This is a genomic window from Treponema brennaborense DSM 12168 (genome assembly GCF_000212415.1).
Taxonomy (GTDB): Bacteria; Spirochaetota; Spirochaetia; order Treponematales; family Treponemataceae; genus Treponema_F; species Treponema_F brennaborense.
Genome location: NC_015500.1, coordinates 1 through 57,671 on the forward strand (window position 1 = coordinate 1; position 57,671 = coordinate 57,671).

Annotated in this window: 46 protein-coding genes and 1 pseudogene (1 of these 47 running past the window's edge); 36 read left to right on the top strand and 11 right to left on the bottom strand. The window is 50.8% G+C overall.

Annotation, left to right across the window (positions count from 1 at the left end; all coding sequences use genetic code 11):
• Nucleotides 1–51 precede the first annotated feature (51 nt).
• The 16 genes from dnaA to TREBR_RS00080 all read left to right on the top strand — a co-directional run bounded on the left by dnaA (nt 52) and on the right by TREBR_RS00080 (nt 16,370).
• Complete coding sequence (dnaA, locus tag TREBR_RS00005; protein WP_013757181.1) at nt 52–1,593, top strand: chromosomal replication initiator protein DnaA; 1,542 nt, start codon at nt 52–54, stop codon at nt 1,591–1,593.
• A 247-nt stretch (nt 1,594–1,840) separates the two neighbouring features.
• Entirely contained in the window at nt 1,841–2,944 is a 1,104-nt protein-coding gene (gene dnaN / locus TREBR_RS00010) for a DNA polymerase III subunit beta (protein WP_013757182.1), read from the top strand.
• A 9-nt stretch (nt 2,945–2,953) separates the two neighbouring features.
• Entirely contained in the window at nt 2,954–4,042 is a 1,089-nt protein-coding gene (recF, locus tag TREBR_RS00015; RefSeq protein ID WP_013757183.1) for a DNA replication/repair protein RecF, read from the top strand.
• Nucleotides 4,035–4,562, top strand: a complete 528-nt coding sequence (locus TREBR_RS00020; RefSeq protein WP_013757184.1) for a DciA family protein — start codon at nt 4,035–4,037, stop codon at nt 4,560–4,562. Before recF ends, TREBR_RS00020 begins: the two co-directional genes overlap by 8 nt.
• Before the next feature lie 88 nt (nt 4,563–4,650).
• Nucleotides 4,651–4,806, top strand: coding sequence for a 50S ribosomal protein L34 (gene rpmH, locus TREBR_RS13980; RefSeq protein ID WP_013757185.1), 156 nt, complete (start codon nt 4,651–4,653; stop codon nt 4,804–4,806).
• 19 nt (nt 4,807–4,825) lie between these two features.
• The gene (rnpA, locus tag TREBR_RS00025; RefSeq protein WP_013757186.1) at nt 4,826–5,188 is read left to right on the top strand and encodes a ribonuclease P protein component; all 363 of its coding nucleotides are present in this window, start codon (nt 4,826–4,828) and stop codon (nt 5,186–5,188) included.
• Nucleotides 5,185–5,406, top strand: coding sequence for a membrane protein insertion efficiency factor YidD (gene yidD, locus TREBR_RS00030; RefSeq protein ID WP_013757187.1), 222 nt, complete (start codon nt 5,185–5,187; stop codon nt 5,404–5,406). The genes rnpA and yidD overlap by 4 nt, the downstream gene beginning before the upstream one ends.
• A 39-nt stretch (nt 5,407–5,445) precedes the next feature.
• Nucleotides 5,446–7,257 (top strand): membrane protein insertase YidC, encoded by a 1,812-nt coding sequence (gene yidC / locus TREBR_RS00035; protein WP_013757188.1) that lies wholly within the window; start codon nt 5,446–5,448, stop codon nt 7,255–7,257.
• Between the two features lie 39 nt (nt 7,258–7,296).
• Nucleotides 7,297–7,998 (top strand): RNA-binding cell elongation regulator Jag/EloR, encoded by a 702-nt coding sequence (gene jag / locus TREBR_RS00040; protein WP_013757189.1) that lies wholly within the window; start codon nt 7,297–7,299, stop codon nt 7,996–7,998.
• Nucleotides 7,998–8,948, top strand: coding sequence for a DUF6675 family protein (locus TREBR_RS00045; protein WP_013757190.1), 951 nt, complete (start codon nt 7,998–8,000; stop codon nt 8,946–8,948). The genes jag and TREBR_RS00045 overlap by 1 nt, the downstream gene beginning before the upstream one ends.
• Nucleotides 8,945–9,973 carry a peptidylprolyl isomerase gene (locus tag TREBR_RS00050; protein ID WP_013757191.1) on the top strand — a complete coding sequence of 343 codons (1,029 nt, stop codon included), beginning with the start codon at nt 8,945–8,947 and terminating at the stop codon, nt 9,971–9,973. Before TREBR_RS00045 ends, TREBR_RS00050 begins: the two co-directional genes overlap by 4 nt.
• Nucleotides 9,974–10,080: 107 nt before the next feature.
• On the top strand, nt 10,081–10,638 hold the full coding sequence (locus TREBR_RS00055) for a hypothetical protein (protein ID WP_013757192.1): 558 nt from the start codon (nt 10,081–10,083) through the stop codon (nt 10,636–10,638).
• Between the two features lie 8 nt (nt 10,639–10,646).
• Complete coding sequence (locus tag TREBR_RS00060) at nt 10,647–12,137, top strand: hypothetical protein (protein WP_013757193.1); 1,491 nt, start codon at nt 10,647–10,649, stop codon at nt 12,135–12,137.
• 183 nt (nt 12,138–12,320) lie between these two features.
• Complete coding sequence (locus tag TREBR_RS00065; RefSeq protein WP_013757194.1) at nt 12,321–13,394, top strand: NlpC/P60 family protein; 1,074 nt, start codon at nt 12,321–12,323, stop codon at nt 13,392–13,394.
• Complete coding sequence (locus TREBR_RS00070; protein ID WP_013757195.1) at nt 13,391–14,596, top strand: YARHG domain-containing protein; 1,206 nt, start codon at nt 13,391–13,393, stop codon at nt 14,594–14,596. Before TREBR_RS00065 ends, TREBR_RS00070 begins: the two co-directional genes overlap by 4 nt.
• Before the next feature lie 346 nt (nt 14,597–14,942).
• Nucleotides 14,943–16,370: an OmpA family protein gene (locus TREBR_RS00080; protein WP_013757196.1), complete on the top strand. Its 1,428-nt coding sequence runs from the start codon at nt 14,943–14,945 to the stop codon at nt 16,368–16,370.
• A 262-nt stretch (nt 16,371–16,632) separates the two neighbouring features.
• Here the strand turns inward: TREBR_RS00080 and uxaC are convergent, their stop codons facing one another.
• The 3 genes from uxaC to TREBR_RS00095 are packed head-to-tail and all read right to left on the bottom strand — an operon-like array spanning nt 16,633 to nt 21,116.
• Nucleotides 16,633–18,039 carry a glucuronate isomerase gene (gene uxaC / locus TREBR_RS00085; RefSeq protein ID WP_013757197.1) on the bottom strand — a complete coding sequence of 469 codons (1,407 nt, stop codon included), beginning with the start codon at nt 18,037–18,039 and terminating at the stop codon, nt 16,633–16,635.
• Nucleotides 18,036–19,607, bottom strand: coding sequence for a UxaA family hydrolase (locus TREBR_RS00090; RefSeq protein WP_013757198.1), 1,572 nt, complete (start codon nt 19,605–19,607; stop codon nt 18,036–18,038). Before TREBR_RS00090 ends, uxaC begins: the two co-directional genes overlap by 4 nt.
• Before the next feature lie 30 nt (nt 19,608–19,637).
• Nucleotides 19,638–21,116 carry a tagaturonate reductase gene (locus TREBR_RS00095; RefSeq protein WP_013757199.1) on the bottom strand — a complete coding sequence of 493 codons (1,479 nt, stop codon included), beginning with the start codon at nt 21,114–21,116 and terminating at the stop codon, nt 19,638–19,640.
• A gap of 178 nt (nt 21,117–21,294) precedes the next feature.
• Between TREBR_RS00095 and TREBR_RS00100 the strand changes: the two genes are divergently transcribed.
• From TREBR_RS00100 to yfcE, 14 genes and pseudogenes are all read left to right on the top strand, one after another.
• Entirely contained in the window at nt 21,295–24,633 is a 3,339-nt protein-coding gene (locus TREBR_RS00100) for a helix-turn-helix domain-containing protein (protein WP_013757200.1), read from the top strand.
• A 167-nt stretch (nt 24,634–24,800) separates the two neighbouring features.
• The gene (locus TREBR_RS00105; RefSeq protein ID WP_013757201.1) at nt 24,801–25,730 is read left to right on the top strand and encodes an ABC transporter permease; all 930 of its coding nucleotides are present in this window, start codon (nt 24,801–24,803) and stop codon (nt 25,728–25,730) included.
• Nucleotides 25,731–25,742: 12 nt separating this feature from the next.
• Nucleotides 25,743–26,645 (top strand): carbohydrate ABC transporter permease, encoded by a 903-nt coding sequence (locus tag TREBR_RS00110; RefSeq protein WP_013757202.1) that lies wholly within the window; start codon nt 25,743–25,745, stop codon nt 26,643–26,645.
• An 85-nt stretch (nt 26,646–26,730) separates the two neighbouring features.
• Nucleotides 26,731–28,299 (top strand): extracellular solute-binding protein, encoded by a 1,569-nt coding sequence (locus TREBR_RS00115; protein WP_013757203.1) that lies wholly within the window; start codon nt 26,731–26,733, stop codon nt 28,297–28,299.
• A 231-nt stretch (nt 28,300–28,530) separates the two neighbouring features.
• Nucleotides 28,531–30,331 (top strand): annotated as a pseudogene (locus TREBR_RS00120) (adenylate/guanylate cyclase domain-containing protein).
• Nucleotides 30,297–33,071: a FecR domain-containing protein gene (locus TREBR_RS00125; RefSeq protein WP_013757204.1), complete on the top strand. Its 2,775-nt coding sequence runs from the start codon at nt 30,297–30,299 to the stop codon at nt 33,069–33,071. The pseudogene TREBR_RS00120 and the gene TREBR_RS00125 overlap by 35 nt, the downstream one beginning before the upstream one ends.
• Nucleotides 33,061–34,293 (top strand): hypothetical protein, encoded by a 1,233-nt coding sequence (locus TREBR_RS00130; protein WP_013757205.1) that lies wholly within the window; start codon nt 33,061–33,063, stop codon nt 34,291–34,293. Before TREBR_RS00125 ends, TREBR_RS00130 begins: the two co-directional genes overlap by 11 nt.
• Nucleotide 34,294: 1 nt before the next feature.
• A complete protein-coding gene (locus tag TREBR_RS00135) occupies nt 34,295–36,961 on the top strand; it encodes a hypothetical protein (RefSeq protein ID WP_013757206.1) in 2,667 nt (888 codons plus the stop codon).
• Between the two features lie 13 nt (nt 36,962–36,974).
• A complete protein-coding gene (locus TREBR_RS00140; RefSeq protein ID WP_013757207.1) occupies nt 36,975–40,076 on the top strand; it encodes a right-handed parallel beta-helix repeat-containing protein in 3,102 nt (1,033 codons plus the stop codon).
• A gap of 869 nt (nt 40,077–40,945) precedes the next feature.
• Entirely contained in the window at nt 40,946–41,638 is a 693-nt protein-coding gene (locus tag TREBR_RS00150; protein ID WP_013757209.1) for a DUF6261 family protein, read from the top strand.
• A gap of 96 nt (nt 41,639–41,734) precedes the next feature.
• The gene (locus TREBR_RS00155; RefSeq protein ID WP_013757210.1) at nt 41,735–42,487 is read left to right on the top strand and encodes a TrmH family RNA methyltransferase; all 753 of its coding nucleotides are present in this window, start codon (nt 41,735–41,737) and stop codon (nt 42,485–42,487) included.
• A gap of 134 nt (nt 42,488–42,621) precedes the next feature.
• On the top strand, nt 42,622–43,137 hold the full coding sequence (locus TREBR_RS00160; protein WP_013757211.1) for a DNA-deoxyinosine glycosylase: 516 nt from the start codon (nt 42,622–42,624) through the stop codon (nt 43,135–43,137).
• A gap of 179 nt (nt 43,138–43,316) precedes the next feature.
• Nucleotides 43,317–44,192 carry a phosphatase PAP2 family protein gene (locus TREBR_RS13335; RefSeq protein WP_013757212.1) on the top strand — a complete coding sequence of 292 codons (876 nt, stop codon included), beginning with the start codon at nt 43,317–43,319 and terminating at the stop codon, nt 44,190–44,192.
• A 4-nt stretch (nt 44,193–44,196) separates the two neighbouring features.
• Nucleotides 44,197–44,742, top strand: a complete 546-nt coding sequence (yfcE, locus tag TREBR_RS00170) for a phosphodiesterase (protein WP_013757213.1) — start codon at nt 44,197–44,199, stop codon at nt 44,740–44,742.
• Here the strand turns inward: yfcE and TREBR_RS00175 are convergent.
• From TREBR_RS00175 to TREBR_RS00185, 3 genes are read right to left on the bottom strand one after another with little or no spacing between them, the layout of a single operon-like run.
• Nucleotides 44,722–45,180 (bottom strand): RrF2 family transcriptional regulator, encoded by a 459-nt coding sequence (locus TREBR_RS00175; protein WP_013757214.1) that lies wholly within the window; start codon nt 45,178–45,180, stop codon nt 44,722–44,724. The two genes, yfcE and TREBR_RS00175, sit on opposite strands and share 21 nt — an antisense overlap.
• 59 nt (nt 45,181–45,239) lie before the next feature.
• Nucleotides 45,240–46,721 (bottom strand): pyridoxal phosphate-dependent decarboxylase family protein, encoded by a 1,482-nt coding sequence (locus tag TREBR_RS00180; protein WP_013757215.1) that lies wholly within the window; start codon nt 46,719–46,721, stop codon nt 45,240–45,242.
• Complete coding sequence (locus TREBR_RS00185; protein WP_013757216.1) at nt 46,708–48,069, bottom strand: diaminobutyrate--2-oxoglutarate transaminase family protein; 1,362 nt, start codon at nt 48,067–48,069, stop codon at nt 46,708–46,710. The genes TREBR_RS00180 and TREBR_RS00185 overlap by 14 nt, the downstream gene beginning before the upstream one ends.
• A gap of 252 nt (nt 48,070–48,321) precedes the next feature.
• Between TREBR_RS00185 and TREBR_RS00190 the strand changes: the two genes are divergently transcribed.
• Entirely contained in the window at nt 48,322–48,546 is a 225-nt protein-coding gene (locus TREBR_RS00190) for an Rrf2 family transcriptional regulator (protein ID WP_281054884.1), read from the top strand.
• A gap of 218 nt (nt 48,547–48,764) precedes the next feature.
• Nucleotides 48,765–49,664 (top strand): DUF368 domain-containing protein, encoded by a 900-nt coding sequence (locus TREBR_RS00195; protein ID WP_013757217.1) that lies wholly within the window; start codon nt 48,765–48,767, stop codon nt 49,662–49,664.
• 120 nt (nt 49,665–49,784) lie between these two features.
• Here the strand turns inward: TREBR_RS00195 and TREBR_RS00200 are convergent, their stop codons facing one another.
• Together TREBR_RS00200 and TREBR_RS00205 are read right to left on the bottom strand one after the other, a co-directional pair.
• Nucleotides 49,785–50,345, bottom strand: a complete 561-nt coding sequence (locus tag TREBR_RS00200) for a hypothetical protein (protein WP_013757218.1) — start codon at nt 50,343–50,345, stop codon at nt 49,785–49,787.
• Between the two features lie 53 nt (nt 50,346–50,398).
• Nucleotides 50,399–51,073, bottom strand: a complete 675-nt coding sequence (locus TREBR_RS00205) for a lysoplasmalogenase (protein WP_013757219.1) — start codon at nt 51,071–51,073, stop codon at nt 50,399–50,401.
• Nucleotides 51,074–51,379: 306 nt separating this feature from the next.
• Here TREBR_RS00205 and melA point away from each other — a divergent pair, with 306 nt between their 5' ends.
• The 4 genes from melA (at nt 51,380) to TREBR_RS00225 (ending at nt 55,941) form a co-directional block, all read left to right on the top strand.
• A complete protein-coding gene (gene melA, locus TREBR_RS00210) occupies nt 51,380–52,699 on the top strand; it encodes an alpha-glucosidase/alpha-galactosidase (RefSeq protein WP_013757220.1) in 1,320 nt (439 codons plus the stop codon).
• An 84-nt stretch (nt 52,700–52,783) separates the two neighbouring features.
• The gene (locus tag TREBR_RS00215; RefSeq protein ID WP_013757221.1) at nt 52,784–54,043 is read left to right on the top strand and encodes an ABC transporter substrate-binding protein; all 1,260 of its coding nucleotides are present in this window, start codon (nt 52,784–52,786) and stop codon (nt 54,041–54,043) included.
• Between the two features lie 90 nt (nt 54,044–54,133).
• A complete protein-coding gene (locus TREBR_RS00220; RefSeq protein ID WP_013757222.1) occupies nt 54,134–55,033 on the top strand; it encodes a carbohydrate ABC transporter permease in 900 nt (299 codons plus the stop codon).
• Between the two features lie 77 nt (nt 55,034–55,110).
• Entirely contained in the window at nt 55,111–55,941 is an 831-nt protein-coding gene (locus TREBR_RS00225) for a carbohydrate ABC transporter permease (RefSeq protein ID WP_013757223.1), read from the top strand.
• Here the strand turns inward: TREBR_RS00225 and TREBR_RS00230 are convergent.
• The 3 genes from TREBR_RS00230 to TREBR_RS00240 form a co-directional block, all read right to left on the bottom strand.
• Nucleotides 55,893–56,768, bottom strand: coding sequence for an AraC family transcriptional regulator (locus TREBR_RS00230; RefSeq protein WP_013757224.1), 876 nt, complete (start codon nt 56,766–56,768; stop codon nt 55,893–55,895). The two genes, TREBR_RS00225 and TREBR_RS00230, sit on opposite strands and share 49 nt — an antisense overlap.
• Before the next feature lie 69 nt (nt 56,769–56,837).
• Entirely contained in the window at nt 56,838–57,323 is a 486-nt protein-coding gene (locus tag TREBR_RS00235; protein WP_013757225.1) for a pyridoxamine 5'-phosphate oxidase family protein, read from the bottom strand.
• A 151-nt stretch (nt 57,324–57,474) separates the two neighbouring features.
• Nucleotides 57,475–57,671, bottom strand: partial view of a TrpB-like pyridoxal phosphate-dependent enzyme gene (locus tag TREBR_RS00240; RefSeq protein ID WP_013757226.1) — the 3' end only. The gene runs 1,177 nt beyond the window's last position; 197 of the gene's 1,374 nt are visible here — the last part of the coding sequence; the start codon falls outside the window, past its right edge — the gene reads right to left on this strand; its stop codon occupies nt 57,475–57,477.

Sequence of the window (57,671 nt, forward strand, 5' to 3'; positions counted from 1 at the left end):
TTTAGTATACCCATATTGCAGAAAAAAGTAAAGGCAGTCTATAATGGATAAATGGCTGAACTCAACTACGCTCCCTTTTGGGAAGAATCACTAAAACAAATAGAAGAAACCTTTATTCAAAACGGAAAAGAAGCCGAATTCAGGATTTGGTTTAACATAACGTACGCCGAATCGCAGGATATGAAAATAGTCGCGTCGGTTCCGTCGTTGTTTTTCCGCGATCAGATGATTTCCCGCGGATATGCGGCGCTTATACAGAACAAGCTCGAAGAACTTTCCGGTCAGGCCATACAGCTTGAATTCATAATCATACCAAAAAACATGCAAACTGCCGCTCAAACCGGCGGCGGACACCCGGCCTCATCCGTTCACCCGGCGGCGCCCGTTCATCCGGATTCAGCCGCTCACACGCCGTCGTCTGGCCGGCCGGCGGCGTACCGCCTCCCCGCAGACGCTCCTGCCGATACGGTGTCCGACACAGTGAAACCTTTCGGTCAATACGGCGAACGTTCGGCTTCCCGTCCGCTCGGCGAACCGCTTCACGAACAGACCCGCCGGCATCCTCAGTTGAACCCGAACTACACGTTCGACAATTTCGTTACCGGAGACGATAATTCGTTCGTATACAACGCGGCACTCGCCGTTTCAAAAAACCCCGGACGTACGTATAATCCGCTTTTGATATACGGCGGCGTAGGTCTCGGTAAAACGCATCTCATGGAAGCTATCGGAAACGAAGTATACAAATCGTCCGGCGGAAACATCGTCTACATTACCGCCGAAAACTTTACGAACGAATTCATTCAGTCCATAAATACCAAAACCCAGTCAAAATTCAAGTCGAAGTACCGCAACGCGGACATACTGCTCATAGACGACATTCACTTTTTTCAGGATAAAGACGGTACTCAAGAAGAATTGTTTCACACGTTCAACGCGCTGTACGAAAATTTTAAACAGCTGGTGTTCACGTGCGACCGTCCCGTATCGGAACTGAAAAACATGACAGACCGGCTGCGTTCGCGTTTTGAACGCGGACTTTCCGTCGATATCCATATGCCAAAATACGAAATCCGGCGCGCGATTCTTGAACGGAAACTGCAGTCGATGGGCAAAAAAGTTCCCGGCGAAGTCATCGATTTGATCGCTCAGAACGTACAAACGAACGTCCGTGATTTGGAAGCGTCTCTTACCAAGATGGTTGCGTATATAGAACTCACCGGAAAGGATTTGACGATCGACGTTGCGCGCAAGGAATTGCGCGATACGTTCTTTTCTCCGAAAGCCTCGAATATTACCGTAGAAAACATACAGAGGGTCGTCGCCGATTATTTCGGCATATCGTATTCGGATATAAAAGGCAAAAAACGCACCAAAAACGTCATGCTTCCCCGCCATTTAGCGTTATATATCGCACGTGAACTGACCGAATATTCGACGACCGAACTCGGAATGGAATTCGGCGGACGCGATCATACTACCGTCATGCACGCGTGCCAGAAAATAGAAGATCAGCTGCGCTCGGATTCCACGCTTGAATCCACCGTGCAGACGCTGGTACGCAGCATAAAAGATTATAAAAAACAAGGATAAACGTTTAGACAACTTGTGTATAATATGATAAAATGTTGTGGAAGCAACGTTCACCGTTCGGATTTCGGAGGCATTGTGGAAAACCGAAGCATAACCGATAAGCGGTTGTTAGAACCGGAAACCGTTATCTTATAAACAGATATATCGGTTTTCCCGTTTTCCACAGCCCCTACTATTACTATTACTAATATATAAATTAGTATATAATAAGCTGCTCAAAACAGTATTATTTTTAAAGGAGATACATATGAGATTCACGTTCGACAGAGACGCAATGGTAAAAGAAATTGCAATCGCTCAGGAAATAATCTCTACCAAAAACGCGCTCTCAATACTTTCAAACGTATTGTTCATTGCCGAAAACAACACGCTCGCCATCAAAGCAACGGACATAAAAGTAAACTTTGAAACGAAAATTCCCGTCGTCATTGAAGAAGAAGGAACCACCACCATTTTCTGCGACAAATTCATGAGTATACTCGCTTCTCTTCCTCCGGGAGAAATCGAATTCATTCAGGAAGATATAAAAGTTACGATAAAACCCATTTCAAAAAAAGTAAAATTCCAGCTTAAAAGTATGGCAAGCGATAAATTTCCGGAATTTTCATCTGCGGAAAACGTTCCCTACTTCGACGTTCCCGCCGACCAATTCAAGGAAATGATTACGCAAACCATTTTCGCCGTTTCCGACGATGAAACGCGCTACTTCATGAACGGCGTGTTCTTTGAAAAAAAAGACGACAACCTCAACCTCGTTTCGACCGACGGCCGCCGTCTGGCTTTTTCTTCAAAAGCACTCTGTCAGGGCATTACCGATTTTCCGTCGGTAATCGTTCCCCCGAAAGTACTCACCGCGGTGCTCAAACGTGCTTCTTCCGAAGGAATGATTTCTCTGGCTATCGTAGACAAAATGATTTACATAAAATTCGGCAATTACCATTTTTCATCGGTACTGCTCGAAGGTCAGTTCCCGAACTATCAGCGCGTCATTCCCGAAACCCAGGCGCACAGCTTTGAACTTCAGAAAAGCGATCTTGCCGACGCATTAAAACGCGTTGCACTGCTCGTCGATCAGAAAGCACGCCGCGTTTACTTCGAGCTGAATCCGGGAACGCTTACAATCACTTCACAGGAATCGGATATCGGCGTGGCCAAAGAAGAAATACCGTGCCAGTATGACGGTGAAACGGTTACGATTGCAATGAACTATTTGTATATCGACGAGCCTATGAAAGTAATGAACTGCGACAGAATCAAATTCGAATTTACCGAACCAATGCGCGCGGTAACGCTCAAACCGGTTCCCGAATCCGACTACTTCCACATCATTATGCCCATGCAGATGGAGTAAAAACAGTCGGTGCCGTTTCTTTCACTTTCGTGTACCAATTTCAGAAATCTTAAAAACGATAAGATAGACCTTCTTTCAAAGGAGGTCTATTTTGTCGGTGAAAACGGTCAGGGAAAAAGCAATTTGCTCGAAGCCCTGTATTACGCTTCATACGCTTCGTCTTTTCGTACTCACAACGAACAGGAACTGGTGCGTTACGATGAAAAAGCGTTCAGCATTCGCACTTTGTTCCGTGAAGAAAACGATTCGGTCGTTTCGATGTCGATTCTTTTTGAAAATGGAAAAAAAACGATCCAGAAAAACGCCAAGAAAATAACCGACAGAAAGGAACTCGTCAATGCAATTCCGTGCGTTCTTTTTTGCCACGACGATCTGGATTTTGCCGTAGGCGAACCGGAACGCCGGCGTTTTTTCATAGACCAGTCGCTTTCCATGTACGACGCATTGTATATAGACGAAATGCGCCGATTTAAAAAAGTGCTGAAAAGTCGGAATCTCGTACTCAAAAACCAACAGTACGACATGCTCGATGCGTACGACACGCAACTTGCTCAGAACGGTCTGTACGTTCAATACAAACGTAAAAAAATGATATTTACGTTCAACGGTATTTTTACGGCATTGTATGAAAAGGTAACGGGAATAGACGGAGTGACCATATCGTACGAACCTTCGTGGAAAGAAACGTCTCACACCGTACCGGACGTAGATAGTATCGTTGATCTGCTCAAAAACAGACGATCCGCCGATATGATGATGGGGACGACGATGAGCGGCCCGCACCGGGATAGGATTCGATTTATCCGCGGCGGAAAGCCGTTCATTCCGACCGCATCCACCGGACAGCGGCGGCTTGCTTCCATTTTGCTCAGGGCAGCGCAGGCGGTGTATTATACGGAGATAACGGGCAGAAAACCCGTTCTGCTGATGGACGACGTGTTGCTTGAACTAGACCCCGATAAACGACAGAAAGTAACCGCCCTGCTCCCGCCGTACGATCAGCTTTTCTGTACGTTTTTACCGGGAGAACCGTATGAACGGTATCGCCGCAGCGATACGCGCGTGTATTTCATTGAAAACGGAGAATGGCATGAGTAAAGACGTGTATTCGGCTGCCGACGTCATAAACACCGTGTTTTCGGGAATCAGCGTGAACGACATGCAAAACGCGCAGCACATGTCCGCGCGGTGGAAGGATATTCTCGTTTCCATAACCGGCTGCGGCCAAAAACTCGCCGATCACAGTAAAATCATCGATTTGAAAAACGGCGTGCTGCTGATAGAAACCGATCATCCGGGATGGATCCAGCTGTTTGAAATGCATCGCGCGTACATATTGAAAGGGCTTAAAATGAAAATACCGATGCTTGAAATAAAATCCCTTTCATACCGGCTCAAAGGCGCGCGCGGAGAACTGCACGGCGGGATGCGCGACCTCACCAGAGAAGAAATGGAAGCGGCCGTTGAAAAACAATGCGGAAGTTCCGGTGCGGATTGCGCAGTGTCCGGTGAAAAAAAACGGCCGGAATCTGCGGAAAATGCGGAACTTCCGCCTGAATTGAAAACTATTTTCGATCGATTTAAAAAATCAATGTTGACTAATAAGTCAAAAATGTGATATTGTCTGAAGACTCATATTATAAATTCGAGGATCGCTGCCGTAAAAATTTACGTCTCGTATCCTTATCATAAAGGAGACGTGTTCCATGAAACGGACATATCAACCCAGTAAAGTAAAGCGCAACAGAAAATTCGGTTTCCGCGCACGTATGGCTACCCACGGAGGACGTCTCATTCTGAAACGGCGCCGTGCGAAAGGACGCCATAAGCTTACTGTTTCTGACGAAAAGAAGCCCTATTAATTTTTACTAAACACAGGGCATGGGAACAGACTTGGTAAGAACCGGACGTTTTACCCGCGAAGAGCGGATAAAACGTTCCGCAGACATTCAGAATCTGTTTAAAACAGGGAAACGGGTGGGCGTATCCGGCGCAAAAATGTTTGTTCTGCCGAATAATACGGATAAAAACCGTATAGCTTTTACTCTTCCCCGCGGTTACGGCAACGCGGTTGAACGGAATCGTTCAAAGCGCGTGAGCCGTGAAGCTTATCGTTATTTTAAAGCATTCCTGAACACCGGATACGACATGATATTTCTTGTCTATCCGGGAAATGATTCGTTCCGTACCCGGTGTGCCCAATTTCGTTATTTGTGTCAAAAAGCCGGAATTCTTTCATTGTGAAAAATTTTCTGACACGAGTTTTGTGTTCGCTGATTCGTTTGTATCAAGTTTGTATTTCCCCTCTTTTTCCTCCCTGCTGCAGATTTTATCCGACGTGTTCGGTGTATGCGCTGGAGGCTATCCGAAAACACGGCCCATTTAAAGGGTTTTTAATGGCGGTGCGGCGCGTTTTGCGGTGTAATCCGTTTTGCGACGGCGGGTACGATCCCGTTCCGTAAACGGCTGCAGGAATATCAATTTCAGGAGAAAAATCATTTATGGAAAAAAATACAGTTTGGGCGATCATATTGTCGACGCTTGTTCTGGTAATTTTCATGTTCGTTCAGATCACTTTTTTTCCGGCAGTTCCGGCGGCCAAGCAGACTGAACAGTATCAGAATACGGCCGACGTTTCTTCCGCGCAGGGACAGCTGCCGGTAAACACGGTTGCCGTTTCCGGTGCGGAAGAAAACGGTTCATTAAATGCGGCCGGTTCCGCCGGTGATTCGGCAGCAGCCGTTACCGAAGAACAGTTCGTCATTCAAAACGGTAAAGTAAAAGTAACGTTTACGAACCGAGGCGGCGATATTATCAATTACGAACTGCTTGAACATAAAGACGGAAATTCCGGCGTGGAAATGGCCGACAACGTGTCGGCAAAAAACCGGGCTTTTTCCGTTTCATTCGGTGCAGCTGGTACGCCGATTATCGACGATATTTTCAGTGTAAAAAAAATAGACGATAACACTATCGGTTTTTATAAGACGTTTACGGTAAAAAACAACGACGGAACGGAAAGCAGTTTCGTATTTGCGAAGCAATATACCTTCGATCCGGCGGGATATATGTTCCGGCTCGACGTGTCGATCGACGGCGACGACACGTTGAAAGGGTTGGCGTTCGGCAATTCGGCGTACACGATCCGCACGTCTCCGCAGATAGGGCCGTATTTCGACTCGAAAAACAACCGGTATGAAAACCGTACGTTCATGTCCTACAACGGCAGCAAAAAGAAAAAAACGACGCTCGGTTCCGGCCAGTCGAAAGTGTACGACGACGGTTACACGTGGACGGGCGTTTCGGGTAAATATTTTGAAATACTCGGCGTACCGCTCAATCCGACGGTCATGCAGGACGTTACGTATTCGGCTGCACTCGAAGTCGACAATTACGCGAACGCCCAGGTTATGATGAGCAGAGGTCCGATCACGCAGAGCGACGCGCAGGATACGTATTATTTTTACGTCGGACCCAAGACGGAAGAAACGCTGAAAATTTACAACAACGCTGCGGAAAACGTGTGGCATCTTTCCGGGCTGAAACTGAACGAAAGTCTGGAATCTTCCGGCATACTGTTCTGGCTTGAAACGTTCCTGAAATGGTGTATGGAACTGCTGTATAAAATCATTCCGAATTGGGGCGTGTCTATCATCATTTTGACCATTCTGCTGAAACTGGTCCTGTTCCCGCTGACGAAAAAAAGTTCGCTTTCGACTTTGAAAATGCAGGAACTGCAGCCGAAAATGCAGGAAATTCAGGCGAAATTTAAAGATCAGCCGGATAAAATGAATGCGGAAATGGCAAAACTGTATAAGGAAACCGGTTACAATCCGCTTTCCGGCTGTCTGCCGCTCCTGATTCAATTTCCGCTCATTTTTGCAATGTACAATCTGTTCAACAATTACTTTGAGTTCCGCGGCGCGATGTTCATTCCCGGCTGGATTCCCGATCTGTCGGTGGGAGACAGCGTGTACGCGCTGAATTTCAATCTGCCGTTTTTGGGCAATCAGCTGCGGCTGCTGCCGATCATATACGTGATTTCGCAGCTGCTGTTCGGTAAGGTGACTCAAAGCGGTACCGCCGCGGGTGCGAGCGGTATGCAGATGAAAATCATGATGTACGGTATGCCGCTGTTTTTCTTCTTTATTTTTTATAACGCACCGTCGGGACTGCTCATTTACTGGACGGTCAGCAACGCGCTGCAGCTCGTGCAGCAAGTGATATTGAATAAGACGATGAAAGCGAAACGCGCTGAAATTGAGAGCAGAGAACCTGAAAAGAAAGTATTTGTTCCCAGAAAGAAAAAATAATATTTTTTAGCCCGGCCCGTCCGGGCGGTGGAGTTATATATGGTATACGAATATGAAGGAAAGACCGAAAAGGAAGCTATTGAAAACGCCGCTTCGGAACTCGGACTCGAACGGGATCAGTTTGACGTAGAGATTCTGGAAACGCAGAAAAACAGTTTGTTCAAAAAGGGTTACGTGCGTATCCGCGTTCATACCGTTGATACGAACGAGCACGTTGCTCCCGAATTCGACGGCGGAATGCCTAAGACGAAAAACACGCTGTTTGCCGATCCGCTTCCGCAGGATGAATTTGAAAAGAAACTGATAGATTTTACGGCGTCCGTTATCCGCAAAATGGGTTACGAAGTAACGGTTGAAATCATGTTCCGTGAAGAACGGAAAATCGGTATCAGACTGAATTCCGCCCATTCTTCGATTCTGATCGGCCGTAAAGGCAAAAACCTCGACGCGTTGCAGCTTTTAGCGAACGTGTACGCGGGCCGTTTGGGCCGTGAAGACGTTCGCGTCATTCTGGATACGGAAAATTATCGCATCCGGCGGGAAGAATCGCTGGTACGCCTTGCGTACAATACCGCCGACAAAGTGCGCACGACTCGGAATTCGATTCTGCTTGAACCGATGAATCCGTTTGAACGCCGGCTGATACATACGACGCTGAACGACATTTCGGACGTAGAGACCAAAAGCGAAGGCGAAGGTCTGTACAAACAGGTGCGCGTTTTATATAAGGGTGTACGCTGATGATGCTGAAAAGGTTCGCACTGAGGAATACCGTTTTTTCCGTGTGCCTTTTTTGTGCCGCATCGTTCGCCGGAGCCGAATCGGTTCCGGCTGCGGTAATCGAACCGGCTGCGGCAGTTGCGCCTGCGGTTGCAGGGACCGTGCCGGCTGCGGAAACTGGGCCGGCGGCCGTTGAGTCCGCCGCGGTTCCGAAACCGGCTTTTTCCGGTTCCGTTTTATTGGATCCGAGTGTTCGGGCCGAATTGGAAAAAACCGGCAATATCAAACAAAATCATTATAAGGACCCCGGAGCAAAACCCGTTTTATATCCGCGAACCGAACTGGGAGCCGCGCTGCTCGACACGTGGGCGGGTGATTCTGATCCGGTTTTTTTGGCGGAAACGCTGTATTTGCTTAAAAAACCCGAATCGTCCGTCGGATTGAAAAACGATACGGATCTCATATCGAAAGTAGTCCGTTCCGTTTCCACGATGGAAGGTATTCCGTATTATTCAAACAGTGAAAAACGCATGAAAACACTGTATGAAAAATCCTATACGATTAATAATCCCACCGACCGGCAGAAAATTCCTGATGTAACGGAAGGTTCCGCCGATAATCTGTCGATATATGCGTTTCAGGAAGACGGAACCTTCGGTAAAATCGTATACGAAATCAAATATACGCAGCGTGAAAATGAAGTTTCAATGGTGATTCACAACGTTGCGCCCGTGAAGTTGTCTTTTATCACGGCGATAAAGCCCCAAAATTTGGCGCTGTCACTGCTTATCGTGGACGAAGGGGACGATCTGCTGGTTTATCTTTTGGCGCAGATCAAATTTCCGGCGCTGTCGCTGATAGAAAACGCGCTGAACAGATCGTTCGGTGCACGCCTTGACGCGACGTACAACTGGTTCGAGTCGGAATATCTGGATGCGAAAAAGCGCGAATCAGAAGGAGCCGTAAAATGAAAAAGCTGAGTGCGATCCTGCTGTGTGCGGGATATATTATTTGTGCGGGGAGTTGTTCACCGATGGAAAAGAGTATGAAAGCTATAGAAGGTAAAGACGGTGTGTTCGCGATTATGCAGACATCGAGAGGTAATATCGTTTTGGAACTGTATTACAAACAGACCCCGCTGACGGTAACCAATTTCGTGGGACTTGCCGAAGGTACGCTTAATGCAACGAACGGAAAGCCGTTTTACGACGGACTCAAATTTCACCGCGTTATCGCCGATTTTATGATTCAGGGCGGCGACCCGAAAGGCAACGGTACCGGCGGTCCGGGATACCGTTTTTCCGACGAGTTTGTCGATGAATTGAAGCACGACGTGCCGGGGACGCTTTCCATGGCGAACGCCGGAGCCGGAACCAACGGCAGTCAGTTTTTTATCACACACGTTCCTACGCCGTGGCTCGACGGAAAGCACACGGTGTTCGGCCGCGTCGTTGAAGGACAGGACGTCGTAAACAAAATAAAACAGGGCGATCTTATCGAAAAAGTAACGATCGTCCGTCAGGGTGCCGATGCACAGGCTTTTACGGCGAGTCAGGACGATTTTGACGAACGCAGCGCGGCGGCAAAAAAAGCAGCCGTTGAGAAAAAGGAAAAGGGCCGTGCGGCTACTATCGCGCTGATCGAAAAGAATTTTCCCGGTGCCCGGAAAACTGCCGACGGTATTTATTACGTTGTAACGAAAGAAGGCAGCGGAAGTAAGGTCGGAAAGGGTAAAGCCGTTTCCGTTCATTACAAAGGGTATTTGCTGGACGGTTCGGTGTTCGATTCATCGGAAGGACGCGGTACGCTTGATTTTTCTACTGCGGCCGGTCAAATGATTCCCGGTTTCGATACGATGGTACAGGATATGAAAACGGGTGAAAAGCGGACGATCGTTCTGCCGCCCGAACAGGCGTACGGCAGTGCCGGTGCCGCGGGCGTTATTCCCGGCGACGCGTACATTGCGTTCGACGTGGAACTGGTTCGTGTAAAATAGAAAAAGTTAAAATATCATATGCGATGGAGCCGCTGTACACGTATCTGTGTAAGCGGCTCTTTTTAAATCAAAAAAAGAAACACCAACAAGGAAACGGGAGCGGCCAGATGAGCGGAAACGAAAAACGATTGATAGTACCCGTGCTGCTGCTACTGTGCGCCCTCGCATCGGCAGCCGAATACACGATTGAACGGAAAGGTGACGACGGAACGACCGTCTCGACCGACATCGCCGTAACGGTACACCTCATGAACTATGAAATCGAATGGGCAAGTAAAAGCGACCCCTCGAACCATACGACCTATACGGCAGGAAGTAAAAATAAAAGCGGCGGCTGGAAAATACTCAAAGACAAAGACGGTCTCCTTATCTGGGAAATCGCCTCCGCTTCGGAAACGGAAACGCTTGCCGCAATAGAAAAAAAAGCCGGAAACGGCACGATAGAAACAAAAGACGGCAGTGCTCCGATCATCGGAAAAGCCGGCTACACAGCGGAAAAGACGTCGGGCAGCGGACAGATAATCAGAAACGAAGTAACCGTGCCGATCCCGGCGGATCCCGGCTGTATCGTCGTCATACAAGTATACGGACAAGACGGAACGCACACCGTCCTACTGGAACGCACACCGTCCTACTGGAACGCACGGAAAGCTTTTACGAACTGAAAGGAAACATGAGCAAAGAAGCAATCTGGCAAAGTATGGAACAATGGCTTGAAAGCAGCGACGGAAAAACGGAAACCGAAAAAGCGCAAAAACGAAACGTAAAATTGGCCGAACTGCTCCGGGACACGCTGCTGAACAGCCGAAACAGCCGGCTGGGCGGCCTGTATGAAACGGACACCGAAGGCAACTGGTATCTGAGAAAGTATCTGGAATTCGTTCTGGACGCAGATAAAGGCGGAGCGTGCAGTGTCTACGGAGAATTGTTGTATGAAGAAAGCGGCAAAACGTATAACCCGGCCGCGTACGGACAATTGACGGAAACCGAACGGGAAAAAATAGCCCGAGCAGCCGAAACGTATCTGACGAACGCCGTTGAATATGAAAGCGACAAAACACGGGAAGAAAAGCGTATTTTCAGTCCGATAAAAGAATATGAGACACGAATGCGGGAACTGATAATAGAAAACGAAACAGGCAACCCCTTACCGTATATGGAAGGAGGAACGGACACCGCGAAAATCTTCTGGTATAAAATGGCAGAACAAGCCGAAAGGAAAAAATCAAATACAACGCTACCGGTAAAGAACAGTATATCGTGGGTAGCAATAGCCGAGTTTTTAAGAAACGACTATAGCGAATACGCGGAAAACGGCCACATCCCCGGAAGAACGACCGGAAGCGACGAACTGGGACTTATAAACGGCTCGATAGTAACGGCCGGACTTGACGGAAGCGTAAAATGGAATGATACTGAAAAAGACAGCGCCGAACAATTGAAAGCATATGAAAAAAGCATAGCCGGAAACGCCGGCATGGAAAAAGAAAAACAACTGTCGGCACAATACGAGGGAAGATATCTGAACCGGGAAAACTTTGAAAAAATAAGCGCATACGTCCCAGACGCAACGCAGATACGCAGAGGAGATATCCTTGTATACGCGGATACGGTGAGAAACCGAATTAAAGCGGGAGTAATCAGCAGCATACCCGCCGCCGGGAGCGCGTACGGAACGAATCAGAAAACCTTTATGGAGGAAATGGAAATCGTCTATATGGATGAAGAACAGGGAAAAGCGCTTAAAAGAAAAGTAAAAGAAAGCCCGTTTGCCGCTCAGGCAGGCAAAAGCGTCTGCGTCAGACTGCTGAAAAAAGAACGGCCCGGCAGCAAATCGTATAAAACCGCCGATTGGGACGTACTGGACTTGGCAATAGCGAAAGCAGAATTGACGATAGGAAAGATGAGAGAACAAAGCCAAAAAAATGAAGAGAAATGGCGATTTATCCCGAATACGGGAGAATACCTATTGTTAAGCGATATAAAAATTCGTGCGGAAACGAAAAAAGGCCTGAAGGTACCGACGGGAGAAACATTCAAAGTGAAAAACCTCGGAGCGGAAGACAGAAACTACGAAGAAAGCAAAAAAGACAAAGGAAACATCCGGAACAATAAGGCGAACCGATTTGAAATAGCACTATTTGATACGGTAGGAATGAAATGAAACGAAGGCAAAGCACAGCTGAACCGAACGGGCGGAAAAACCTACGGAAGTGAAGGACTTGAAAAAATAGAACTGAAAATAAACGGCAGCAGCCGAATCTCCTATGCGGAAAGCGGAACCCCCGTCGAAATCGGAATACGGGGAGAAAGCAGCGCAACATCGTACGCCGGAGACGACCTGCTGTTGACACTGGAAGTTGAAAACCGAGGTAAAAAATACACGGTAAAAGCCGCAGAAAAAGACTATATCGCCATGTACGATAAGAAACTTTTGTGGAGAGCGAACCTGTACATAGACAAAGGCACGACCGACTGGAACAATGAACACCCCTGGGACAGCAGGAAGAAAACGCCAGTTGGACAGAAGATAGAATGGTGGGGAGAAAACGAATGGCAGGAAACGGGAGACGGAGGACAAATACCGATACACAGTTGGACCCGATGGAACGATAACAGGCAGGAGAGCAAAAGCGTAGCGTATGGGTGGGGGTGTTGGGACAGTGTGGAAGGTTTTAATAAAGAACTGAAAGCTCAATCTGCGCAAATGAAAGCATATCGGGAAGGAAGAGAAGAAAAGAATAAGAAATATAGAGAACTTGATACGAATTGGGATGAATCGCAGATGACAGCTCCGGGAGGGCAATGGGCAAATTATCTGTTTAAGGAAAGATCATCGAAAACGGATAAGCAGACAATCAGTACGAATACGGCAGACGTATCGGTACCGGGGTTGAGTACGTATTGGGACGAGAACAACCAATTTGTAGCCGGAAAACATGAATACGATACGAGCGGAATAGACTGTTCCGGGTTGGTACATCTGGCGGCGGTATACAGCGGGAACGGATATGAATTACCGAATAAGGCAAGTGAAAGTGCGGGAAAAACGGTGAATACTTCTGGCTTTGCCTCGGATATGTATACGCTACAGATAAGGGAAGGAGGGTGGACATTGACAGACAATGATGCGACGGAAGAACAAAAACAAGCAGATAGAGAAATCCTTTCCCATGCAGTACCCGGGGATATACTGGTTGTAGCCGATTCACACGTGGTAATTATCAATGATATCAGGCTCACACAGGAAAACGGCAAAGTGTTTGTCAAAAACTATGCAGATGTGGATGTGATACATTCGACAAGCGGGGGATTAAATGAACCGTATGGTTGGAATGTACAGACAGGAAGTTGGTTTGATTTAGGAACGGGGCAGAAAACAGCAAAGCATTTCTACGAATTAAGGAGGTTAAAAAAGTGAAAAAAGTTTATATAATATGTACACTTATTTTATGCCTAAATGTAGTATATTCACAGCAAATAGAGAAATTGGGAAATATAGCAGAAGTAACAGCTATTTCAGGTAAGGCGGGCGGAGCGGGCAGTCCCAATTTCATAACAGTGAATGAAAAAGAAGAAATAATTGAAGTAATGAATGAAAGTGATAATACAAAGTATACAGTAAAGGGGTTGCAAAAGAAAGGTAAAGCAAAATATGAATCATCATTTGATTTATATAGAGTAAAACTGCAAGAATACGAAATCGGAATGAGCGGTTATTTGGGAATAAAGAAGGGTGATAAAATTATTTTAAAACCTTTATATGCCAGTTCCGGTATCAGTTTTATCCTGAAGGAAGGGAATGGGTATATAGTATATTATGTGAACGATAAAGGGATACCGAGAGCAGTAGACACCGAAGGCCGGATATACGAGAATACGGAAGCGATAGCGTACTTAAAAGAATACGATGAGCAGAAGTATGAACAGAGCGTGCAGCGGGCAACAGAACTCGGTTTGGCAGACCGGTTCCGGAATAATGAAGTATTGGTATGGGGTCGGACATATTATTCGACAGTAGAAATATTACAAAAGTTCTGGAAGCCGGAGAAATATTTATATCCAAATTCAAGTAATGCAATACAATATGATTTGCAGGGAAACGGATATATGGAAAATTTCCGCTATAAAGGAGATGGGACAAATGTTACGATTGTATCGTCTGACGGAAAACAACTGAAAAAAATACAATTATTTGACAGTTCCAATGTTCTGCAACGGATAAAGATTACAGATGAAAGGTATTCCGCTAGTATGTACGTCGGGTTTGGAGGAAACATCTATTACTACATAGCCGGGGAAGAGTATACGGAAGTATTCCGTATACGGCGAACCTGGGGAGAACCTGACCTGTACGCCATGGCAATCAACGGATATACGGACGACAGTTACGGTAAGTATGTAGAAGAGACACTTGCAAAGCTGAGCAAAGCGGAACTGCGCCTGTTAAGAAACACAGTGTTTGCACTGTACGGATATACGTTCAAGAGTGAAGATTTGAAGAATCATTTTGATAAACAAGTGTGGTACACGGATGAAAGTAAAACGGCTTCGGATATGACGCTGCCCTTGCATCGGCAAAAACTGCTGGAACTGGTACAGGCAGAAGAAGCTAAGCGGTAGATAATATCGTTCTGCTTTTACCCCTACGGCACAGCTTACGCGTCAGGCGCGAGGGATAGGAGTACCGAAGTACCGGGAGGGCCGGTTTAGCGGACTTCCCGGTATGAGCCGCTGGGCGGCGAAGTACGGATAGCCCGTTTTGAAACGCACGGAAGATGCGTTTCAAACGCGCCCGAAAAGACCGGTACAAAGCGGCCCTGTCTGAAAAAATTCTTTATATAAAGTGATAAACGGAAGAATATATCGAAAAGAAACGGTATACTACATCCTTGGAGCATGCGCATTCAAACAATTTAACGGCCGGCAGCTCTGTATTGCTTCATATCATATTTTGGGGGATAGGTTTGTGAAATTTGAAAAGTTCTTTTTTTATATATTTGCAGCGTTTGCCCTGCTGTGCGTTTTGCCGATAATTGCGCAAACGGCGGACGACACGGCGCGGGTGGGAGAGACTTCCGTTCGGGCGGAGGAATCGATATCGCCGCTCGCCGCACCCGTCCGGCTTGCGTATACGTTTTCCGGAACGTATACGTTGGTGGAGCGTTCCGACTGGTCTCAGTATGTGAATGGTAAATACGTCGGTTTGACGAGCCGTGAAACGCGCGGTTATATGAATCCCGAAAAACGGACGGAAAGCGGAACGAAGTATAGCGGCCGTTTTTACGTAACGGAGCGGACGCTGCGCAACGCGGTACAGTCCGCGCGTGCTTTGGATGAAATTCAGGACGCGGCGTTTACCGTGCGGCCTGACGGCAGCGTTTTATTTGAAAAAGACAATCGCTATCCGCAACTGCGTAATTTTCCCGTGTTTCCCTCTGCCGCGGTAAAACCCGGCGACCGCTGGCAGTCCGAAGGGGAACGGATTGTAGATCCCAAAAACGATAAGCACTTTACGTGTCTGCCGATCGTCGTCGAATATGAATTTATCGGACAGGAAATTTACAACGGTAAGCCCGTGTACCGCATAAAAGCCCGCTTTGCAACGCGGCTGAACGCGTACAACCGGCCGCGCACTGCCGACGCCGAATTACGGACAGCGTCGGGAAGTCACGACGTCTCGGTTTTGGCGGACGCGGAAACGTGCGCGGTCATATTGATGATAGACAAACTCGACGAAACGTTTTCATACGCGGACGGCGGTACCGTTCGTTTTAGGGGAACGACTTCCTGGTTTACTGAAATGCCGGTGCGTGTTGAAAGCGGTGAATTGTACCGGCGGACGTCGCTCATAGCCGAAAAAGCCGTTCAAAAAGCGGACGGGCAGATTTCCGTGCCGATCGCTTCTCGCGACGATACGTTTGGTGGCAGTGGCGATGTTCCCGCCGGTAAGCAGACTCAGGCCGGTGGCGATGTTCCCGCCGGTAAGCAGACTCAGACCGGTGGCGGCGGTGTGAACACGGCGTCTTTGTTTGAAATAGAGGATACGCAGCAAGGCCTCCGGCTTTCCGTGCGCGATATCCGATTTCGGCCGGACAGCGCCGAAATTTTGAGTGAAGAGTCGTGGCGTCTGGACGCGATTGCGGACATGCTGCGGAGCGAACCGGATGCCGTGTATTTGGTGGAGGGACACACCGCTTCGGTGGGTAAACCGGAAGGTGAAAAAAAACTGTCCGTTGAACGTGCGCAGGCGGTCGTTGCGGCGCTGGTTTCACGGGGATTCAGGAAAGAGCAGTTCTTGTTTACCGGATACGGCGGAACCCGTTCCGTCGCCGATAACGGGACGGCAGCCGGCAGGGCCGAGAACCGCCGGGTAGAAATCACGATTCTGCGGTAACCACACCTGAAAAGGAAACCCCGTACCGGTGGAGAACGTTCCGGTACGGGGTATTTTTTTTAAATGGACAATAGATATATGCGATTATCTGAACCGAAACGCGGACGGTGAAGGAGGAGGAGTGTCCCGTCCCCGTTCCGTCGGAACGATGTATACGATACGTGCGTTTGTCCGAGCGGCTCGCGTTCAGTGGAAAGTTGCGCGCGTTTATCCGAGCGGCTCGCGTTCAGCGGAAAGTTGCGCGCGTCTATCCGAGCGGCCGTTATTTTCCGAAATAGGCGAGCGCGTTGGTAAAGGAAACGCCGGAAACGATCCCTTTCAGCGTGTCTTCATCGGCCGGATATTCGCCGTTTTCCACCCACGTACCGACGATATTGCACAGAATGCGGCGAAAGTATTCGTGGCGCGGATACGACAGAAAACTGCGGCTGTCGGTCAGCATACCGACGAACGCGCTGAGCATACCCAGATTTCCGAGTACTTTCATCTGCTGTTCCATACCGTCTTTGTGGTCGCAGAACCACCAGGCCGAACCGAGCTGGATTTTTCCGCGGATGCCGCCGCCCTGATAACAGCCGATCAGCGTGCCTAGCGGATAGTAATCTTTGGGATTGAGCGTGTACAGTACGGTTTTGGGGAGTCCGCCGGCGGATTCAATATAGTTCAGCAGGCCGGCGAGATTTTCGCTGACCTGATGGTCGTGAACCGCGTCGTAACCGGTGTCGGGGCCGAGTTTTTTGTACATGGCGCCGTTGTTGTCGCGAATGGCCGCGATGTGATACTGCATGACGATACCGCGTTTCGCGTAGGCTTCGGCCATACGGGCGAGCACGGCCGTTTTGTAGGTATCCGCGTCCGCCTTTGAAACCGGCTGGCCGCGCATCGCGTCGTGAAACGCCTTGTTCGCGTCGCCTTCAATGGCGAACGGTACGTAGTCGAGCGCGTGATCCGAAGCACGGCAGCCGTGCTGGATAAAAAAATCGAGACGGTTTACCAACGCGGCAACAACCGCGTCTACCGAATTGATAGCGACTCCGCTCGCTGCGGCAAGTTTTTCGATATAGTGCGCGAAATCCGGTTTTCCGATGTTGATCGCTTTGTCCGGACGGAACGACGGAAGGACTTTCGTGGAAATTTTGCCGATGGGAGCAGTTCCCGACGCGATCTGTTCGTGATATTCGAGCGTATCGATCGGATCGTCGGTAGTGCCGACGGCATAGACGTTCATTTTTTCAAAAATACCTTTTACGGAAAGTTCGTCGGTTGCGAGCAGTTCGTTCGCCTTTTTCCAGATTGCCGGCGCGCTTTTACGCGTCAGCGGTTCGTAAATACCGAAGTACCGTTGCAGTTCCAAATGCGTCCAGTGGTACAGCGGATTTCCGATCAGGTGTTCGACCGTTTCCGCCCAGGCCAAAAATTTATCGTACGGATCGGCGTCCCCGGTGATGTATTTTTCATCGATGCCGTACGTCCTCATCTGCCGCCATTTGTAATGATCGCCGCCGAGCCAGATTTCGGTAATATGTGCGAATTTCTTATTCGCGGCGATTTGGGCGGGTATCAGGTGGCAGTGAAAATCCCAAATGGGCTGATCGGCCGCGGCTTCGCGGAACAGTTTCCGCGCCGTTTCGGTTTCAAGCAGAAAATCCGCATCCATAAATCGTTTCATAACGTAACTCCTTCTTTGAATATGGCAATTTCCCGGTATCCGTTCGTTTCGTTTTTAGTACGGATTTTACCCGACGCAATATCGTATATCAGTTCGAGCAGTTCGTCGCGCACGGCGTCGGCGTTTCCGTCGAGCAGCGCGGCCGCGTCGAAATCGATCCAGCCCGGTTTGCCGGCGGCAAGCGGGTGATTCGTCGCAATCTTCACGGTGGGCACGGGCGCGCCCAGCGGCGTGCCGCGTCCGGTGGTAAACAGAATCAAATGCGCGCCCGCTGCGGTCATCGCGGTTGTGGAAACGATGTCGTTGCCCGGCCCTTCAAGCAGATTGAGCCCTTTTTTCGCGATTTGCTCACCGTACCGCAGTACGCCGCGTACGGGAGCTTTACCGCCTTTTTGGACGCAGCCGAGCGATTTGTCTTCAAGCGTGGTAATGCCGCCGGCTTTGTTTCCGGGCGACGGGTTTTCGTACACGACTTGTCCGTGGCGTACGTAATAATCTTTAAATCCGTTTATGAGCCGAACCGTTTCGTCAAAAACGGCGCGGTTTTCACAGCGATCCATGAGTATCCGTTCGGCACCGAACATTTCGGGAACTTCGGTCAGCATAACCGACGCGCCGACGGCACTCAATGCGTCGCACGCGCGCCCGACGAGCGCGTTCGCCGTAATACCGGAAAGACCGTCCGAACCGCCGCACTTCATACCGACGACCAGTTCGCTCGCCGGTACCGGTTCACGCTCGTATTGTCCGGCAAAGCGCGCCAGTTCCTTCAAGACTGCCTGTCCGTCGGCGATTTCGTCGGCGGATTCCTGCGCAATCAGGAATTTTACGCGATTTTCATCGTAATCGCCGATAGTCTGTTTGAATTGGGCAACCGTGTTGTTTTCACAGCCGAGACCGAGCACCAGTACGGCGCCCGCGTTGGGATGACGCACCAAATCCGCGAGGATCGTGCGCGTTTTTTCGTGATCTTCGCCCATTTGAGAGCAACCGTACGGATGCGTCCAGGCAAAGACGCCCTCGATGCCGCCGCGCTCGGCGGGCCCGGGCTTGCCGCCGCAGAATTCTCCGTTTCCCCATTGGGCGAGCGATTCGGCTATTTTGTTGACGCAGCCGACGGTGGGAACGATCCAGATTTCGTTTCTGATACCGATTTTACCGTCGGCACGCCGGTACGCGTTCACGGTCGGAACGTGCGCGCCGAGCGCCGCCGTATCCGCTTTCCAGGCAGCGGAAGCGGCACGGGCGCGTTCTTCGTCGTACGTGTACGCGGCCGATTCGGCAAGCAGCGTTTTTACATTGTGCGTGTGAACGTGATTTCCGGCGGCAATATCCCGGCTGGCGGCGCCAATCGGGTAGCCGTATTTTATGACGGGTTCGCCCGCGGCGATCGCTTTGAGCGCGAATTTATGACCGGCAGGAATATCGTCGGCGACTGTTACGGTGAGCGTTTCGCGGTCGTCCGCCGCCGCCGGAATCGTGACGACGGTTCCTTTTGCAAGCGGTACGAGCGCCACCGCAACGCTGTCGTGCGGATGTATGCGGATACAGTTTTTTGTAGAACTCATGGTCTTTCCTTTTGCGGCAGCGGCGGCCGCTTATGCGTTTACGAACGCGGTAAGCGCTTCTGTCATACCTTTTTCACGTATAACTGTTAAATATTCGGTAACAGATTGGGCGAATTCCGTATATTTCGTCAAATCTTCGGCCCACCATTCCGTATTTGACAGAACGGCGTCCGCAATCTCTTTTGCACAAGCGGTTTTCGCGTACAGATCTTCAAAAAACCGCAGTACCGATTCGTCGTCCTTAATCAGATAGGGCGTTCCGTTGCGCGTGCCGGTCATGGCGCGGTCTTTTACGTCTTTTCCGTTATAGAACGCGATAAGCGCTGCCAGGGAAAACGCAAGTGTTCGTGGAGTTTTACCGGTTTTGGCAATAAATCCGGTGACAGACGGCAGATCGCGTGTCTTGAACTTTGACGTTGAATTGAGCGTAATGTCCAGCAGCATGTGCCGGATGCACGGATTCGCAAAGCGTTCCAGCACGTCGGCAGCGTACGCGGTGAGCGCGTCTTTGTCGCCGTCCATGGACGGAATGATTTCTTCAAAGAGTCCTTTTTTGATGAACTTATAAACGGTTTCGTTTTTGAGACTCTGTTCGACGGTATCCAGTCCGAACTGGAACGCGGCGGGAACGAACATCGTGTGCGTACCGTTCAGAATGCGTACTTTGCGGGTGCGGTAGAACGTCATGTCGTTCGTCCAGACAACGTTCAGTCCGGCCTGTTCCAGCGGGAATTCCTTTTTGAGCGCTTCGATGTTTCCCTTCGTTTCGATTACCCACAAGTGAAAAATTTCGGCCGCGTCGAGCAGGTTGTCTTTATATCCGAGCTGTTCGCACAGCTGCTCCGCTTCGGTGCGCGGATAACCGGGAACGACGCGGTCTACGAGACTGCAGCAGAACGTACAGGCTTTTTCAAGCCAGGTGATGAACTCCCGTTCCAGCTGCCATTCTGTGCTGTATTTGAGAACGAGTTCGTACAGCTTTTCCCCGTTACGGTCGATCAGTTCGCAGGGAATGACGACGAGGCCTTTGGACAGGTCACCTTTGAACGCCTGATACCGGCGGTACAGGAACTGGGTTACTTTTGCCGGAAAAGACGCCGGAGGCTCGTCGTCGAGCTTACAGCCTTCCGCGTACGAAATGCCGGCTTCCGTCGTGTTCGATACGATAAAGCGCAGCTCCGCACTGGCGGCGTACGCAATGTAGCTGCCGAAATCTTCGTACGCGTTCAGGCAGCGGCTGACCGAAGTAACGACGCGCATATCGCACACCTGTTTACCGTCCTGAATCCCGCGCAGAACGGTGGTGTACAGTCCCTTTTGGTCGTTGATCATAGCGGCCATGCCGCCGGCAAGCGGCTGCACCAGTACGACGTTTCCGTTGAATCCGCTTTTTTCATTCGCAATATCGATTTGCCAGTCGACGAATGCGCGCAGAAAATTTCCTTCTCCAAACTGGAGCACTTTTTCAGGGCGCGCGACTGTCTGTTTTACTTCATGTATAGCTTTCATTATGTAAGCCTCCTGAGAAACATACTAGTGCAATAATGCGAACGGAGGTATTGCGCTTAATGCCGAATTTTTGTATAAAAACGACATATAATCTCCGTTTTTAAAACATTGTTTCAAAATTATAGCTTGTCAATTTTGAACTGTCAAGGTAAACTGATAAGAGCAGGAGGTATCGTTTATGAAAAATACTGCAAAACGGATCGGGCTGACACTTGCCACCGTACACACCGGATCTTCGCTGAAATTGTGGACGGAACTTGCCGGTGAAGCCGAGTCGAGCGGAAATCCGTTTTTCGTGTTTTCCGGCGGCCGGCTCAATTCGCGCAGGGATTCCGAATATCTGCGCAACGGCGTCTACGCTCTTGCCAATAAGGAAAATCTGGACGGTCTGATAAGCTGGAGTTCCTCCATCGGCGGATTCGTATCTATAGAAGAAATCATTCAATTTCATCACCGGCTGGAACCGCTTCCGTTCGTAACGATCGGGCAGAAAATAGACGGACACGCGTTCGCCAATTTTGACGCGTATACGGGAATGAAAAATCTGACGCTCCATTTTATCCGCGAGCACGGAGCCGAGCGCCTGGCGTTTATCCGCGGACCCGAAAATCACATGTCCGCCGCGGAACGGTTTACCGGCTTTTGCGACGCGGTAACGGAAAGCGGACTTACGCTCGACGACACGCTGATAACGTCTCCGTTTCCCTGGGGAATGGGAGAAAGCGCGGCGGCGCAGCTTTTTGCCGAACGCAGGCTGATTCCGGGAAAAGATTTCGACACGCTGATCGGTTCCAGCGACATGCTGGTTTTTGCAGCCGTCAGGTATTTCGAGCGGCAGGGATTTTCCGTGCCGCAGCATTTCCGTACGGGCGGATTCAACGATTCGGCGGAAAGCCTCATCGCTTCATGCCCGTTTTCCACGGTGCACATGCCGTATACGGATCTGGCGCGGACGGCGTACCGGATGATTACGTCCGTGCTTGAAAATCCTGCGGCGCCTATTTCCGATGAAAAAATCGAAGCGCCGGTTATTATCCGCGAATCGTGCGGATGCAACCGAAGCGAACCGTTCATATTCCGCGCGGACGCGCCGGATATGCAGGGACATGAGGCTGATATGCAGGAACCTGCGCCGGAGGCGCGGTGTTACGCGCCAAAAGGCCCGGAACACGCGTCGTATTCCGTGCAGACGCTCGCATCGCGTATCTGCGCTTTAATAACTTCGTCGCATCCGATACTGCCGGGACTGATTGAAAAAGCCGTCGCCGCGTTCTCCCAAAAAGCGCGGGTACAATGTGAAGCGCTTTTGGATCAGATATTGTTCTATTATTTGAAAAGCGACGGCGATCTTTCCGTTTTGCCGGCGATCGGCGATTTAATTCGGCGGGCAAAACTCGTACCGGAATCGTATTTTATGGAAATGCACGAATATATGCTTTTTTCCATTCCGAAAATTCAGAACCGCATCTTTTCCGCAAAAAAATACGAATCCATGCAGCTGATTGATATCCTGAATCGGCTCAAATGCGAACTTCTGCGCGCACACTCCCGTAAAGAACTGCTTTCCATTTTGAAGGAGCTGCTGCCGCAAATCGGCGTACACACGATGTCGATCGTATTGTATGAAGACGACGATTTATCTTCTTATATGGGCGGATTCGCTCCCGACGGCAGACCCGAATCCTGGACCGGTTCCGGCTATTGCCGCACCGTTTCCCAGTTGCACGAGTCGCCGGACGTGTTTCCGTCTCAGTTGCTGTTTCCGCCGGATATCGGCCGGTACTATAAGGAAGGCTGTTTTATGGTGCAGCCGCTGTTCATTGAAAATCAGCCGATCGGGTATCTGCTGACGAATATCGCGTTTTACGACGGCGGCGTGTACGAAGATCTGCGTGCGGCAATCAGCAGTGCGCTTCAGGGTATTTTCCTGTTCGAGCAGACGGCGAAGGCCAGGCAGATAGCCGAATCGGCGGAATTTGCAAAGACGGAATTTTTTGCGAACGTGGGAAGCGGGCTGTGCGATCCGCTGAACGAAATCGAAGATAAACTCGATCAGATAGGACTTACGCTTGCGGCTCACCCGGAAGCGACGGATATAATCGGCGAACAGCTGCTGTTCATAAAAGCGCAAGTGGCAGCGCAGTTGCGGGAAATGTCCGTGCTGGTCGATTTGACGCGTTCGCAGGTGAACGATCTGCCGATGGACAAAACGCTCGTATACGTACCGGATATTCTGCCGGAAGACGTCAAGCCCGCGACGGACGTTCCGTATCCGCTGATATTCGGCGACAGGGAACAGATAGAAAAAGCGCTGCGCGTCATTGCGGAAAAGAGCGCGGCGCCGGTGCAGATTTGCGCCGAGGCGTCGGGCTTGTCGCTGCGTTTTACGTACGCCGACGATTCGGTGTTCGGCGATTGGTCGTATCCGGTGTATCTGCTGGCGGAAAAAATCATCGCGCTGCATTTCGGCCGGGTGATTAAAAGCGGCGCGGCGTGTACCGTCGTGTTTCCGTATCCGAATCTTGCCGGGCTTCCGCCGCTTAAAATGCATGAAAGTCCCGAATGCGTGTGTACGGTTTCCGATTTCACCGCCGCGCCGCGCGTGCTGCCGGATTTGAGCGCGTATCCGTTCGACTCGGAAGTGGTGCCGGGCGCGGAGGAGGTGCGGCCGTTCCTGCTCGCCCTGCTGCCGGATGCGACGCCGATGCAGAATTGGGTGCGGCTGTACAGTCTGCGTAACGACGCGAACGTATTCCGCGCGCCCGTCGCGTGTTACGGAAAAGAATTCGCCGGAAAATCGTTTATGGAAGTGCTTGAAAGCAAAATCCGGACGGAAAAAATAGAACCGATTCTGTTCATCGGTACGGCCAAAACGCGCTATCCGCTGTGGGCCACGGACGTGAACAGCATATCGATCGGTTCGATAAACGAACTCGACCGCATTCTGGCAGAAATTACGCCCGCGCTGATCGTTTTTGAAAACGCCGAAGAAGCGGATATAAAACGGATCAGGCAGATATCCAAAACGGTTCTGACGCCGATTGCGGTGCTGCCCGATTCCATCGAATCGGAAGAAACGGTAAAAATGCTGTGTGCGTACCCAAAAATCATTTTGTGCAACCAAGGCGCGGCCGAATCGGAACAATTTGCAAAGCGTGTTCACGATATCCTCGCCGGAATCGAAATCCTGCCGCCGCATACGGGCGCGCTGGTCAAAAACGCCATACTGTATTTGAACCGGCACGCCGCGTCCCAGATAGTCCGATGGAAGCTTGCCGACGCGGTGTGCGTCAGTGAGGATTATCTGACGCGCATTTTCCATAAGGAGATCGGACTTTCCCTGTGGGAATACTTGAATCGGTACCGGATTCATCTGGCGACGAAAATGCTTTTGGAAACGAACGCGACGATTTACGAAATCGCGGAGAAAACCGGGTTTCAGGATCAGGCGTATTTTTGCCGCGTGTTCAAAAAGATATACGGAATTCCGCCGGGAAAAATCCGAACCAAACAATAACGCGCGCCGCCGAAGCGGCTGCGGCATCCGTTTAGTGCGCCGCCGAAGCGGCTGTGCCGTCCAGCGGCGTTCGCCGAGCGAAAAAGTATGCCGTAATGTCGGAATTGTCCAATAATTTACATGCATTTTACCGTGGAAATGCGGTAATCTGAATATGAGGTTAGGTTATGGACAAACAAATTGCTGCACCGAAACGGAATTTGAAAAAAGACATTCAAAGACATCTTTCGGTTTACGCGTTGCTGATCATTCCGGTCGTGTACTACATTATTTTCAAATATTTTCCGATTTGGAACGGTCAGATTGCGTTTAAGGATTTTTCTCCCCTCGACGGCGTGTGGGGCAGTAAATGGGTCGGATTCAAGAATTTCGTAGATTTCTTCAATTCGTTTTATTTTTGGGAACTGCTGAGAAACACCGTTTTTTACAGTTTCGGTAAGCTGCTTATCTCCGTACCTTTGTCGATCATTCTTGCAGTGACGCTGTACGAATGCACCCGCCCGATCCTGCGCAAAGTGGTTCAGACGCTGACGTATCTGCCGCACTTTTTGTCCTGGGTTATCATGTACGGTATTTTGCTCGTTCTGTTGGCCCCCGGCGACGGTATCCTCAACGATATTATCAAGTTTTTCGGCGGACAGCCGGTTGATTTCCTGACGAACACGCACTCGTTTCCTTGGATTGTAATCCTTTCCGACGCGTGGAAGGAAATGGGTTGGTCGGCGATCATCTTTATCGCCGCGCTGATGGCGATCGATCCGTCCCTGTTTGAAGCGGCCATGGTGGAAGGCGCGACTGCCGTCCAGCGCGTTTGGTACATCACGCTGCCTTCGATCCGTCCGGTTATCGTAACGGTCGTATTGCTTCGGTTGGGTACGATTCTGGACGCAGGTTTTAACCAGATGTTCATGTTGTATTCGATTCCGGTATACAGCGTTGCGGATATCATCGACACGTGGGTGTACCGGCAGGGTCTGCTCGAGTTCCAGTTCGCGCTCGCAACCGCAGTCGGTATTTTTAAGGGTATTATCGGTATGACACTGATTTACGTGTCCAACAAATTGGTTGCCCGTATTTCTGATTCATCATTATTCTAAGGCGGTGTGAAAATGGCAAAAACAAAAGAATCGGCGATATCCGTTCGGCTGGGAACTGCCGATAAAATATTCTATTTCGGATTGGACGCCTTTTTGGTTCTGATATTCGTCGTCGTTGCGATCCCGCTGTGGAGTACGATAACGACGTCATTCCGGCCCAATCACTTTTTGGGTACGAATCTGGAAGCGATGTTCCTTGCGCCGTGGAAATGGTCTACCGCCGCGTACAAGGCGCTGCTGGGCAACGACGGATTTTTGCTGGCGTTCGCCAACAGTCTGAAAATCCTCGTCGGCGGTGTTATTACCGCACTGTTCCTGACCATTCCGATGGCATATTGTCTGTCGATCAAAACGCTGCCCGGACGCAAGTTCCTGAACGTGTTCGTTCTGATTCCGTATCTGTTCAACATCGGTATGATTCCGACGTACTTGGTCATTACGGGTATGGGGCTTACGAATCACCTTTCGGCGATTTTTCTGCCGGGTGCGCTTTCAACGTACAATTGTCTGATCATGAAAGGCTTTTTTGAAGGTATTCCCGATGAATTGAAGGAATCCGCCCGTATCGACGGATGCGCCGAATGGAAAGTACTTTTGATGATCATTCTGCCGCTTTCCAAGCCGATCATCATGACGATCGGTTTGTATTACGGCGTTTCGTTCTGGAACGACTTCTTTCACGCGATGCTGTATTTGAACGACAACAATTTGAACCCGCTGCCGATTCTGCTCCGCAATATCCTGATGGCGAGCGGCATGAACGAGTTCGTTGAAGTGAACGCGTTCGGCGAGGCTTCGGTTCAGGCTATCAAAGCGGCGTCCGTATTCATGTCCGCCATTCCGATGGTCATTGCGTATCCGTTTATCCAGAAATATTTTACCAAAGGAACCATGCTCGGTTCCGTCAAGGGTTAATATCGGGTGTAGCGTGCGGGGCCGATTTCAAATACGGTTCCGCGCTGAAATATCACGTTGCGTTTCATAATCTTAAGGAGGAACAATGAAACAGCTTGTTAAAGTTATTGCCGTACTGCTGATGTGCGGACTTATGCTGCCCGTTTTTGCAAACGGAACGAAAGATTCCGGTGCAAACGGCCCTGTTACGATCGAATTGTGGTACGGCGCTGCCGTTACCGAAGCCGGACCGCCTCCCGCCGATTGGGCTGGATTTCAGATCATTAAAGACAAACTCGGAATCGAGCTGAAACTGACCGCGCTTCCGTCGAACGAATCCGATCAGGACGTTAAAGTCAACGCCGCGGGCGCTGCGAACAGTCTGCCCGACTTGTTCATGGTTCGCCGCGAAACGTATCCCAACTTGGTAAAGAACGGCCTGCTCGCGCCGGTTGACGAAATGTACGCGATGATGCCCGATCGTACGTCAAAACTGTACGACGAAGATTCTCGGACGTTTACGACGATCAACGGAAAATCCTACGCGCTTGCACAGCCCGGCGCCATCGCCAAAAACGAAGGCGTGCTGATCCGCAAAGACTGGCTTGACAAATTGGGACTTACAGTTCCCGTTACGCTTGAAGATTATCTGAACGTCATGAAAGCGTTCACGTTCAACGACCCCGACGGAAACGGCAAAGACGATACGTACGGTTTCGGTGCGTTCCTTGAAATCAACACGCTGGAAGAAGGCCTCGGCCGCCGGTTCAACCCGTTCTTCGGTGCGTTCGGCGTTCCCGGTACCTGGTCGATGAAAGCGTCGGATGCCGGACTGAATGTCCGCAAAGCCGGTTATTACGACGCGATGGTGTACATCAAGAGAATGATCGATGAAAAAGTGATCGACCCGAACTGGCTGGCGTATAAGAAAGACGATTTCCGCGCCGCTTGGAAACAGGGAAAATTCGGCATCATGCGCGAGCAGAACGCCGCGTTCGCTTCCGAATCGAACTACGCACCGTTCGACAAAAACTTCCCGAACGGCGAATGGATCGTAATCGATCCGCCGGCGAACACGAACGGTCAGAAATCGGTCGGTAACTATACCGTCGGCTACCGTATGTACGCGGTTTCCGCAAAAGCGGCGAAAGCGGGAAAAATGCCCGCCATCGCAAAACTGCTTGAATGGATGTCTTCGGACGAAGGTTACTATCTGCTCGGATGGGGCGTTGAAGGCGTCAACTATATCAAAGGTGCGGACGGCGTTCCGACGATAGAAGGCCTTGCCGATCCGGCGAAAGCGTTCTCCAAACCCGAAATGCAGCCGCTGACCCAGCTGCGCAACATGGTATACTATAACAGCGACATCGAACTTGCCGCGCGCTATCCCACTTACAAGGCCCCCACGTCCGGTAAGGAAATGAGTGCGCTGAAAGTTCTGCGCCAGATGCAGTCGAAGCCGTGGACGGCCACCATTTCTGCGGATACGCTGCCGAACCCGAACGCCGACCTGAAACGTTTCTACGAACAGGGCGTCGTCGAGTTCCTGACCGGCAAACGCACGCTGACCAAAGCGAATTGGGACGCCTGGGTTGCCGAATTCGACAAAATGGGCGGTAAAGCATGGGAAGATTCCGGTATCGCTTACGCGAAGGAAAACAACCTGCTCAAATAGTCCGTTTATACGCGGGCGGCTCGCTTACACAGCACGTTTTACGCCGCCCGTTTTACCGGTCTTTCAATTACCCGAGGGGCTGTCCGAGAAGTCGTTTCATACGCTTCTTGGACAGCCTTTTTTTGTAAACGCAAAAAAGATCGGAAAACTGCGATTTTATTTTCTATAATTATCAATATTCCTTGACATAATTTTTTTATGTGTTAGAATTTCAAAAAAGGAGATTCCTTGATGAATAAAAGTAAAAAGTTTGATGATTTTAAAGTGAAATATCCTATCGGGGTAAAGCTTGTAATCATGATTACTGCGATTGTGCTGGTTTCGTTAGGTACAATCACGGCGATTGTGAGTTATTTCGTTACACAGGACGTGCGAATAACCGCCGAGGACAACAATCTTACAATAAATTCGCGTTCTGCAAGCACGGCGGAAAGCGAGTTTCAGACGGTGCGCTCCAACGTTTTTCAGCTGCTTGATTTGGTGAACGCGGCCGGAAGCTTTGCATCGCTTTCCAAACAGGCCGAGGTCTTTTTCTTCGAGCGAAACCAGCAGATTGCGTCCATCGCGCTGCTGTCGGAAAACAGCCTGAAAACGCCGTCGCTTTCCGATTTGCGGATGACTAACATAAAATTTTTCATTTCAAACGAATTGGACAGCGAGATTGTGAACGATTTCGTCCGGTCGAACGCGGAGGCCGTGGCAAGGTCTTGCGGCGGGGAAATTCTTGCGCTGAACGCCGCCCCTGTTTTCGGACTTCCGGTAGTTGCGCTTTTGTATCCGTGGAAGGAAAGCGGGCGCAGCCAGACTTGCATGATTCTTTTTTCAAGCGAATTTCAGCAAAATGCCGCTTATCGAACAGATGCGCAAAAACAACGACGAAAACAGGCAAATCATCTTCAATGACGCGGACGGCAAAAAATATTTCGGCGCATACCAGAAACTTTCCGTGGGAGATATCGGCGTTCTCACCACCGCACCTTATGATGTGATTCTTGAAGGAGTGCGGCGCACAACGCGGAACAATTTGTATCTGACAATCATAGTTTTGTGCATTTCCACTATAATAATCCTTTTTTATTCGCGCTCGTTGTCCAAGCCGCTCAAAATTCTTACGCTCGCTTCGGAGCAGATAGAGGACGGAAATTACGAGATAAATTTGAAGCCGAAAAGCCACGACGAAATCGGTGTGCTTACGCAGAGCTTTGTGAAGATGGGCAAAGGGCTTGCCGAACGCGAACGCTTAAAAGACACTTTCGGGCGATTTACGAACAGAGAAGTGGCGGAGCGCGCGGCGCGCGGTGAAATAACGATTGGCGGCGAGCGCAAAAACTGCACGATTTTTTTCAGCGACATACGCGGGTTTACTGCCATAAGCGACAAACTTTCCCCTGAAGAAGTGGTCGGCTTTTTAAATGTGTACATGGGACGCATGGTGGAATGCGTTGTTGCCGAAGGCGGCACGGTGGACAAATTCGAGGGCGACGCAATCATGGCGGTTTGGGGCGCGCCGCTGAATTCAGGTGATCCGAAAAACGAAGCCCGGCGGTGCGTTAGGGCAGCCCTGCGCATGAGGCACAGCCTTATGGAATTCAACGAAGATCGCGGTGGCGACAAAAAACCGATCATCAAAATCGGCTGCGGCATAAACAGCGGCCCGGTGATTGCGGGGCAGATCGGTTCAAAGCAGAAAATGGAATACACCGTCATCGGAGACGCGGTGAACTTTGCGTCAAGGACGGAAGCACTTAACAAGCCGCTTGGAACGGATATCCTCATCACGGAAAACACGTGGGAACTGGTAAAAGACGAAGTTCTGGTGGAAGAAATGCCTTCTGTAACGGTTAAAGGCAAGGAAGGAGCTTGCCGAATGTTTGCAGTTATAAACATGATTGGCTGCACGGACATTCCGGGCTGCGGAGACGACGGTCCAAAAACGATGGACGAAATCCGCGGAAAGCTCGGCATTCCAACCCCCGATTATAAAAAGGTAAATCTTGATGAAGAAGAACAAAAATACGACATTCAAAAATAACCGGCTTTCCTTTTTGTTCGTATTCGTCAATTTAGTCTGTTTCGCTGCCGCCTGTTTGAACGGCTTTTTGTTTCTCAAGAGCTTCAATCAGGCTTTGTTCAGACTGGGCGAAACGCCGATCGCCACAATCACGTTCAAGTACAAAACCGCCCAGCGTAAATTCATGGACAGAGTTGTGTGGGACAGGCTGCGCCAAAGTTCTTCGGTGTACAACGGCGACACAATCAGAACCGCGCCGCTTTCGGAAGCCACAATCTGGTTTTCCGATGGCAACGTCATGCAGCTTTATGAAAACACGATGGCGCAGGTTTTTCTGCGCGACGACGGACTGAACGCGGTTTTGGACGAGGGTGGCGTTTCGGTGGATTCTTCATCGGGTGAAAATGGCGTGAAACTTCTGACCGGCGGCGTTTCGGTGCAGATCGAATCCGGCTCTACGATGAACGCGGCGGCTTCGGCGGATAACATTTCGCTGCAAGTAACTTCCGGCACAGCCGTTTTGTCCGACTCGAAGGGCGCCCGGCAGGCGGTTTCTGCCGGCGATGCGTTGAACGTTTCATCTGCCGGCGAAACTTCAGCAGCTCCGGCTTTGTCCGTCGTTTCGCCAAGCCCCAATGTCAAAATTTTAAAGCACGGCGCGGAACCTGCGGTGCAGGAATTCGTTTGGAAGCTGCACAACACGCCTGAGCATACTGAAGTTCTGCTTGAGATTTCTTCCGTCCACACGTTCGAGACGATAGAAAAAAGCGTTTCCGTTACGGATGCGGGAAGCGTTTCCGTGGAACTGAACGACGGCGTATGGTACTGGCGCATGACTGCCCCCCCCCATACCGGGGAAAGTAAAAACGGAAAGATTACCGTAATAAAATCCTTGCCGCCAACCCTCATTGCGCCGGTGGTGGACTACACTTACAGCTACCGCACGCAAAAGCCGCCGGTGCGGTTTTTGTGGACGGAAAGCGCGTTCGCCACATCGTACAAGTTCGTAATCGCCGACAACAAGGAACTGAAAAATCCTGTGGTCGAGCAGATGTCGGCGCTTCCGTCGAGCATCGTGTCCTCTTTGGGCGCGGGCAAATGGTATTGGCAGGTAACGCCGTACTACACGATCAACAGAATCGGGCTGAAATCTCCGTCCTCAGTGAATTCTTTTACAATAAAGCAGCGCGCCGACTTTCCGCCGCCGACGCCGCTTCGCCCTCCGGAAAACGGTTTTGTAAATACGAAAAACGGCGCTTCGGCAGGATTTTCCTGGAAGTCCGAGGAAGAGGCCGCCGGGTACAAGCTGTTTATTTCCGGCAATGAAGATTTAAGCGCGCCGGCCGTAAAAGTCGACGTGGGCGACAATTACTATATTTCTGAAAACACGGTGAAATTGCTGAGCAACGGCAAATGGTATTGGGGCGTGGCGCAGGTGGACACGGAGGGAAACGTTTCGCAAGTTTCAAAAGCGCGCGCCTTCCTTGCCGTTGACGGCGACATGATTCAGCGGACGGTCTTTCCGCCCGACGGATACGCCGTAGATTCAGGGCGAGTGCAGGACGTACGCTTTACGTGGAAAACGAACATTCCGTTCGACACGCGAATACAGATTTCCGGGAACGCGGATTTTACACACAACGTTTACGATAATGTTTTGAAAGCCACCGCGTTGAGCGGCCAGAATTTTGCCGAGGGAACCTACTACTGGCGGATAATTGCGGACACCGATTTGATGCAGCTTTCTTCCACGGTAAAAACGTTTTCCGTTTTGGGTTCGCTCCAAGCCCCCGTCTGCCAAAGTCCGGCAGACAAGACGCGCGCCGTAATCAGACCGGAAACACCTTACGAGTTCCAATGGTCGGAAGTTTCCGGCGCGGGATATTACAAAGTGCAGCTTTTCAAGGACGGCGCAGAAACTCCGGTGTACGAGCGCGGATTTATAGACGGCACTTCAATTAAAATCGACATGGCGGCAATGGACGAGGGTGCGTACCGTTGGACAGTGCAGTCGTTCGCCGCAGAAACGGAAATGTCTTCAAGGCGGACCGGTTTGCTCGGCGAAAGCGTTTTTCAGATGAAAAAATTGAAGCCGGTTACGCTCGTGTCGCCTGCACATAAAACTCAGTTTGACGGCGTTCAGGCCATCCTCAATCCGGAAAAAGCCGTTTGGAATTCCGTTGAAGCTACGAAGCTTTCCGAATTCATTTTGACACGCATTGACGGCAAAGAAGAACGAACCGTGATGAGCATAAAAAATCCGGATAAGACAATACAGCTTGACCGCCTGCATTCCGGCGACTACCGTTGGACGGTGACCGCCGAAACTTACGACGACCTCGACGTTTCCGCAGTGAAAGATTTTGAGTTTACGGTTCTGCCCGTAACGCCGCTGCCCGCTGCGGTCTTGCAGACTCCGGCCGACAGGACGGTTTACAACGCCGAGTACATAAGGCAGTCCCGGAAAATCGAATTTACTTGGACGGCGGTAAAAAATGCGAGCGACTATATTTTCAGGATAGCGGACTCAGCCGGAAACGGGCTTTTGGAGCACAGGATAAACGCCGGCACGGCGTACACGCTTGAAGACCTGGCCGTCCTTGACCGCGGTACGTTCACTTGGTCGGTGGAAGCCGAGAGGAGAATGCAGGACGACACGATATTGCAGGAGGGAATTCCCGTGCAGGCGAAATTCACCGTGGATTTGCCGAAGCTGGACAAGCCGCTTTTGAACGACGTGGGAAAACTCTATGGGAAATAAAAAATCATGCTTTGCAATTGTTTTCCTCATCTCCCTGACGATAGCTTTTTCAGAGGAAATTTCCGAGCCGAAAAATTATTATATCCGTGCGAACGATGACGGCAACGAAGAAATCGTGCAGCGGCTCAGCTGGCAGCCGGTGAAAGACATTCTCCGCTATGAAGTGCAGATTGAAAAGAAACTCTCGGACGACGCCGCCGCAAAAAATCAGAAATCGAAAAAACAGTCTGAAAACGAAATCACGGAAGACGGTTTTGAAATCTTGCCGGTTGTAAAAACCGAAGAAAGTTTCGTGGAGATAACGCTTTCCTCCGGCAGTTACCGTTACAACCTGACAGTCTACAATTTGCTCGACAAACCTGAAATCATATCGGACTGGTATTACTTTGACGTTATAAAAGCGTACCAGCCGGAAGTGAATTCCATTAGCCCGTCGACGGTTTATCTTGATGAACAAAACGACGGCGTGTTTTACGCTTCGGGGAAAAACCTTTTGGAAGAAAGCATGTATTCCCTGCAAAAAATGAACCGCGACAAGGATTCTTATACCGCGGATATAAAAGAACATGACGACGGCAATAAAAAAGTTTCGCTTCAATTCGATATCAAAAAGCTGGACGTCGGGACTTACGATCTGGCGGTTATGAATCCCGGCGGACTTTCCGCCGGCGCGGGCCCCGTTAAAATCAAATACAAAAAAGTAACGGACTTTGACGTTTCGCTCGGTTACGCTTGCCCGATGATTTTGTACGATCGGACGCTTCCTGATTACATGGGAAAAAACCTTTGGCCGGTGAGCGCCGCCGCGCGGGCTTCGTTCATGTTTTCAAAACACAGATACGGATATTTCGGTTTGGGCGTGAGCGCATTCGCCGCAAGGATGGACGCGGAATACGACACCTATTCGATAGAGGGAAACTTTCTTTGCGCCAACGCGAATTTCGTCTATCAGCTGCCGCTTTTCAAAAGGCGTTTTGTGCTTGAACTTCACGGCGGCGCGGGTGCGGCATATTTTTGCAACTACGCGTTTCATTTCCAAAACAACATAAACAGCGAACCTTTGAACAGCGTCGTGCTTTCTGCCGACGCAGCCTTGGCTGCACAGATATATTTTACCAAACGTTTGTACGCGGATATCTGTGCGGAGTATATTATGGCGTTCGTACCCGATATGCAGTTGGGTATGTTTGTTCCCTCCGTTTCAATAGGATGGCAGTTCTGATATGAAAAACAGCACTTCGGTTGCAAAGAAAATCTTTTTCGCGCTCGCAATGAGTTTGTTTTCATCGTGCGACATGTGGAACGTGCCGATAAAAGAATATTTTGAAGAATACACGAACACGGCGGCCGTTGTAGATTACGCCTACGGCAAAAGCTATTCGACGGACAGCGGCGGGATGCTTTCCGTTCCGTCGGAAGACGACTGCACCGTAACGTTTTCGCTCAGAAATCCGCAGCTTTACAAACTTACGCCGGGAGTTTCGTTTGCTGATTCAGTTGTCTACGTGGACGGCGGTACGGGATGGAACGAGTCGGACTGTTCGATAAGCCTTTTGCCGGATTTGACTACAATCCGGCTTGTGATGAAAAAAGAATTCCTCGTGCTGAACGATTGCGGAAAAGATTTGAATCCCGTAGTTTCCCTGTACGAGCCGCAGTCCGGGCGCTCTTTTGAAACTTATTCGCTGACGCTCAGGTGCAACACGCCGCCGTCATCGCCCAAAAATACGCTCGTCGTCGTTGATTCCGTGGAGGCAGACGAACACTACAATCAATATCTGCTTTGCTTCAATATGCCGGGAACCGAGGACATGTCGTCCGGTATACAAAGAGATATTAAAACCGTTACGATAAGCAACGGTTCGGGAAACGTGAAATCGTTTGACGTTGTAAACACGAACGGTGCAATTTCGTTTGCCTCCGGTCTGGACATTTCGGCGAACAAGCCGGCAAACCTCGCATCGTTCATAAGCTCCATGGGCGGCTCTTTTGCGGCAAGCGGCGATACAGCTTCTGCGCAGTCAGTCTACTATTACACCGGAGATCCCGTAAGCACGGACAACATCGTGTACACTGTTACGGTTTCCGACGGAAACCTTTCAACGTCCGCGCAGATTTCTTCAAAGGCTGTTCAGCTCGGCGACGTGAGCATAAAAAGTTATGCGTCGGACAGCGTTCTTTCCGACTCGGCAGTTTATGCCCAAGACGGCGGCGGCGACGTGATGACGGTTTCCGTAACGGTACCTGCCGTTTCCGGCTCAGGTGGAAGCGGTTCGGACACTTCGGACGCAACGGCGTTTTACACGATTACAAGATGGAACGATGCAGACGGCGGTTACGAACCGTACGTTTCAGGAAGCGGCAAAGGAACCGCGGTTGCGGCTCTGGCTTCGGGCAAATACAGACTGGAAGCTTATGCACAAAAAGCGACGTTCGTGGACAGCAATGTAAAAACGGTTTCCGACATAGTTGTAACGGCAAATCGCGTTTATGTGAATGCCGATATTCCCGGCTCGCGTGAATACGGAACTGCGGCGGAACCTTTGGCGACGCTGCAGGACGCGGTAAGCATGATTAAAAAATATACTCCGGCCGACGCGATTTCAACAATCAATATGCTTTCCGATGTAACCTATCCGTCCGGTGCGGCCGCCGTTGAAGTGAGCCTTTCCGATTTTAGCGGCGGAATCGAACTGACGGTTCAAGGCGTGGATGAAAACGGAACTGCCAAAAACAGGACGATCGACGCCGCCGCGTCAGCCGGCAACAAACGGCGTGTCATGAACGTTGCGGGTGCGTCCGGCGGCGGTTTGCCTTCAATCGGCGTCGCGCTGAAAAACCTTACGCTTACAGGCGGCGATTGGGACGGCGACGGCGGCGGTATTTGCGTTTCCGGCGGAACTTGCACGATAACGGACGGAGTGATAAAAGCAAACAGAGCAGGCTCCGGCGGCGGTGTAATTATTGACGGCGGCGGAACATTCACAATGGCCGGTGATGCCTGTAAAATTACGGGGAATTCTGCAGACAACTGGTGCGGCGGTGTCCGGATAAAAACCGGAACATTCACCATGTCTGCCGGAGAAATAAGCGGAAATGAAACAAGTGATAGTGCGCAATGTGCCGCTGTAACGATGGATAACGAGGCCGGTGCTTGTACGTTCAATTTTACAGGCGGAACGATAAAAGAGAATACTGCTAATGGTTCTAAAATAGCTCCCGGTATACGGCGTAGTAATTGTTCAGGCGGTTCATTTAACATGTCAGGCACTGCCTGTGTAGCAGGCGGCAATTATATTTATGTAGGTACAACCGCTTCTGACAAGATTACCGTTAACGATAATTTCACCGGCTCGGCCGCAATAACGTACGGCAGCGGAAACGACAGTGCGGGTGCTGAAATCCTGAATTTCGATTCAACTGCAACATGGGCAATGTGCAATCGTTTTTCGCTTACTGCCCTTTCGGCAGAATCGGCAGCAGACGGCATAAGCAGACTGTATATGATAGCTCCGGGCGGTACAACCGGAAAAATTGCAAAAGCGGGCGTTGCCGGAACTATAACTTTAGACGGAATAGAGTATAAACTCGGCATAAGGCAGGACCCGGCTAGCACCGCAAAAGCCGGAACAACGACGATAACGATGACTCTTACCGCTTCGGGCGGCGCAGAAGTTCCGAATCCTTCAAGTGCAACACTTACATTGTACCAGAACGGAGCTTCACTGGGGGCTATAACCGGATGTACGGCGACGGCAACAGATGGCCTGCCTTCAATCAAGCTGCCGGACTGGCTGCCAGCAGGTTCTTATCAAGTATACGTGGAAGCGACTATAAGAAGCAAAACGTATTCAGGCAGCTGCGGCCTGCAAATCAGCTCAAGTGATTAGAGGAGACAAGTACATGAAAAAGAAGCTATTTTACCGGAGCGTTTTTGCTGCAATGTCGGCAGCTGCGCTGCTGCTTTCAGCCTCATGCACAAACATATTCTCCGCTGCGCAGGCGGAAGCTGCGCAGACAGCAGACGGAATGTGCTCTCTGAACGTAAACGCATCGTATGCGCGCTCCGCATACCCTTCCGCCCTGCCGCAGCTGTTCTACTATGCCGTCATTCACAACGAGACAAGCGGCACATACTGTTCGGCAGCCGGAACAAGCGGCGATCCTGTGTATCTTAAAAATTCAGCAGGCGATACCGCCACGGCTTCTCCCGTATTCCTGTTTCCCCTGCAGACAGCCGGCTGGAACGGAACGATTACGCTTTACGGATTTTCCTCCGGTTACAACGGTTCGTCACACAGTGCCGACTGTCTGGTAAGCGGCAGCGGAACTTTCACTGTAGCTGCAGGCAGCAAAACGGCTGCCGCAGCCGTAAACGTTTCCCTGAACGGAACATACAAAGACACTGCGAAAGGTTCTATCAGTCTGAAAATTTTACTTTCAGATGATTTATCTGCTGAAATCGAAAACAAAGACAATATTACTTTGAAATGTGCTAACAAAATGGACGACGCTCCTTTATCGCTTGACGCAAGTCTTTCAGGTACAGTCCTGACATTATCAGCTTCCGAAGTTGCTGCCGGAACATACTCGTTGGCACTGGAATTTTCGGACGGTACAAACCTCGTTGCAACGGATTATGTTACGCAGACAATATCCGTATTCCCCGGACTTACGACAGACAAATGGTATGCAGCGAGCGGCTCGGAAGAAGAAACTTTGTCAGTTAACTGTAACACCGGAACGATTTATTACGTATGCGGTGATAATCCTTTAAGATTGGCTGACGAGGGAAAAGACACGAATTCAGGACTTTCCGCCGGGGCGCCGCTTAAAACCGTCGCCGCCGCAGCCGCAAAATGCATAGCGTATGACACGGCGTATACGATTTACGTTGACGGCACGACGACGGAAACGGCGCAGATTGTAATCGGGGATGGTAATGGACAACCGGTCGTAACGGTAACGATAAAAAGCTTCGTTCCTGCTGTGGCAGGAAGCGAAATAAACCCGAACGCAACAATTGCGCGCGGTACAGGCGAGGACGACAACAACATGAGCGTGATACTGGTTGAAGAAAACGCCACGCTCAATATGATGGACATAACGATTGACGGCTCTAATGTTGAAAACGACGGAAACGGTGCCTGCATTGACATGGGCGGCACAGGCTGTACGCTTACAAACTGCGTCATTCAAAACGGAACGCTTAACACGAGCAGAACTAATCTTGACGGCGGCGGCATTTACGCAAAAAGCGGCACGTTGACCCTTGATAAATCAAAAGTCCGGAACTGCACGTCCGTTAGAGCTGGCGGCGGCATCTACAGCGCAGGAACGCTTACGCTTACCGGCTGCACAATACAAAACTGCAAAGTTCTAACGGCTGGCCCGGCTGGTCAAGGCGGCGGGCTGTACATTTTTAATGGCAGCGTAACCATGAGCGGCGGAACAATTTCCGGTAATACGGCAGAAGGTTCTTCAGCAGGATATGGCGGCGGTGTGTACAATAACGGTACTTTCAATATGAGCGGCTCGGCCGTCGTTGATTCGGATAACGACGTGTATCTGGTGAGCGGCAAGACGATTACTGTTACCGGTGTGCTCACCGGAACCGCGCCGGTTGCCACGATTACGCCGGAAGACTGTACGACTAACCCGCAGGTTATTGCGGCGGACGGCGTTTTGCTTGCAGAAGAAGTCTTAAAATTCAGTACTTCAGATACAAATTATATAATTGATGATGCCGGATATATTTGTAAAAAAATAACGGGCAGTTCTCTATCTGCTTCTGAGCTTTCAACTCGCAATTACATTTTTGAATCAACAACAATTTCAGATGATAGCGTTTCAATTTCAAGTGATACAATTATAAAGTGTGCAGATGGAGTAACACTAACAACACCGCCTATAACAATTGCTTCTGGGAATACTCTTGAATTTTCCAGTATGGGGGATGTAACTACCAAGCCTGTTATAACAAGTTCAAATACTTCTTCTTCTTTGCTTACTGTAAGCGGGGGCACGTTTACAGCGAATAATGTTGAAATAAAAGGTAATACAAGTGCTAGTAATGTCGCAGGAGCTTGCCTAAATATAAGCGGCGGAACAGCAAATCTAACGAATGTAGATTTTACAGGTAATATAGCAGGCGGAACAATAACAGGCGGCTGTATTTATGCAACTGGTACAAGTTCTGTAACATACAACGGCGGAACTTTTACTGCTGCTGACGGTTCAACCGGAGGCAATGCAACCGGATTCTTGGCATATGCCGCTGGTTCTTCAACGCTACGTATTTCGAACGTTGAAATTACCCGTAATACTGTAAAAAATCTTATTTATACGCAAGATTCTGTAAAACTCTCACTTTCAAAGTGCAAAGTTACCGACAATACATTAAGTAATTCGTCTGATAATTCAGGTCTGTTGTTGACCTCATCTTCTGAAAATACAGAGAATGTAATAGAAGAATGTACGGTTTCAAATAATACATTTGATTCAGCTAGTCAAGGTTATATCGGTCAAATTATTTATTACAGCGGAAGCGGGGGCGTGTTAACAATCGATAAAAGCACTTTTTCATCAAATACAGGAACTGGTAATAATGGGGCAATAATCGCAGTCGCTTTCGGTGCTACAATCAAGGTAACCGGAGGAACTTATTCGGAGAATGAGATTGGTAATACCGCAGACTCTTCTGTATGTAAGGGCGGAGCTTTCTATTGCGCAGGAATATTGAGTATTTCCAAAGACAGTTCAAATAACGAAACTCAAATAAAAAATAATAAATTATCTTCAGAGCAATACGCTCGTGGACCTGCAATTTATATTGAAGCAGCAGGGATTGTAACAACAGATACGGAAACGGTGATTACCGGTAACACAAAAGATGATAGAGAGTCTCGTAATAATCAGAGTTATGGACAAATATATTGCGAAACTGAAGGAACTTACAATTTCGTAACTGCAACTTCAAATACTAATTATCTTAATGCGGAATAATTTCCAAAGCGGTGTTATGTCAGGAGCGTTCGCTGCAAGTGGCACTGCTACTGTGTAAAGTGCCCGCGTGTGAGCGTACTGCGCAAGGGATTGGCAGGAGTAGACCACAGCGAGGCGGAGCCGAGCGAGGACTACTCCAGAAAGCCCGGTTTTGTGCGCTTGTAAAGCGCGCAAAATGCGCCCTTTTATTTGGTGTCCGCGGGGGCTGTCAGCCTGTGATGATGCAAGCCTCTGGACCGCGCAGGAATTTTGCTTGCAATATGCAAAAAACCATGTGATACTAAATATATGCAAAAAGTAAGATTGTCCGGTGTAAACTGCTCGGCACGCAGAATCCTGCACACATCATCAGTCATACGTGGCGGCAGCTGTCTCGGCAGCGCGTACAATTGCGCCGTTTCCTGTCGGACTAAGGGCACCGCTTATGGCATCGCCGATCATACCTTTGCCGATAATAACTTGGGCTTCCGCGTGGTGCGCAGCCTGTAAAGCTGTGGTGCACGGTGTTCCGCAGGGCAACTTGGCATGATTTTGCCTCGTGGAATTATTCCGCAGGGCAACTTGGCATGATTTTGCCTCGCGGAATTATTCCGCAGGGCAACTTGGCGTGTTTTTGCCTCGCGGAATTATTCCGCAGCGTGCCGCGGCCCGTTTTGAAGGCGCGGAATATTTTTTTAGGCAGCTTGGCGCGGTTTTTAAACGGTGCGTTGCAGACTTTTGATATGTTCTTAAAGGAATATAAGATAAAAACCGCCTGCAATATCGTCGGTTTTTATTTTTTATAAGTTTGCGTTGCAAACTTTTTTATCAACGGTGCTTCCTCACTTACATTGCGGAAGCACTTAAAAAGTCAAAATGGGAGAGACTGTATGACTAAACTTATTTCACGGGCGCGCGTTTCGGAAGTGGACACCGTAAGCGACGTTCTTGTCCGACTGTACAAATCGGATGAAAACTTGGCGGAGGACGTTTTCTTAAAAGACGTAATGTCGGAAATCGAAAAAATTTCGGCAGACCTTACGACGGCAATCAAACAAGACAAAGTGTTCAGCCGCCTTGACGAGGCGGACACCGTGCGTGACGAAGCAATCCGCAGCCTCGGCACGCTGCTCGACGGGTACGCTGCGATTCCCGTTCCGGCAAAAAAAGACGCCGCGCAGATTCTGAAGCCGATTTTTGCAAAATACGGAAAAGCCGCCGCGACCGCAAACTACGCAACCGAATCGTCCCTGATAGAAAGCCTGCTTGAAGATTTCGGGGCGGAAAAACTTTCCGGCTCCGTTTCCGCTTTAGACGGAATTCCGCAAATCCTCGTGCAGATCAGGCAGGCACAGGACGCTTTTAACAAGGCGAACGATGCGTACGTTGCCGCCTCAAGCGTTAAAAGCGAAAGCGCCTCTTCCGTAAAAAAACAGCTCATCGCAATCATCAACGAAAAACTCATTCCGTATGTAGCGGCAATGATAATGGCAAACCCCGGCGTGTACACTCCTTTTACCTCAAAACTCGAAATTGAAATCGGACGCGTCAACGGCATGATAAGCAACCGCAAAGCCGGCTAACAACCGCAAAGCCGGCCGTTCTGACCGGCGTGAGCCGGTTCGCCTTTAATCGCGTTGCGTATAGCATGTAACGCGATTAAAAGGTATACTGTGCGCATGAAAAATAAACAATATCAGGAACTCGCGGTATGCGGGTTTGCCGCGGTAAAAGCGCTGGAAAAAGAACATCCGGAGCGGATCCGGCGGCTGTATTTTACGGCGGAACGGGCCGCGCAGTTCGGCGATTTATGCCGTTTTTTATCTCAGGAAAAAATTCCGTACAATAAAGTGGAAACGCTTGACCTTGAAAAACTGTGCGGCAGCGTGCACCATCAGGGCGTCGTGGCCATGATCGCGCAGCCGGAAATAGAACCGCTCACCGTTGAAATCACCGCCGACTGGGTGCGCGGCGGCGAATCGGCGGTACTGCTCGACCGCGTGGGCAACGCGAACAATCTGGGGGCAATCGTACGGAGCGCGGCGTTTTTCGGGATACGGAATATCGTCATTCCGCTCGACGAAGCGCAGTCTTCGGTTACGACCAGCTCGTACCGCGTTGCGCAGGGCGGCATGGAGTACGTGCGCGTGTATTCGGTACGCTCGGCGGTACGGCTGCTGCAGGACATGAGCGGCAAGATGGTACGCTTCGGAACGGACGTGCGCGGCGCCGCCCCGGTGAGCAATATGGCCCGCCTGCGCGCGGGAAAAGCCGCACTGGTCGTTCTGGGCAATGAAGAAGCGGGAATCTCGCCGCTCATCCGTGAAAACTGCGATCATCTGATTATCATTCCCGCGGTGAACGCCGCCGTCGAAAGCCTGAACGTCGCGCAGGCGGCGTCGATCATTCTGTACGAATTGGCGAAAGAGTAAAACCGCCGTGCGGAACTGAGAGGGACGCACGAATTTCCGTCATTCGCCCGAACGGATGTGCGCCATTCGTGCTCCGTTCGTAACGTGTGTGCGGGATTTGCCTTTCCCGGCGGAAATCGATATAATCGACGCATATGACGTTTCAAAAGATAGAACATCCGCTCGATCCGGTGTACGACGGCGGCAGCCGATTCCTCATTTTGGGTACCATGCCGTCGCCGGTTTCACGGGAAAAGAGTTTTTACTATTCACATCCGCAGAATCGGTTTTGGCAGGTATTGTCCGCCGTATTCGACGTGCCGATTCCGTTTTCCATAGAAGATAAGGTAAAACTGATTCTTACGCATAAATTGGCCCTCTGGGACGTGCTCGCTTCGTGCGAAATAAAAGGTGCGGACGACGCTTCCATCAAAAATCCGATAGCGAACGATTTCGGCGCGCTGCTTGCGGCGGCTCCCGTTGAGCGGATTTTTACGACCGGGCAGCAGGCGTACAAGCTGTATACGAAACTGTGTTTGCCGGTAACCGGCATAGAAGCGGAACCGCTGCCTTCCACCAGTCCGGCAAACCGCGGCCGTTTTCCGCTGAACAAGTTGATAGAAGAATACACCGTGCTGCGTACCGGACGCAAACCGGGTTTGATTTTATAGCCATTTTAGGACGGCGTGAAAGCGCCGCTTAGACGGCAGCGTATTTGCCGCTGGCAACTGCGGCGGCCCAAACTGCGGCTGAAACGTGCAGCCCAGACGGCAACCCAAAGAGTGCAGCCCAAACTGCGGCGGCGGCCGTCCAACCGGCGCCGCACCTTTCAATTTTTTGAGGAGAATATATGAAACCGTTGTACAAATTTATCGGATTTTTTACCATGCTCGCCGTATGTGCGGGTGCGTTTAGCGCGGCGGAAAGCGTCTCGTTCAGACCGGACGTTTTCGGAGTACGCGCGCCGGCTTCGCCCGTTGCGTTCAAGGATTTTTTTGCCGGCTCCGCGGGCGTCTTTGCCCTTGACCCGCTGTACGACGGATTAATCGCCGGCGGCGGCGCGGCTCTGACGGGTACGGCGTTCGTTTTGGATAAAGTGAACGGTACTCCCGTCTGGGACGGAACCGCTTACGATAAAGATTCCGTAAATCCGTTTGACCGGTGGGCCATGCGGCCGTACTCCCGCGCGTGGCATATTTCGGGAACGGTTACCGAAGCGCTCGCCATGTTGACGCCGGCCGTTCTTGCCGTGGCCGATAAAGAGGAATGGGGCGTCATCGGCGTCATGTACGCCGAATCCGTGCTGTGGTCGTACGGGTTAAAAGAAACGGTTAAAACGTTCGCGGAACGGAAACGGCCGTACATGTATTTCGACGGCGCGCCTTCCGATAAAATTTCCGACGGCGATTTTGCACGTTCGTTTCCGTCGGGACATACGACGATGGCGTTCAACGGCGCGGTCTTTACCAGCTACGTGTTCGCAAAATACTTTCCTGACTCGAAGCTGAAAATTCCGGTGATTGCCGGAAGCATGTCGATTGCGGTTGCGACTGCGGTTCAGCGCATATTGAGCGGCAATCACTTCATGACCGACGTACTTGCCGGTGCGGTTTTGGGCAGTGCGACCGGATTTTTGGTTCCGTTCCTGCACACGCTGCCGCTTGCGGACAAGGGGCTGCGGCCGGTGGTAACGCCCGCGAGCATGTCGCTGCAATACCGGTGGTAAGCGTGTGAAATATCTGATCTGTTCGGACATACACGGTTCGGCGGCAGCCGCCGGTTTGCTGATCGGCTGGTTTGAAAAGCTGCGCTGCGACCGGCTGGTCATTTTGGGCGACACGCTGTATCACGGACCGCGTAATCCGCTGCCGCCGGGGCACGATCCGAAGGGCGTCGTCGATTTGCTGAACCCGTACGCAGACAGAATCGTCGCGTGCCGGGGAAATTGCGATGCCGAAGTGGATCAGATGCTGCTTGCGTTTCCGACGATGGGCGACACGGCGCTGATCGTCGACGACGGCGTGCGGCTGGTGGCTTCTCACGGGCACGTGTATTCGCCCGAACGTTTGCCGCCGCTTTTACCGGGCGACGTGTTCCTGTCGGGGCACACGCACGTTCAAATGCTTGAAAAAAATGCGGACGGCGTCGTGCTGTGCAATCCCGGTTCGGCGGCGCTGCCGAAAGGCGGTTCGCCTGCGGGTTTCGCCGTGTACGAAGCACGGACGCTGACGTTGTACGATATGAACGGAACCGAATTACGGACGCTGCGCGTGTAGCGGCGCCCGCTCGGATACGGGTGCTACGGCCGATTCCTGTGCGGCCAGATCCGCGAGGGTTACGCTGTCCAGATACGAATTGATGGTGGCCGCCAACCCTTCCCAAAACGGCAGCGTTTTGCATTGATTGCAGCGCGGGCATTCGTTTACCGCCGTATCGAGGCAAGCGACCGGAGCGAGATTGCCTTCCGTGATTCTGAGAATTTCACCGATCGTATACTGCGACGCGGGTTTTGCCAATTTATAGCCGCCCTGCTGACCGCGGACGCTGCGCAGCAGTCCGTATTTGCCCAGCAGGGACGTAATCTGTTCCAGATATTTAACCGAAATTTCCTGCCTGCCCGAAATGTCTTTCAAAGCGATGAACTGATCCGAATTCTGAAGCGCCAAGTCTATCATAAAGCGCAGCGCGTAACGGCCGCGGGTGGAGATTTTCATAGTATTCCTCTATGAATTACGATAACATGCGGAGCGCGCAGCTGTCAAGTGAGCAGCCGTCAGCGGCTGAGGCGGCACGTATCCGCCAGATTCCGTATCAAGGCGAGCAGACTGTCCAGTTTTTCGTGCGTAACGAGCGGATTGAGCAGCGTGAACTTGAGGTACGTTGCGCCGGCGAACACGGTCTGACCGATGACGACGCCGTGCTTGTGGATAAGCGTGCGGCGGATCGCCTTGTTCAGTGCGTCCGTTTCCGCGGCGGAAAGGCCGTCCGGCGTGCGGCGGAAGACGACGGAACTGATTTCCGGTGCGGTTACCGTTTGGAATTCCGGATCCGATCGGAGCGCGCCGTATAAGTACGCGGCGTTTTCCATGCAGGCGGAAATGATGTTTGACCAGCCGTCCCTGCCGCGCGTTTGAAACGCAATCCAGACTTTGAGCGCGTCGAACCGGCGCGTCGTCTGCATCGATTTGCCGACCAGATTGGTGTAGCCGTCTTCTTCGTCTTCTTCGCGGTTCAGGTAATCGGCGTGCAGCGTGAGTGCTTCAAAATTACGCCCGTCTTTGAGCAGGAACGCGCCGCAGCTGACCGGCATGACGAACATCTTGTGAAAATCGACCGTTATGGAGTCGCACAGGTTCAAGTTACCGATGCGGCTGCGGTAACGAGCCGACATGACGACGCCGCTGCCGTACGCGGCGTCCGCGTGAAGCCACATGCCGTATTCGGCGCAGACCGCGTGAATCGCCGCCGCGTCGTCGATGCTTCCGTAATCGGTCGTGCCGATCGTTGCGACCGCACAGAACGGCAGGTTTCCGTCGGCAGCGTCTTGTGCAACGAGGCGCCGGAGCGCGGCGACGTCCATTTTCTGCCGTTCGTCTACGGGCACTTTGACGACTGCATCGTATCCCAATCCTAACAGATGCGCGCTTTTTTCCATTGAAAAATGCGCTATTTCGGACGTATATAAGCGGAATTTCCGGTAATTTTCGGGAAGTCCGTATTTTTTGACGTCGTGTCCGAGCACTTTGTTGCAGTATCGGTCGCGCGCCAGCATGATGCCGCTCAAGTTCGACTGCGAGCCGCCCGACGTGAACACACCGTCGCTTGAATCGCCGTATCCGTACAGCCGGCACAATTCTTTTACGACTTCGAGTTCTATTTCGGTTGCGACGGGCGACTGATCCCATGAATCCATGGACTGATTGAACGTGGCGAGCGCCAGTTCCGCGGCGACGGTTTCAATCAGCGCGGGACTGTGCAGGTGCGCCATGTAATCGGTAGAAGCCGTCCGCAGAAAATACGGCAGTATCTTGGTGCGCAGTAATTCCGAGGCGGCGGAAAGGCCGCAGCCGGTTTCGGGAAGGAGCGTCGCGGTGTGAATCGCTTGCTTGAGTTCCTGCGGCGTCAGTCCCGCGTACGCTTTGCCGTCGGTTACGGCGGCGGCAACGTCGTCGATGGTTTTATGCAGCAGTTCCGCGTACGCCCGTTTGGATTCGGGCGAATCGGTCAAAAAAAGCTGATCGTTATGCGCAGGCATCGGTGTTTATCTCCAGTACGACTTTTTCAAACGTGTCGAGCATTCTGTCGATTTCTTCACGCGTTACGTTGAGCGCGCACAGGCACCGCATGACGGCGCCGTTGCGGCCGCCTTTTTCCATAACCAGTTTGTAATCGAAGCAGCGTTTTTGGACGAGCGCCGCGATTTCACCGGAGCCGGGCAGGGAACCCAGCTGGTCGGGTGCTGCCTTCGGATCGACGAATTCGCAGCCGAGCATGAGTCCTTTGCCGCGTACGTCGCCGATGATGGAAACACGCCGTTTCAGTTCGAGCAGTCGGTTCCGGATGATTTCGCCTTTTTCGGCAACGGCGGCAAGAAATTCGGGTTTTGAAACGCGGTTCATGACGACGGTGCCTGCTTTCATGGCAAGCTGATTGCCGCGGAACGTTCCGGCGTGCGCACCCGCAGTCCATTTGTCGAGCTTTTTGTTGTAAACGACGACTGCCAGCGGCTGCGAACCGCCGATCGCTTTGGAGGCAAGGATGACGTCCGGAACGATATCGGCGTATTCAAACGCGAAAAATCTGCCGGAACGGCCGATGCCGCACTGGATTTCGTCAACGATCATCGGAATGCCGAGTTCCGCCGTAACGCGGCGGACAGTTTGCAGAAAACGTATCGGAGCGGGAATGACGCCGCCTTCGCCCTGAATCGGCTCGATGATAACCGCCGCCGGTTTGGTGATGCCGCTTTCGGGATCTTTCAGAACGCGCTCGAAATACGCGCACGCCGCTTTTTCACCCGCTTCCGCGCCCAGTCCGAACGGGCATCGATACGAATACGGGTACGGCAGAAAATGCACGTCGCCCATGAGCGCCGGTATTTTTTCTTTGGCACCGAGGTTTCCGGTAAGCGCGAGCGCGCCGTGTCCCATGCCGTGATACGCGCCGCTGAAAGCGACGACGGCGCTGCGTCCGGTTGCAGTTTTGCATAGTTTTACGGCCGCGTCTACCGCGTCTGATCCTGACGGACTGCAAAATTGGATTTTTGCTGTCTGCTGCAGTTCTTCGGGCAGCAGGTTGAGCAGCGTGCGGACAAAGGTATCTTTTACGGGAGTGGTTAAGTCGAGCGTATGCAATGGAGCGTCGCCGGCGATCATTTCGATCATCGCCTGATTCACTTCAGGATCGTTGTGTCCCAAAGCGAGCGTTCCCGCTCCGCACAGGAAATCAAGATACTTGTTTCCTTCTACGTCCTCAATCCATGAACCCCGGGCTTTTTTCAGGGCAAACGGAAATTTCCGGGGATAACTTCTCGCGCTGGATTCGGTTTCGTCCTGGCGAGCCATGTAAAACTGGTTGGTGGCCGTTGAGTCGGTATGTGCCATACTGAATTCTCCATTACCGGTGGGGTTTGCCGCAGGGCGGCAGTGTTATCGTTTTAACCTCTCTTGCTTTTTTTAGCAGAATAGACGTTCAGTATACGTTATTTTGACTGGGCTCGTCCAGTAGCTTCCCCTTCATTTTCGGAAACTTTCGGCAGAATCGGATAGCGGAATCGGGCGGAGCTTCGTTCCGTTCGATTCCGTTTTTTTTTGCGTGTGTGGGGGAGGGCGGTGCAAAAGCGTTAACTTTCGGCTCTGCCCCCGGAATCGATTTCTTTTTACGACGTGTACGCTGCCGCCGGCTGCGGTGAGCGGGAAATATTCAATTTTCACGAACATCCGAATCCGCTTTGTCCGGTCGGCGGACGTATTCACGACGTACTCGATTCACGGCTGATAGAATTTACCGCCGCGCTCGAAAACAAACTGCGTGAAACGACGCTTGCCGATGCGATCGCCGATCTGCAGTCTCGCCAATGAAAAACGGTTCGGCAAGCCGTCATCATTTCCGGCAAGTCGCTATCCTTTAACGTATTCTTTTCAACGTAATTAAAACCATTTATGCATATAATCGTAAATCACAAATTTCCGGAAAGAACTGCTTTTCCGATTTATTTGCTGTTATGCACAAGACGGATTGCGCGCCGCCGGAGATATAGTATAAAATGAAGCGTATCATTTTTCGGCGGAGGAAACCGATGGAGCAGAAAAACAAGGAACCCGGTGCCGGCGTTCCCGAAACGCGGGAACAGTCGGGCGCACCCTTAGTGAATATCGTTAAGGGAGCGGTTATCGCCATCGGTGCGGTGCTGCCGGGGATCAGCGGCGGCGCGCTGTGCGTCATTTTGGGTATATATCGGCAAGTTATGGCGCTGCTGTGCCATCCGCTGAAAGAAATAAAAAAACAGTGGAAGTTTCTGCTGTTCGTGGGAATCGGATTCGCCGCCGGCACGCTGCTCAGTTCGCGTGTGATCGGCATATTTTTGGAAAAGGCCGAAACGCACGCGCTGTTTCTGTTTATCGGACTGATTGCCGGAACGTTTCCTTCCCTGTTTAAGGAAGCGCGCATTCAAGGAGCGCCGCGGCGTGCGTGGGGTGCACTGTTCGCAGCGGCAGTGCTTATGCTTTCATGGATGATTCCGATGTCGCTCGGCGGCGCCGCGTCGGTAACACCGTCGATCTGGTGGTGGTGTGCGTGCGGCGTGTTGTGGGGACTCGGTATAGTCGTTCCGGGCATGAGCCCGTCAAACATATTTTTATTTTTGGGCCTTGCCGAGCCGATGTACGCCGCGATAGGCCGCTTCGATCTGCGCGTTATAATGCCGATGGGGGTGTGCCTGCTGCTGACGGTGCTCGCGTTGTCGAAAGCGGTCGATTATTGTCTTCGCAGGCAGTACGCGGTGTTTATGCACGCGGTTATCGGCGTCGTTATCGCGTCCACGCTGGTAATTCTGCCGCCGGTCAAACTGCTGATTTCGCGCGGGTACACGTTCGGCACCGGCGCCGTCGATTGGCTGTTGTACGCGCTCTGTTTTGCCGGCGGTTTGGCGTGTGCGCAGCTTTTAAGCCGGATCCGAAAACCGGAACCGCAGGAATAACGGTTGCCCGGAAGCTGCCTATACTTCTGCAGTCCATACGATTGGCGAATTCTCGAAACTCGGTTTATTATATGCGAGGGGCGTGAGGGGGCTTTTGCGTGAAAAGCCCCCGCTGTAATTTCATATTTCGGCTTCGTTTATCGCTTCGTTTCTTTTTTCACTATAATCGAATTTACCCGTTTCTGCGTTGTAAAAGAAGCCGTCAAGTTTCAAAATTTCGGCTTCAGTAACGGCGCATTCTTTGTACAACCAGTTTGCCGTATAAATTTTGGTAGTTGCGTCATATTTTTCCATATTCAGAAAATACGTTTCACGAAAATAGTCGTTCCGTTTTTCGATGATTCGCTTTATATTTTTTGCATCGGTTTTTGAAAAGAACAGATCCCTGTTTCCGGAAACGCTCAGTATTTTATAATTTGCATAATTATGAATGACTGAGTATATAAGATATAATCCGGCAAAAATGAAAAATATGCTGAGTGGTAGATCATTCATTCCATAGATTTTAAATGAGCCGTAACTTATGAATAAAATTCCTAGTGCGGCAGAAAAACCGTCGAATTTTTTCTGAAATCCGATGTAACCCCGGATATCGTCGTATGCAATGAATCTTTTTTGAGCCCAGCATCCGTATTTCTGCTCTATATTTATACCGTCGTTTTCATATTCTATTTTTGTCATCGTCTCTCCCTGTAATTGTTGCCGTAAGCATAATATGCCGGTATCGGCCTTTTTTATGCGAACATCGATCCGCCGACGATTAAAAGCTGCGCGGCAAGATACGTGCTCATGACTTTGAATCGGGCGGCCGGATATTCGCCGATGAACATTTTTTTTGAAAGCAGACTGTCCGATAAAACGAACAGCAATGACCCGGCGGCGCTCACTACGGTGGATGCGCGCGGTGCGGCAATCGCTCCCGTTACGAACGTCCAGCTCATCACGCTGATGCAGACAAGGTAAACGAGCACCATGCCTCCGAACTGCCGAATGTGATTCCGTAACCGTGCGTATAAGCACGCGCCGCCCGCCGTGTAAACGGCGGCTGCGGTAGCGGCGAGCCACGGCGGCAGCCCGTTCCTGCGTATCAGTTGCGCTCCGGCGGCGGCGTAGCATAGCTGCGCACAGGAAAAGAAAATCATTCCCGGCCGGACGCGGGCCGCCGTTCGTTCGTCAAGAAGAAAATAATCTCCGGCCGTGCTGAACAGCAGTGCGGCGGCGATCAGCAAATGGAAGGCTGTTCCGCGTACGATTGCGGCGCCCGCGTAAGCGAGCAGAAGCAACGGCATCAGAAAACATTTGGAACGGTCGGCAGCCGCCGTTTTGCCGCGCAGACACGCTGTCAGATGAAACGCCGAAAGGGCTGCGTACGGGAGCAGTAAAAAACCGGCAATATACGAATTTTGCATGAAAACTCCTTAAAACGGCGAATAGTACTGCGGTTCGTATTGGCAGCCCGATTTTCGCTCGAATCGCGGAACGGAATTTGTCGTCGGACGGTGAAAATGCAACAAATTGACAAATTTTCGGAAACAAAGAACCTATCTTTCCGCTGAAAACCATTTTAACCTATAAACATGTGAGCCGTCAAACCGAATCCGGTACTGACGCCGGCGTTCGATGTCAGGCGTTCATCGTTCGGCGTTCATCGTGCGTCGTTCCGGTTCTCACGGTTCCGATTCCCGCACGGGATACGGCTTTTAGGAGGAACAATTTTGAAAATTACGTTTATGGGAGCAGGCAGCACCGTTTTTGCCAGAAACGTGCTCGGTGATTGTATGTGTACTCCCGCTCTGCAGGATGCGGAAGTGGCGTTGTACGATATCGACGCGACGCGTTTGAAAGAATCCGAACGCATCGTGTCGGCAATCAATAAAAATACGAACGGAAGTCGAGCCGAAATTTGCTGCTATCTGGGGCAGGAAAATCGCCGGGCGGCACTGCAAGGCGCGGACTTCGTCGTAAACGCGATTCAAGTGGGCGGATACGAGCCTTGTACGGTTACCGATTTTGAAATACCTAAAAAATACGGTTTGCGGCAGACTATCGGCGACACGCTCGGAATCGGCGGTATCATGCGTGCACTGCGAACCATTCCCGTTTTGGAAGATTTTGCCCGCGACATGGAAAACGTGTGCCCCGATGCGCTGTTCCTCAATTATACGAATCCGATGGCGATACTTTCGGGGTATATGCAGCGGTATACCGGAGTAAAAACGGTCGGGCTGTGCCACAGCGTGCAGACGTGCTCGGAAACGCTGCTGACGGAACTCGGAATGACCGACAAACTGGAAGGCCGCCGGGAATGCATTGCCGGAATCAATCACATGGCCTGGTTGCTGACCATAACCGATAAAGACGGCTTCGATCTGTATCCTGAGATCAGAAAACGGGCTGCCGAAAAAAACGCCGCCGGTACTCACAACGACATGGTTCGTTTTGATTACATACGGAATTTCGGTTATTACTGTACGGAATCGAGCGAACATAACGCGGAATATAATCCGTTTTACATTAAATCACGCTATCCGCAGCTGATAGAAAAATTCAACATTCCGCTCGATGAATATCCGACCCGCTGCGTAAAACAGATTGCGGACTGGGCTGCCGAACGCGACGGCCTTACGCAAAACGGCAAAACCGCCCGCGTCCGCTCCAAAGAATACGCTTCGTATATTATGGAAGCAATCGTTACGGACACGCCCTATAAAATCGGCGGAAACGTCGTTAATTGCGGCTGTATAGAAAATCTGCCTGCCGAAGCATGCGTCGAAGTTCCCTGCCTCGTCGACGGTAACGGTATTACGCCGTGCCGTCTGGGCAGACTTCCCGTTCAGCTTGCCGCGATGAATATGACGAATATCAACGTCCAGCTGCTCACGATTGAAGCCGCCCGGACAAAAAAGCGTGAACATATTTATCATGCGGCGATGCTGGATCCTCATACGGCGGCGGAATTGAGTATTGATGATATCAGATCCCTGTGCGACGAACTGATAGCCGCGCACGGATCGTATATGGCTTCGTATGATTAACGGAAAGGCGGCGGGTCGTGGCCGGAGCATTCAGCGTTCCGTGTATGGTTCGCCGGTTTTCTGCTATTTTTATAGGAGGACTATATGAAAAAATTTACGGCAGTGCTGCTTATTGCCTGTCTGGCGGGTTCCATCGCGTTTGCGGGTGGTGGAAAGGAAAACAGTGAAACTGCGGTCTTACAAGTTGCTGTCTGGGATAAAAATCAGGAGCCGGGTCTGACGCAGATTCTGAATGACTTTACCGCGGCTACCGGTATTAAGGCTAAGATACAGGTTACGCCGTGGGAACAGTATTGGACCATGCTTGAAGCCGGTGCAACGGGCGGTTCATTGCCCGACGTGTTTTGGATGCATTCAAACGAGTTCTCAAAATACGCTTCATACGGAATGTTGCTCGATTTATCCGTCCGAATTGCCGGCAGTGAGAAAATCAGTCTGACGAATTATCCGCAGGATATCGTCGAATTGTATACGTGGAAAAACAAAACGTATGCCGTTCCGAAAGATATCGATACGATTGCTTTATGGTACAATAAAACGATGTTCGCTGCGGCGGGTGTTCCGTATCCGGACGAATCCTGGACGTGGGATACGTTCAGAAACGCCTGTAAAAAGCTGACGACGGGTGATGGCCGTCAATACGGTTTTACCCTGAAAACGTCCGACAATCAGTCCGGCTGGTACAACATTGTGTACGATATGGGCGGCAGTATCATTTCCGCGGATAAGAAAAAATCCGGATTCGATCAAATCGGAACCGTTAACGCGCTGCAATTCGTTGCGGATTTGGCAAAAGACGGATCGATGCCGCCGTATGAAGTGCTTTCCGAAAATACTGCCGAAGCGCTGTTTGAAGCCGGAAAGGTTGCGATGGTTATGATGGGTTCCTGGATGCTGCCTGAATTATGCAACAACGACTATGTGAAAAAACACGGCGATATCGCCGTATTGCCGAAAGATGCCGGAACGGGAAGACGTGTTTCAATTTACAACGGATTGGGGTGGGCTGCCAGTGCCGCTACGAAGCAGCCGGAAAAGGTGTGGACGCTGATCGAATATTTGGGCTCGGAAAAAGCCCAACGGAAGCAGTCTGATTTGGGTATCGTTATGTCTGCGTATAAAGGAACGACTGAAAACTGGATTTCCGCCTATCCCGATTTCAATTTGCAGGCGTATATCGATATGACCGCCGATATGGTAATTCGCCCGTATTCGGCATCGACGGTTGCCTGGGAGAATATGGCTACCGAAAAACTGATAGACGTTTGGACCGGAAAACGGAATGCGGCGGAAGTATGCCGTGAAATTGCCCGTTTGATGAACGGTATGCTTGCGGAGGAATAAAATCAACGCGGGGAACCGCCCTTTCAGCAGTGCATTCATGAGGAAAGGCGGTTCCTTGCAAATTGCATGAACTTCGGGAGGAGTGAACGAATGCACACATATGGTTTGAGCGGAAAAAGAAAAGAGTTCTTGTGGGGATGGGCATTCTTATTGCCGACGGTGATCGGACTGCTGATCCTGAATATCATTCCCGTTTTTCAAACGATTTGGCAAAGTTTTTTTAAAACCGGCGCGTTCGGAAGGGGAAATCAGTTTATCGGTATACAGAATTTCGTCAAACTTGCGGCTGATAAAACGGTGTGGCAAGCGTTACTGAATACGTGTAAATATACGCTTGTGGAAGTTCCTTTTTCCGTCATTTTTGCCTTGATTGCAGCCGTTTTATTGAATTGCAATATACGCGGAAGATCGGCGTTTCGCACGATTTATTTTTTGCCGATGGTTGCGGCTCCCGCTGCCGTCGCAATGGTATGGCGGTGGCTGTACAATTCGGAATTCGGTTTGCTGAATCAGTTGTTGCAGGCAATAGGGGGCCCGCGGATAAATTGGATTTCTGATCCGCATATTGCGTTTATTTCGGTTGCGTTCGTGGGTGTTTGGTCCGTAACCGGATACAACATGATCCTGTTTTTGGCCGGATTGCAGGAAATTCCGTCCGATTTTTATGAAGCGGCTGAAATTGACGGTGCGAGCGTTATCCGGCAATTTTTCAGTATCACGCTGCCGCAATTGTCGGCGACGATGTTTTTTGTTTCGGTTACGCGGGTGATGGCTGCTTTGCAGGTTTTCGATACGTTTTATATCATGATAGATCGGACAAATCCGGCGGCGTATAAAACGCAGTCGCTGGTGTATTTGTTTTACAAATATTCGTTTATCGAATCGAATAAAGGATACGGCTCGGCGATCGTCTTATTGTTGCTTGCCGTTATTATGATTATCACCGCAATTCAAGTATATTTTCAGAAAAAATGGAATGCTTCCTGCTGAACGCATTTTCGGGTGATAAAACTGACAGACGCGATACCCGCGCCGTGCGGCTTTCGCCGCGTTTTTAAGGAGTTTCTATGAAGCGATTGAGGGCTTACGAGGCCGTTGCGCTCTATACGGTTCTCATATTCGGAGCGCTGCTGATGACCGTTCCGTTTTTTTGGATGATACTTACGGCGTTTAAATCCGTTTCGGAATCGACCCAACTGCATCCGTTTGCCGTTTTTCCGTCGGTGTGGCGGACGGATGCGTTCGTTTCCGTTATCCGCAAGATGAATTTTATCCGATTGTACTGGAACACGCTCGTATTGATAGCCGGAAGGATTCTGTGCACGCTCGTAACGGCGACGCTTGCCGGGTACGCGCTCGGCCGGCTGCATTTTCCGGGAAAAAACGTTGCGTTTGCGCTCGTTTTGTTCCAGATGATGATTCCTCCGCAGATATTCATCATTCCGCAGTATTTGATCGTCAATAAACTGGGAATGCTGAACACGGCGTTCGCCTTGTTGTTTCCGGGGCTGGTTTCCGCGTTCGGAACTTTTTTGATGCGTCAGGCGTTTATTGCACTGCCGCAGGATGTGGAACAGGCGGCTCGTATAGACGGCTGTAATACCGGACAGATATTTTTGCGGATAATGCTGCCGCTCGTACAGTCGTCGCTGGTGGCGCTCGGTATTTTTACGGCACTTTTCGCTTATAAGGAACTGATGTGGCCGCTGGTCGTAAACACGGATCAGAATACGATTCCATTGTCCGCCGCGCTGGCAAAGTTGCAGGGGCAGTTCGTTACGAATTATCCGGAACTGATGGCCGCTTCGTGTCTTGCGTGTGTGCCGATGATCCTGATATATCTGATGTTTCAAAAACAGTTTATCAGCGGAATCGCTTTTTCCGGAAGCAAGTTGTAGCCGGGCTGAGCGCTTGTGCGTTCGGCTGCCTGTCTGGCGGCTTCTTCACGTACGATGCGGCGGTATACGGACGGCGATTTTCCTTCGTACCGGCGGAATATCTTGCAGAATGAAGAACTGTCGTGAAATCCGCACATCGACGCAATTTCCGTAACGCTGACGGTTGAATAGCACAACATGTCTTTTGCCGCGGCGACGCGGCGGCGCATGAGGTATTCTTTGGGCGAGCAGTTTTCGTATTTTTTCAGTATCTTATACAGATACGTCCGGTCTATACCGATTCGGGCGCTGATTTCATCGATGTTGATGTCGCGCATGTAGTTGTATCGGATATAGTTTACGGCTGATTCAAGATATTTTTTTTCTTTGGGAACTTCCGCGATATCTTTTTGACGCAGGCAGGAAAAAAACAGGTAAAACCAGCCGGCAAGTTCCATTTGGGAATAATCGAGTCGGTAAAAGCTGGGCAGTGCCATCCGCATATATTGCTGAAATCCGTCGGGGTTGATTGCCGGACATACGTATGAATCTTTTTCCGGAAAAAAAGCGGCGATCACGCGGTCCGCTTCCGGCCCGTCGAAGGCGAGCCACACGTATTCCCACGGATCCGCTTTATCGGCACGGTAGAACGTTACGTCTCCGGGGCGTATCAAAAACGCCTGATTTTTATGTATGTGAAAAAGATTTCCGGCAGTTCGGTAGATACCTTTCCCGTTCAAAACGAAATGCACCAGATAATGCGCCCGTACCGCCGGACCGTAAAAATGTTCCGGTCTGCATTTTTCATAGCCGTAGTAGTGAAAATAGATTTGAGCTCTGTCGTTCATAGCCGATCCTTTCGTATCAGTATAACATAGGATGGCGGAAATGGAAAAAGGACGGCGGGAATCACGTTTTTAGCGGATGCGGTGCGGGCGCGATTTGCGTTTTGCCGTGTAATCGGCGGAAATTATCCGATATACGGCGACGGCGGCGGCCTGCGCTGCGGTAAAGGCGATGTCTTTACCGCATTGGTGCTTCATCAGCAGGGCGAGCGCCCGGCATTTTTCCGCGGCGTTTTCAACCGCTTCAATGCGGCCGGTTCCGATGACGCTTGAAAAATAATAGCCCGAATTGCACGGCGTTTCGGGAAAGAGCGGCTCGCCTTCGTTTACCGCGTCGAAGCAGACGAGCGGATTGGCGCGCCAGACGTCGATTTTTCGGCCTTCGGCGGCGCAGTGGACGTACAGTGTGAGCTGCCGTTCGTTCAGTTCGTATCCGAAATTAAGGGGGACGACGTACGGAACGGTTCCGTCTATCATGGCGACGTGGCACGTTTTGCACGTGCTGATGATTTCTTCGATTTCACGGATGTCGGTTACGGCTCGGTCGGTTCTGCGCATGAAAAGAGTATACGAAGCGGAACGGGTTGGGTCAAGTCGTTCGCGCGGCGTTGGTGCCGCGCGAACGTGCCCGTTTGCCGAAGAAGGGGGTGTGCCCGTAACGAAGTGCGGGCCAGGGGGAAGGCTTTCCCCCTCACAAGAGGGGGAGCGGTTATTGAATGCCGGGAATTGTGGGGAGGCCGGCGAAGCCTTTCTGTAAATCGGCGTCGGTGGGGACGTAGGTGCTCATGGTGCCGTCGATGTAGGAACCGTAGGCTACCATGTCGAAATAGCCGGTGCCGGTGAGTCCGAACAAGATGGTTTTTGCTTCGCCGGTTTTTTTGCATTCGAGGGCTTCGTTGATTGCAC

What these genes read in the sequence shown, in the direction of transcription:
- dnaA (WP_013757181.1), top strand. Translation starts at nt 52, where the DNA reads ATGGCTGAACTCAACTACGCTCCCTTTTGGGAAGAATCACTAAAACAA.
- dnaN (WP_013757182.1), top strand. Translation starts at nt 1,841, where the DNA reads ATGAGATTCACGTTCGACAGAGACGCAATGGTAAAAGAAATTGCAATC.
- TREBR_RS00020 (WP_013757184.1), top strand. Translation starts at nt 4,035, where the DNA reads ATGAGTAAAGACGTGTATTCGGCTGCCGACGTCATAAACACCGTGTTT.
- rpmH (WP_013757185.1), top strand. Translation starts at nt 4,651, where the DNA reads ATGAAACGGACATATCAACCCAGTAAAGTAAAGCGCAACAGAAAATTC.
- rnpA (WP_013757186.1), top strand. Translation starts at nt 4,826, where the DNA reads ATGGGAACAGACTTGGTAAGAACCGGACGTTTTACCCGCGAAGAGCGG.
- yidC (WP_013757188.1), top strand. Translation starts at nt 5,446, where the DNA reads ATGGAAAAAAATACAGTTTGGGCGATCATATTGTCGACGCTTGTTCTG.
- jag (WP_013757189.1), top strand. Translation starts at nt 7,297, where the DNA reads ATGGTATACGAATATGAAGGAAAGACCGAAAAGGAAGCTATTGAAAAC.
- TREBR_RS00045 (WP_013757190.1), top strand. Translation starts at nt 7,998, where the DNA reads ATGATGCTGAAAAGGTTCGCACTGAGGAATACCGTTTTTTCCGTGTGC.
- TREBR_RS00050 (WP_013757191.1), top strand. Translation starts at nt 8,945, where the DNA reads ATGAAAAAGCTGAGTGCGATCCTGCTGTGTGCGGGATATATTATTTGT.
- TREBR_RS00055 (WP_013757192.1), top strand. Translation starts at nt 10,081, where the DNA reads ATGAGCGGAAACGAAAAACGATTGATAGTACCCGTGCTGCTGCTACTG.
- TREBR_RS00060 (WP_013757193.1), top strand. Translation starts at nt 10,647, where the DNA reads ATGAGCAAAGAAGCAATCTGGCAAAGTATGGAACAATGGCTTGAAAGC.
- uxaC (WP_013757197.1), bottom strand. Translation starts at nt 18,039, where the DNA reads ATGAAACGATTTATGGATGCGGATTTTCTGCTTGAAACCGAAACGGCG.
- TREBR_RS00090 (WP_013757198.1), bottom strand. Translation starts at nt 19,607, where the DNA reads ATGAGTTCTACAAAAAACTGTATCCGCATACATCCGCACGACAGCGTT.
- TREBR_RS00095 (WP_013757199.1), bottom strand. Translation starts at nt 21,116, where the DNA reads ATGAAAGCTATACATGAAGTAAAACAGACAGTCGCGCGCCCTGAAAAA.
- TREBR_RS00100 (WP_013757200.1), top strand. Translation starts at nt 21,295, where the DNA reads ATGAAAAATACTGCAAAACGGATCGGGCTGACACTTGCCACCGTACAC.
- TREBR_RS00105 (WP_013757201.1), top strand. Translation starts at nt 24,801, where the DNA reads ATGGACAAACAAATTGCTGCACCGAAACGGAATTTGAAAAAAGACATT.
- TREBR_RS00110 (WP_013757202.1), top strand. Translation starts at nt 25,743, where the DNA reads ATGGCAAAAACAAAAGAATCGGCGATATCCGTTCGGCTGGGAACTGCC.
- TREBR_RS00115 (WP_013757203.1), top strand. Translation starts at nt 26,731, where the DNA reads ATGAAACAGCTTGTTAAAGTTATTGCCGTACTGCTGATGTGCGGACTT.
- TREBR_RS00125 (WP_013757204.1), top strand. Translation starts at nt 30,297, where the DNA reads ATGAAGAAGAACAAAAATACGACATTCAAAAATAACCGGCTTTCCTTT.
- TREBR_RS00130 (WP_013757205.1), top strand. Translation starts at nt 33,061, where the DNA reads ATGGGAAATAAAAAATCATGCTTTGCAATTGTTTTCCTCATCTCCCTG.
- TREBR_RS00135 (WP_013757206.1), top strand. Translation starts at nt 34,295, where the DNA reads ATGAAAAACAGCACTTCGGTTGCAAAGAAAATCTTTTTCGCGCTCGCA.
- TREBR_RS00140 (WP_013757207.1), top strand. Translation starts at nt 36,975, where the DNA reads ATGAAAAAGAAGCTATTTTACCGGAGCGTTTTTGCTGCAATGTCGGCA.
- TREBR_RS00150 (WP_013757209.1), top strand. Translation starts at nt 40,946, where the DNA reads ATGACTAAACTTATTTCACGGGCGCGCGTTTCGGAAGTGGACACCGTA.
- TREBR_RS00155 (WP_013757210.1), top strand. Translation starts at nt 41,735, where the DNA reads ATGAAAAATAAACAATATCAGGAACTCGCGGTATGCGGGTTTGCCGCG.
- TREBR_RS00160 (WP_013757211.1), top strand. Translation starts at nt 42,622, where the DNA reads ATGACGTTTCAAAAGATAGAACATCCGCTCGATCCGGTGTACGACGGC.
- TREBR_RS13335 (WP_013757212.1), top strand. Translation starts at nt 43,317, where the DNA reads ATGAAACCGTTGTACAAATTTATCGGATTTTTTACCATGCTCGCCGTA.
- TREBR_RS00175 (WP_013757214.1), bottom strand. Translation starts at nt 45,180, where the DNA reads ATGAAAATCTCCACCCGCGGCCGTTACGCGCTGCGCTTTATGATAGAC.
- TREBR_RS00180 (WP_013757215.1), bottom strand. Translation starts at nt 46,721, where the DNA reads ATGCCTGCGCATAACGATCAGCTTTTTTTGACCGATTCGCCCGAATCC.
- TREBR_RS00185 (WP_013757216.1), bottom strand. Translation starts at nt 48,069, where the DNA reads ATGGCACATACCGACTCAACGGCCACCAACCAGTTTTACATGGCTCGC.
- TREBR_RS00195 (WP_013757217.1), top strand. Translation starts at nt 48,765, where the DNA reads ATGGAGCAGAAAAACAAGGAACCCGGTGCCGGCGTTCCCGAAACGCGG.
- TREBR_RS00200 (WP_013757218.1), bottom strand. Translation starts at nt 50,345, where the DNA reads ATGACAAAAATAGAATATGAAAACGACGGTATAAATATAGAGCAGAAA.
- TREBR_RS00205 (WP_013757219.1), bottom strand. Translation starts at nt 51,073, where the DNA reads ATGCAAAATTCGTATATTGCCGGTTTTTTACTGCTCCCGTACGCAGCC.
- TREBR_RS00215 (WP_013757221.1), top strand. Translation starts at nt 52,784, where the DNA reads ATGAAAAAATTTACGGCAGTGCTGCTTATTGCCTGTCTGGCGGGTTCC.
- TREBR_RS00220 (WP_013757222.1), top strand. Translation starts at nt 54,134, where the DNA reads ATGCACACATATGGTTTGAGCGGAAAAAGAAAAGAGTTCTTGTGGGGA.
- TREBR_RS00225 (WP_013757223.1), top strand. Translation starts at nt 55,111, where the DNA reads ATGAAGCGATTGAGGGCTTACGAGGCCGTTGCGCTCTATACGGTTCTC.
- TREBR_RS00230 (WP_013757224.1), bottom strand. Translation starts at nt 56,768, where the DNA reads ATGAACGACAGAGCTCAAATCTATTTTCACTACTACGGCTATGAAAAA.
- TREBR_RS00235 (WP_013757225.1), bottom strand. Translation starts at nt 57,323, where the DNA reads ATGCGCAGAACCGACCGAGCCGTAACCGACATCCGTGAAATCGAAGAA.